The sequence below is a fragment of the Sphingobacterium puteale genome (genome assembly GCF_050986225.1).
Taxonomy (GTDB): Bacteria; Bacteroidota; Bacteroidia; order Sphingobacteriales; family Sphingobacteriaceae; genus Sphingobacterium; species Sphingobacterium puteale.
The window spans coordinates 4,671,384-4,729,054 of the sequence record NZ_CP158959.1; the positions used below are offsets into that span (position 1 = coordinate 4,671,384).

Here is a 57,671-nt window from a genome sequence, read left to right on the forward strand (position 1 = left end):
CAAAGGCCTGTTGGACATAGAAAGCGTTAAAAATCGTTAAACCGACTGGGGAATTTATGCCCTGGCATTCTTATTGAAAGTTGTTTACTAGTTTCATAAATTTAGGTTAATAATTAGTTAGTTTATAAAAAACCTGTTAGTCCCCGCTAACAGGTTTTTTATTTTCTAATACGAAAAGAATGTAAATACTAGAATATTTTACCGAAAATCAATATAGAAATACTAAAAAATGTTAAAAAATGTAAAAAAGTAAAAATAGTTGAAACATTTTATGTTCGGATCACGTTATACCTGTACTTTTCATAAATTTAGGTTAATAATTGGTTAGGAAAACTCCTGTTGCTCCCCGCTTCAGGAGTTTCTGTTTATCAAGATCTTATACAATAAAAAGCAGTAATAACTCTCAATAACCCGACAAACCTTAATCCAGTGTAACCGATCGCGGTTCAACCAAGAATTAACTTTTAAAGAATCCACGGTTCGGGTGTTTATCCAAAATGGAAGCGAAATTATAAGTTAACAAAAAAATGACAATTTATTCATCTTAGGTAAATAAGTTTTGGCACAGGTATTGCACTGTTTTAAGCATTCATAAATTTAGGTTAATAATTGGTTAGTTAAAACACTTGAAGTTCCCCGCTTCAAGTGTTTTTCGTTTAACGACTCCCGTAAAAGAATCAGACCAATTGTTTCAATGCGATTTCATACGCTCTCGAAGAGATCTGTGTACGGTCTGCCGAAGAATCTCTTATTTTTTTTAAAGCTTCAAAAATCACCTTTGAAACGTCAGAGAAGATCGCATCATCACTCATTTCTATATTTCGCTGCATTAAATAAGCAAATACCCTTGCCATACCACAATTAGCGATAAAATCAGGGATCACCGCAACATGCTGATCAGCAAACTCCATCACTGGACCATAGAATATTTCCTGATCAGCAAAAGGGACATTTGCACCAGAAGCAATGACTTCAAGTCCATTTTCAAGGAGCTGCTGGATCTGATCTTTTGAAACTAAACGTGATGCTGCTGCTGGAACGAAGATATCGGTCTTCAATCCCCATATTTCTTTCTGAATCTGTTCAAATGACATCAAATCCGGTGAATTAAGCTCGTTTCCCTTGCGATCCAGGAATAATTGCGTAATCTCCGCTTCGCTGAAGCCTTCCCGATTGATTAAACCACCAGCCCGATCGATAATTCCGACAATTTTCACGCCTAGCTTAGCGAGGTAGAAAGCTGCGGCAGCGGCAACATTTCCCCAGCCTTGGATGACTGCACGTTTTCCTATACAGTCACTTCCAAAAAGTTGATAATAATGGCGGATAGATTCAGAAACTCCATAGCCTGTTATCATGTCTGCAACCTTATATTTACGCTTTAAATCCGGACTGTAGGTATTATCTTCCAACACTTTGGACACTCCATAGCGCAACTGTCCTATTTGGTGGATACGGTTGCTCTCATTTACCTTAAAATGTCCATTCAAGATACCTTCCTGCGGATGCCATAGGCCATATTCTTCAGTCAATGGAATGACATCATGGATTTCATCGATATTAAGATCCCCGCCTGTACCATAGTAATTTTTTAATAACGGCGTCACCACTTTAAACCAACGGTCTAAAACCTCATTTTTGCGGGGATCATGTGGGTCAAAGTCGATACCGGATTTGGCACCACCGATAGCAGGGCCTGAAACCGTGAACTTTACTTCCATTGTTTTGGCAAGGGACTCCACTTCATGCCGATCCAGGCCTGCACGCATCCGTGTGCCTCCGCCCGCTGCACCGCCCCGCAACGAATTGATAACAATCCATCCTTTGGCATCAGTTTCACTATCTTTCCACTCAAATACGATTTCCGGACTCCGGTGCTCAAATGCACGCAATAATTCTTTCATACCCAACATATCCTTATAGATTACCTCTGCGTTCCTGTTCACGTTCGATTGCTTCAAAAAGTGCCTTAAAATTGCCGGCGCCAAAACTCTGTGCGCCTTTTCGCTGAATAATCTCGTAGAATAAAGTTGGCCTGTCCTCTACAGGTTTGGTAAAAATCTGAAGGAGATACCCCTCTTCGTCACGATCCACCAAAATACCCAGTTCTTGGATAATCCGGATTTCCTCATCTATTGCTCCAACCCTTTCTGGTAGCATGTCATAATATGCTTCTGGAGGAGCTCCTAGAAATTCAACCCCTCTGGATTTAAGTTCCCGCACCGTACGTACAATATCCTTCGTTGCCAATGCCGCATGCTGCACACCTTCACCCTCATAAAATTCAAGATATTCCTCAATTTGAGATTTCTTTTTTCCCTCGGCAGGTTCATTAATCGGAAATTTTACATAGCCATTGCCATTACTCATCACCTTACTCATCAGTGCCGAATATTCGGTATTGATCTGCTTATCATCAAAGGACAGAATGTTGACAAAACCCATCACATCCTGATACCATTGAACTGTTTCATTCATTTTATTCCAGCCTACATTACCTACGCAATGATCGACATAGAGCAAACCGGTCTCTGCTGGGTTATAGTCGCTTTCCCATTTTTCATATCCGGGCATAAATAAACCATTGTAGTTCTTTCGCTCCACAAAAAGGTGCACTGTTTCTCCATAAGTGTATATCCCTGCCGTCCAGACCTCCCCTTGTTCATCTTTGAGCAATTGCGGTTCCTGATAGACTTTTGCTCCCCTTTTGGTCGTTTCCTCAAATGACTTGCGGGCATCATCAACCCATAAAGCCAATATTTTGACGCCATCGCCATGCTTTTTGACATGCTCAGCGATGGGGTGGTCTGATTTAAGGGCTGTGGTCAGCACCAGCCGTATTTTATCTTGCTTTAAGACATAAGATGCGCGGTCTCTAATACCGGTCTCTGGCCCTGCATAAGCCTCCGACTGAAAACCAAAGGCAGTTTTGTAATAATGTGCGGCCTGCTTCGCATTCCCCACATAAAATTCAATGTAATCGGTTCCATTAATAGGTAGAAAATCTTGCGCTTGGGCAATCTTCTCTGCAAATGTATTTGCCATAATTTATATAAAGGTTATTCGTATTTAACTTAACTCATCCAGGATTTAAAGTAATCCGGATCTTCAATTTTTAGCGCCTCTTCGGTCAGCATCAGGGGACGGAAAGGATCGATCATGACCGCAAGTTCCTCGGTTTTAACTTGTCCAATACTTTTTTCGACCGTACCGGGATGAGGTCCATGCGGGATACCACCCGGATGTAATGTAATCTGTCCTTTTTCAACCGATTTCCGGCTCATAAAATCACCATCCACATAATATAGCACTTCATCCGAGTCTACATTGCTGTGGTTATAAGGTGCGGGTACAGATTGCGGATGATAGTCATACAGACGTGGACAAAAACTACACAACACAAAGGTATCAGTCTCAAAAGTCTGATGAACAGGTGGTGGCTGATGCAATTTTCCGGTAATTGGCATAAAATCATGAATGGAAAATGCCCAAGGGAAATGATAGCCATCCCAACCAATAAAATCAAAAGGGTGGCTTCCATATATGTAAGGATAAATCAATCCCTGTTTCTTGATTCTCACCTCAAAATCACCAAGCTGGTCAAAAGTTTCCAGATCCTGCGGTACACGTATATCCCGCTCAAAAAAAGGAGCATGCTCCATCAGCTGGCCAAATTCATTGCGATACCGCTTTGGCGTACGTACTGGCGAAAACGATTCAACAATAAATAATCGGTTGCCTGTCTGATCAAATTCCATCTGGTAAATTGTACCCCTAGGGACGACCAGATAATCTCCATACTGAAAAGGAATACTTCCGTAGCCCGTCTTGAGTTTCCCTGTTCCCTGGTGCACGAAAATAATTTCATCGGCCTGGCTATTTTTATAAAAATAATCCGTCATGGACTGACGAGGAGCGGCCAGTGAAATGTGTAGGTCCTGGTTGACCAGAACAGGTGTACGGCTTTCTAGGTAATCATCTTTGGCCTGAACCTGAAATCCTTTTAAACTGGTATGTTTAAGATGTTTTTCACGGGCAATCTTTGGCGTGACATCATAGGGTTCACGGATCTGTTTGACCAACGTAGGCGGGTGGCAATGATACACGAGCGAATAAAGACTGGAAAAGCCATGAGTAGAAACCAATTCTTCAGCATAGAGCGTATGATCGGGCTTTCTAAAAACAGTATGTCGCTGTGCTGGAATTTGCCCTTGTTTAACATAAAATGGCATAATTCTACGATTTAAAACGGTTATAAAAAATAAATGAATATCAACGTTGCCAATAGCATCGATTGGCAAAAAATTCGAGGGGATTAGTATTGGGCAAAAACGATATCAGCTATAATTGCTCTATTAAAAGCAATATAGGGCATGGATGACGCAAAGCGATGTATTCCACGATTGATCATTTTTACTAGTTTATAATGTTATAATAAAGGTAAGAATATTTTTCTGTTTTCAAGTGAAGAAATATTTTTTTCAAAACTTATACGATATATTTGTGTCGCATTCAAAGATTGAATAACCAATAGAATATTCCGATATGAGAATTGTTACGTGCACGAAAAATGGCCAACATGAATTAGGTATTATAATCAATGACCGGGTATACACCTGCTCGGAGATAGCCCCTTCCCTTCCGACCGATATGGCTGATTTTTTGATCCGTGGAGATGAAGCCATAAATGATTTAGAGTATTATCATATTGCGTTGACGGAAGGTCGGATATCGAGACCTTACCAGTTATTACAAGATAGTCAGCTTGTTGCACCGATACCGCACCCGAAATCAGTGCGTGATGCCTATGCTTTTCGGCAGCACGTAGCGACCTCAAGAAGAAACCGCGGACTGGATATGATTCCGGAATTCGATGAATTTCCTGTTTTTTACTTTTCCAATCATCAGGCCATACAAGGCCCTGGCCCGGTACAATGTATGCCACTCCATCTTGAGCAACTGGATTTTGAACTTGAAGTGGCCATCGTAATCAATAAAACAGGTATAAATATCCCTGCCTCAGAGGCTGATAAATATATTGCCGGATACATGATCATGAATGATTTTAGCGCGCGAAAACTCCAGATGGACGAGATGAAATTAAGTCTTGGGCCTGCCAAAGGAAAGGATTTTGCTACGGCAATTGGTCCATGGCTAGTCACCAAGGACGAATTGGAACCTTATAAAATTAATTCTTCAGGAGATCATATCGGTGACAGATACAATCTCGACATGTCATGCCGCGTGAATGGTCAACAGGTTTCTTCCGGTAATTTTGCTACGATGCACTGGACATTTGCCGAAATTATCGAACGCGTCTCCTATGGTGTGCGTCTCTTTCCGGGAGATGTGATCGGTTCCGGAACAGTTGGAACAGGATGTTTTTTAGAACTCAACGGCACTGGACGCATGGAGAATCCTGCTCATCAGGATCAATGGTTGCAGGTAGGCGACCAGATCGAGCTGGAAGTAACAGGTCTGGGCAAGCTTTCCAATTCCGTTGTATTATACCACCAATAATCTATACAAAAAATGAATTCTTCTTCTTTCGATACAGTTACTTTTGAGTCCTCGGCTGATAAAACCATCATTGATAATTTAATCAAATATGCCATTGCGCCTCGTCCCATCTGTTTTGCGAGTACAATCGATGCAGCGGGCAATGTCAACCTGAGTCCTTTCAGCTACTTCAATCTGATGTCACACCAACCACCAATATGCGTGTTCTCACCCTTGCGTCGCATGCGTGATGGCAGTACCAAGCATACACTGGACAATATTCAGGAAGTCAATGAGGTCGTCATCAATATCGTCAACTATGCGATGGTACAGCAACAGTCACTGGCCAGTACTGAGTACAACAAGGAGGTAAATGAATTTGACAAATCTGGATTTACACCGATCCCATCATTACACGTTCGTCCACCGCGGGTAGCGGAATCTCCGGTTCAACTGGAATGTCGTGTGAGAGAAGTGATCGCCCTGAGCGACGAACCAGGCGCAGGAAATCTCGTTATTGCAGAGGTACTCTATATGCATGTGCACAAAGAACTCTTGCACAAAAACAATACGATAAAACAAGAGGAACTAGATCTGGTCGCCCGTCTCGGCGGCGATTGGTACTGCCGTGTAACCAATGAAAACCTCTTTATTGTTCCTAAACCACTCCGCAATCTGGGTATTGGCGTAGATCAGCTGCCCGAAAGTATTCGCCTTTCCAAAGTACTTACCGGAAACCATCTCGGGTTACTGGCCAATGTAGAATCTTTGCCAGTTTTAGAGCAGGCCTCCCAGGAGGATAAATATTTAAACTACCTCCGGCTGAACTTTAAGCAAGACTCACCACGATTGACACAAAAAGTACATGAATACGCGGCGCAATTGTTGGATACGGAGCAATTAGACAAAGCATGGCAGGTACTATTGAGCCTATAAAAACTTCGATGCACAATACTACAAATAGGCAAACATATAAAAATATCGGGAACACAATACCTATTACACATCTACAGAAATCCGGAAGCATAGACCGACAGCTATGCTTCCTTTTGACCAAGGTCAGCTAGAACCTGATCGGTTATGGTGATTCCCTGATAAAAGGCTTCCTCAAAGATAGATATACCACTTAAATCAGAATGTGCAAAATAGACTTTATCAGCAATAGGTTTTGTCAGTTCGGTACGCGCTTCGTCTGATAGAAAACCACTGACAGGGCTGATCATTCCATGTCCATGTCGAAAAATTTCAATACTGATGACTTCATTTTCTATTCCATAATGTGCCTTCTCCAGATCTTCCATAATAAACTCTTTCCATTGCTGGTCTGTCCACTGATATAGCTGCTTCCGGTTTCCGTTGAGGTCCCCCTCTCCCAGGCTATGATAGTAGGTAATCACAAAAGGGCTTTGCAGCTGATTTAGGCTCTGGTGCTGATCATAAACATAGCCCAATCCCTTTCCGTTATAAATAATATTTTCCCAGGAAAGTGTCGCACCATCTGTAAAAGGGAAACGATGCAAGACAATAGTCGCTACGATCCAGGGTGCATAATGAAATTTTTTCGTCAATGCCGTACGGTTTGGCAATAGATACTGATTGACAAACTGTGGGCAGCAATTGATCACCTTCTGGGCTCTGATAGTCTTTGACAATTTCGCTTTATCGTCGAAGACCGACACTTCCACAGCATCTTGCCCAACATGTATCTGATAAGCCAGATGTTGATTCAATACCCTGCCATCCGCATATTTTTTTAAATGGCTGACCAATCGCCCATTCCCTTCCTGCCAGGTGAGCACCAGATCCTGGTAGGCAGACCAATCGTGCTTTCGGCTCGCAAAGTAATGTATAGCAGCAAAAGCAGAAGTGGCTGCGATACCGGTACCATAATCGTCACGACAACAGTAGTTCACATAACTAAAAACAGGTTCCGTCTTATACCCCTCTGATTCCATCCATGAACGCATCGTCAGTACATCCAATCTTTTGAGATAAGCCGACTGCGAAGCATTACGCATCGGGATATCAAAAACGTACTTTCCATCGCTACCTTTCAATTGCTTAAACTGACCCATCTGTGTCATAAAACGATCTATTTCAGCCGCCTCCTGCTGGGACAATCCATAGCTGGGAACAATGCCTTCCTGCCAGATATTATGAATAAAAAGTCGTTCCTGCGGGGCAAAGGACAATTGTTCAGCATCAAATAATGGAACACCTTCATTCGTCCAGCCGACGATAATTTTCGATTCCTCCAAAAACCGCAACAGTTCAATATTGGAAGCATTCGGAATAGGAAGATAATGTGCTCCTAACGGATAACGACTATGAGCATTCTCGCCATGACGCGCATTGCCCCCTACTTCAGACTCCATATCCAAAAGCAGAAAATTGCTCATTCCCTTTTGTTGCAAACGATAAGCAGCCGATAGTCCGGTTACACCAGCACCGAGAATCAGAATAGGTATTTCAACCACTGCTGTAGGTTTGGGGAAATCTTGAAATCGCAGACGGTGGCCCAAAATATGATCTGTCCCCGTCAGGCGCAAAAAAATACGGTTCACCTTTTTCTTACAGGCCTGAGCAAACTGCAGGCCGATTGTCCCCAAGAATGCAAGCTTGAGAAAATCACGCCGCGAGGGATTAAATCTTACTCCATTCTTCATCAAAATACCGCACTAAAATCTGATTGTCCAAACGGTTTATTTCTACATGATCCGCACGCATGTCGGCTGGAAACTCAGTCAGTTCTCTAAAATGATAATTGTAATACCGCAGCTTATCCACCCGTCGGGCAATATGCTTAAACTGTTGTGTCATATTCGCTGAAAATAGACAAAACCCCCATTCGCCGAAGGATGGTACATAGGTGTGATAGGCGACAGTATTTGGAAAAACCGTGCTGATTGTCTCATGGATACACCAGTAAGATTTGGGTGCAAAATAAGGCGAAGTTGTCTGTACGGACACCATCGTATGGGGTGTCATAAGCGGTAGTAGACTTTGATAAAAACTTGTCGTATATAATTTTCCAAGACTATAATTTGAAGGATCCGGAAAATCTATAATCATGACATCGAATTTTTCCTTTGCAGACTTTGCCCAGATAAATGCATCCTGATTGATCACCTTTACTCTTGGGTCGTTTAGCGAGCCTTTGTTGTGACCGACCAGTAGTTCATTTGTCTGAAACAATTTGGTCATCCCCTCGTCCAGATCCACCAATGTAACCTTTTTTACACCTGGATATTTCAGGACCTCCCGGACAGCGAGCCCGTCTCCACCACCAAATACCAAGACATGCGATACATCTTTGGCCATAGACATCGCCGGATGCACCAAAACCTCATGATACCGATATTCATCTTTGGTGTTGAACTGTAAATTATTGTTCAGAAACAATTGATATTCACCCTTACTCTCTGTCAGAACAATACGTTGATAGGGTGTAGAATGTTTATAGACAATATTATTCCCATATAATTGACTTTCGGAATATTTAAGCAAATCATCGGAATAAAAAAACACAGCCGAAAGCAATGCCAGACAAACTAGTGACTTGGCTTTAATCCAGTTGGGATTTTTAAGTCTTTTAGCGAGATAGAATGATAGAAAGACGCCTACCAAAATATTAATGATCCCAAAAAACAGTGATGTTCCCATCACGCCCAACCGGGGAATCAGCAGGATAGGAAACAGCACAGAAGCGATTAATGCGCCGATATAATCAAAGGCAAATACATTGGAAACCAAATCTCTAAACTGAACCCTATCTTTTAGAATATTCATCAATAAGGGTATCTCCATACCACAGAGACAGCCTGTCAGAAAAACAAAGAAATAGAGTACAAATTGAAAGTGCTCGACCTGCTGAAACAGTAAAAATAAAACGACGGAACTGCAACCGCCAATGACCCCGATCAACAGTTCAATATCAATAAACCGGTCAAAAAGGTTTTTGGTGATGTATTTCGCTAAAAAAGATCCCACCCCCATCGAGAACAGGTAGGTACCGATTATAAATGAAAACTGCTTGACTGAATCTCCCAATAAATAGCTCGCCAATGCACCCGCAACCAGCTCGTAGATGAGCCCGCAAGTAGCAATGACAAATACCGCAAATAAGAGAAAAATGGGCAGATTGCTCTTTTTACCCATGTATTGCCGCAGCTATTATAATCGATATGCCTAATATAAAAGCCGCAAAAACAATCGCCAAAGCCATATTCTTGTTCTTTACGATCTCTTGCCAAGATTGTTCCGGTGTCAATCGCTCGATAAGCCAATAGGCCAGTAGCAATACAGCAATTCCAATAAGCGAATAAATCAATGATGCTGCAATTCCTTTATAAAACAATTCGTAATTCATTTTTATATTAATTTTTATTTATGACCTGAACCATATCCACTATAACTACCACCGCTACCGTAAAAGGATCGACGATAATGCGATCTTGATCCTGTATAGGTATGGTCTTCCAAGGTGCTTGTCCGCATTGTAGTCCTGCAATCTCTGGAGGAATTTACAAATAGGTTAACAGCAACAAAAAAGGCGAAAAAAGCAACTAATGCTATCCCCAGCCGATCAAATTTTAAGATATCAAAATAACCCAAGCCTTCTGCCCTAGCGACAAAGTTTTTATTTTTAATCGACAGAATTTGATATCTAAAAATTCCCAAAAGAACAACAACTCCAACTAGACAAAGAATAAAAAAAGTATAACCGGTACCGCCGTATGTTAATTTATAATCCTCCGTGAGTTCAAAATTAACAGCCATATCGGCGGTACCATTGGCTGCAGAGGTCGCAAAAACAAGGTGGTAAATCCCCGGTTGGATACGACAAAAATCGACGGTCAATCCACTCGCATAATTAACGTCATTATTCTCGTGTACGGCAGTACCTGCCTCTATAATTTCATTTGTCTTTTCATTGACCAGTTTGACCAACAGCTGAATGGGGTGGCTTTTAGATTCCGATATCCCATTCAGGACCAGTTTCTTGGGTTTATCACCTTTTAATTCAAAAGATGCGCCGACAAATTCCGAGTTTGTCTTTTTTCCGGAGAATTTTTCATCAAATTTATACTCATCCTTACTGATCTGGCCCCAATTTAAAAACCAGAATAGAGCAGCCAAAAGCAAAATAGCAAAGACACCAATATTTCTCAGCTTACCCCCCACAACTTCCTTTTGGGCAGTGTAGTTATTATAACTATCAAAAATCTTATAATAAACCTCGTCATCCAGATAAATTCCCTGATAGTACTGTACGTCATTATCAATAAATTCCTGAGAAATAAACCGATCCTCATTAACGGTCTGAATGTAAGTATTGGTCGTCGAGGTTGATTGCAGGTCTTCAAATACAAAACCCTCGGCATAGACGACAGTTTGCTCTTCCGTATACTCCAGGTCATAGTGTCTATTATTAAATTTACAGGTGTTGCCTTTCGGCAAAAGCATCACCTTATCCCGTTCTACGGTATGTAAAGCACAAGCATAATCTACACCATCGCTGAAGTAGATATCTTCTTTGTTCGCATTTAATCCCACAAACTCATTCCCATATTCGCCATTTTTTGAATAGCGCTGTATCTTAGTGATAATCCAGTAGCTATTTTTCTTGAAGCGAACAAGTTCTCCCAAAGTAGCCCATTGCATGACCAAGGGAGCTGAAAATTCCTTTACATAGGTTAAGGTTTCAAGTGTCGACCCTTTAAAATAACTGTGGCAGTTGGCACAAACGAAGCCCGAAAAATCAGTTACCTCAATTTTGAACTGGTGTAAATGTCCACATTTTTTGCAAATTACATCCATAAGCTACCGATTAACCACAGTTTCATTCATAACTATTGCATTAAAATAAGTTTTAAAGAGCTTACCCAAATACAAAACTTTTTCACTGTTATCTTTCAGATAATTACAGAGATAGACATCTAATGTCAATTGTCCATACTCAGGCCAGGTATGGATACAGATATGCGATTCCATTAAACAAATTGCAGCAGTAAATCCACCGCCCTCAAAAGAATGGGTGGAAATACCTACAATTTGCAAATTATGGATACTCATCTGCTTTTTGGTAAATTCCAAAAAAGTATCCATGGTTGTCAACAACGATATCTCCTCTACCTGCAATGTCATCAACAGGTGTTTTCCGGGAGTATACTTTTCGTTCATCAGAAATAACTGGATAAATTAAACATTTCAAATATAGAAAGTTTTACCAAATTTTTCTATTACCAAGGTCAATCATTTCACTCAATGGTTATTTAAGGGTTCTTCTTTCGCCACCCGTATACCATCATCTATCAGTTTTTTCAGGCTAGGCCGAATTGTAATAATAGCTTTAAGCTTACCTTGGGCACTTTCAGCTAAGTCGTAGGCATGATTCGCCCAGGCGATCTCATAAAGTTCTACCAGCGCGAGCCAGTTATCTGTAATTTCAGCAGACAACTGATCAAAGATATCCGTCCAACGCTCCGTATCAAATGATCCCGACCGAAGCGCTCCGATCAGCGCATGCAAGGAAAGCAATTTTGAATCTTCATTCTGTGTATACAATACCGCCGATGGCTCTGCGATCTCTTCGCCAACGGTCTCATAAGCATCTTTATCAGCTGCACCTGCAAAGACTGAAATAATCTCCGTACCAACAGCCATGTCGTAAGTCCCCCATTCCGGTTTAAAATAAATTTCCATCCGGTCATTTCGATAGACTTCGCAATCTTCAAACGAAATCAACACAGCTTTACCCCCTTGACGCACAACCTTCAAAACAACGCCCTCAACCACGATCCCTGAAGAATAACGCAAAGAACATCGCTTTCCTTGATTAATGCCATAAGCGCTCAATTCTTCTTCTGAGAAGTCGGCCAGGTCTTTGTTGCTGTCTACCAAGTAACCAACCGGAGAACCAAATCCCTCCCGATGATAACTGATACCGTGTCCTTCTAATTGCTTCCCAGTGCACGCCAATGCCGTGGGCCCTGTTGTCTGTATATAGGAAATAGACTGGTCTGCATTTGCCGCTTTAAAAACACCTGACACCTGCAATCCAGAACTATAAACTGCAGTACATACAGCCTGACAGTCAATCGCTTTTTCCAAACTCTGCTTACCTCCAAGCCTGAAAGCCATGGTATCGGCAAACTGATTCAGGACATCCATTAAATGTTCGAAATCTGGTGTAACAAACAATTGCGGCTGTGGCTTAGTAATGTCATAGGTATATGCGATAGTATTTAAATCATAAGGTAGCTTTGGTACCGATTTTTGCATACAACTGGCACTTTCGCCGATGGAAGACAGTAAACCTGCACCATAAATCTTAGGATCATCAAGACTACCGATCAGACCATACTCCACAGTCCACCAATGCAACCTACTCAACAAAGCCATTTCCGAAGGTTCGCCCATATTGTCCTGTACAGTCTTCAATTTATTTTCAGCTTCCGCCAATTCGGTTTCAGTTGTACCCGCTTGCTCTTTTAAAATTGATAAATGGCGAATAGCCTCATACAATTCAAAATCCTTCCGGGACGACAATGCTTTTGTCCCGATTTCACCAAAGTACTGCAAATAAACGGCATAATCGGGCTCACCTATGATCGGTGCATGGCCAGATGATTCATGAATGATATCCGGTGCGGGCGTATATTCAATATGTTCTAATTGTCGGATATCTGCAGCTATAACCAATACCCGATGTGCCTGAAATTCCATAAAAGCTGCAGGTGGTATAAATCCATCAACCGTTACAGCTCCCCAACCGATTAATTTCAAACTATCGTTCATTTGTTGCAGATCCGGTATATGCGCAATGGAGAGCCCCGCTTTCTTCAATCCCGGTATGTATGGGTAATAAGCAACATCTTTTAAAAAGGAATAATTCTGACGCATGACATAGCGCCACAAGGCTTGGTCCAAAGCGGTATAACGTTCGTATTGCTGGGCGACTACATAGCGCTTTAAGTGTTTGGGCAGCTGCTCCAAAACAATATTATTATATGTTTCCATTTATAATCGGTATCAAAATAAAGTGCGAGACTTTGTATGAAGGTAGGAAATATTTATGGTTCCCAAAAGACCAACCTTACATTCCCTCACTTTTTTACAAAATATATTAAAGGTATGACTCATAAAACCTTCCTAAACAAATCTAAAAAAACTTCTTTTTCCTAATTTAATTCTAAAACCAGTTTCCAAGTTAACGGGCATATCAGGATCCAGACATTTGTTCGAATCAATCTGTACTGCCCCCTCAGCAATTAGTCTGCGCAGAGCGGACTTGCTCAGATCTTTCTTTAAAAAGTGACAAAGGTCGACGAGTTTTGCAACAGAACCCAATTGCGCATGAACATGTTGCAACGATACCTCTTCAAAACTTTTATTATCGAATGATTTTTGCTGGAACTGTTTAGCAAAAAAATCCAACGCATTTGCAGCTGCCCGCGGATCATGATATTGAGCCACAAGATTATATGCAATAAGCTTTTTGACTTCCATCGGGTTTTCGCCTATTTCCATCCGTGATTTTAGTTCCTTCTTTTCCGCCGGGGTAAAGTCTGTCGTTAGGTCAATATAATCTGGGATTAAGCCATCGGGAATAGACATCGCTTTGCCAAACATTTCATTCGGTTCATCCAACAGCCCAATGGTATTGTGCAGCGATTTGCTCATTTTCTCTTTGCCGTCCAATCCTCTGAGCAGCGGTACACATAAGACAAGCTGAGGATCGAGATTAAAAGATTCCTGAAGCTGGCGCCCCATTGTACAATTAAACAATTGATCTGTTCCCCCCATTTCAATATCGCTTTTGATATGTACGGAATCAAACCCCTGCAATATTGGATAGATAAGTTCATGCATGGCGATCGGCTGATTGTCTGTAAAGCGCTTATGAAAATCATGCCGCTGCATAAGCTGCGCGACCGTCACTTTGGAAACAAGCTGAATAACCTCCGCAAAATCCAATTGATCCAACCAATCACCATTAAAGACAACTTTTGTCTTTGACATATCTATAATTTTAGCTAACTGCGCAATATAGGTTGCAGCATTCTCAGCTATTTTTTCCTGATTCAAGGGTTGGCGCGCTTTATTTTTGCCTGTTGGATCCCCTATACGCGCGGTAAAACTCCCAACCAAAACGACGATTTGATGGCCCAGTTCCTGAAATTGCTTAAGCTTTTTCAACACCACAGCATGCCCCAAATGAAGGTCTGGAGCCGTAGGATCAAACCCCAGTTTAATAATCAGCGGACGCCGAGTTTCTTTGGATCGTTGCAACTTGGACCTCAGCCCATCCTTTGGCAACATAATTTCAATGTTCTCTTCTAAATCTGTTAACATAATGCTATAAAACAAAAAAGCCCGAACGTTATGTTCGGGCTTAGCTATATAAATAATTAATTTTTCTGAATTTTAATAGGCATAAGGTTCCCGAACTACTATCGGGAGATAATAATTAAAGAAAAATGGAAGACGTAATATGTTGTTCATTTTCTTCATTGCCTTAACAAAGTTAACGCTATATTTCCAAAAATCAAAAAAGCCACGATAATATAGTAATACCATCCCCTCTTATTCAATACCACATGACATCTGACTCCAATCAGCTCTTATCAGCCGCCCAATTACACCTTATCCTCTCCTACTAAAAACTCAACTACACGTTATTCTCATCTCCTTTTTTCGATCCATTATCATTACTTTTCTCCAGTAATTTACCCTCGGCATTATATACATATCTCTCAACTCGGCCATTTCGTTTTTTCTCAACAATTTTCTTCAATAATAATTGGTTCTTAAAATATTCCCTATAGCTCGAACCATTGGATTTGTACAGACGCTCGACAAGATTATTATGCTGATATAAGTCGGTATAATTGACGTTATCTTTTTTATAGGTATGTTTAAGCAGTTGGCCGTCCCTATTGAAAGACTTCGATTCGACTACCTGACCGACACAATCCAACTTCGCTTTATAAAGTAACTTGTTATCCAGGCCATACTCCGATTTACTGTGGTCAAACTCATTTTCAATGGTATAGTAGCTGTCAAAAAAAGTCTTTAATACTTTCTTCTTCCCGATATTAGGCTGATAAATCACGATCTTTTCCTGACTGATTTTACCGTTTCGGAAATCACGCTGTACACTTGAAGTATCCGTAATTGTATACTGAAAATCCAATGTCGCATCAGTCTGCACATCCATTTGCTGCATTACACCATGCCTGACCTGAACCACAGCACGCTTTCCCTCCTTTTCAATCTTAAAATTTCCATCCACTAAACCATCTTTGTTGACCGCAATAAAGGCATTAGAGGGGCCCATAAATTGATTTTGCTGCACAATATATTTTCCCTGCTTCAATTTAGTGACTTGTCCTTTTTCAACGATGTTAATAGTGTCTTTTGGAGATTCTGATAAATGTAACTGATACCTGTCTTTATCCAATCGGACATACTCCTGAGCTACGGCTATTTGTCCCAACAAAGCAATACATGGGAACAAGAAAAATTTCAATTTCGACATATTGTAATAAATTTGTTGCAAAACATATATTACAATTATTACACCAAAAAAACACAAGTCCACATGAAACTAGATTCAAACAGGGAATATAAAGCACTAACACGACAGCATAAAGACAAAAAAAAGGAGAAATATCCTTAGATAGATCTCCTCATGTTTTATTCAGGGACTGATTGTATTAGACAGACTCAAGGTATTGCGCATAGCAATACCCTTCTTCATTATCGTTGGTGCGCACTAACCACCATTGCTCATTAGCTTTGCTGATCAATGTGATAATTTCACCCTTCGCTGCTTTTCCTACAATAGGCTGGTCAGTTCCGGGGCCTTTTCGAATATTTAAGTTGCTATTCTCTGTGATTACCTTCACCTGGCTTCCGGGCACCTCTGTAGCCACATCAACATTTAAGACAACATCACCGGTCTGGAAGTTGGGATCTATATTTCCATAAATTTCCCACAATTTATTTTTCACATCAGCGGTCGGTGCAGTACCCCTAATCTGAAGCACACCATCCATTTCAGCGTAATTCAGATCGTTAACTCCTGAAGATTGCGCAGTATCCAAAAGAACTTTATATTTTTCTTGTAATGACATAATTTTTGTTATTTTATTTTTTTACAACAATACCACTCAAATCCACTTTTTTTGGATTTAGATTATCCAAACCTTGTTTCAACGTAACAATCTTTGCCTGTTCCAACGTTCCTGTTACCGAAATAATTCCATCTTTAACACTCGCCTGAACGGATGGAAAATCTTTCATAAACGTATTTACAGCTGCACCAAGTGTAGCATCATTATTTGATACTGTAATGGGTGCCGGTGTTGTTGCAACAGGAGCACTCACAACAATATCATTTTGAATAGATTTGACATCCTTATCTCCTGCCGTTTTTGCGATCGATTCAATTTGTTGCTTTTCTTCCTCTGACGCTACAGTCCCGCTAAGGATTACTTTTCCTTTTTCCACCTCAACATCAATAGTCTTACGTCCCGTAAGTGCATTTTCGATCTTTTCCTCTAATTTATCATCCGATAACCCCGATTTACATGCAGAAAAAGAAAGTACTGCAGATGTTGCCAAAAGGCAAAATGTTAATTTGTTAAATTTCATATGCTCAAGATTAATTTATAATTTCCAACAATATCCTTAACAAACTGCTCGATCAATTGTTTGTCAGATAATTTTTAAACAGCAAATCCCTTGTTGGATCCTAATTATATCATTAATTTTAAAAAGCAAAGATGTAATAGTTTTTACATACGATATAAGGATTCAATCGAATAAATAGGAATTATGGGATTTTTGAACAATATTTTTGGTAAGAAAGAAAATAAAAAAGATGGTATACAGGAGTTCTGGATTTGGTTTACAAAAAACGAGCAGGCTTTTTTCCAAACAGTAAAAAATAGTGATAATATTGATCAGAATTTTTTCAGCAAACTTTCTCCAAGAATTGACGCCCTCCGAAAAGAGCTCTATTTTTTAACAGGAATGTATAACGATAATACAGCTGAACTTGTCATTACTCCTGATGGCGTTGTAAAAAATATCGCATTTGTTGAGGCCATAGTAGATGCAGCGCCTCCCCTTCCAAACTGGAAATTCACGGCATTAAAACCGGCAATCGAAGATATGGAGAAATTCAAAATAAAAATGTATGGATTTTCCTTTGATATTAACACCATGTATTTTTACCCCATCGAACATAGATACCGTCCCGATGATGTCGATATTATTATTGTCCATCCCGATTATACGGAGGAAAACAAAGCTAACATCGCTCATGGCGTTGAAATCTTCTTGGATAATTATATCGGCGAGCTAAATTCAATCATCACCATTGACAACTTAAATGTCACGTCAAGCCAACAAGCAACTGGAGAGCTCATTCCGCTGATCAAATTAAAAGACTATTTAATATGGCGGGAAAAAGAATTTATTGAAAAATATACAGATATAAGACACGAAACCGAAAATGATTCCTACGCTGCTTTTGAGGGTGTCTTGGAAAATGACCGGCCTATTTTAGCCATAATAAACACGACACTATTGGACTGGGACGGAAAGGCCTCACATCCTTGGATCGCAACATTACGGATCAATTATGACGGAACAGCCACAAACGGCATGCCTGACCAGAAAACATACGACTTAATGGATAAATTTGAGGATGAACTCATGGTCAGTCTTCCACATGATATTGGCTACCTTAATATTGGCCGGGAAACAGCGGACAATTTAAGGGAAGTTTATCTCGCTTGCACGGAATTTAGAAAATCCTCCCAAACGATAGATCAGCTAATAACACAATATCAAAATCAGCTCCAGATAGACTATACAATCTATAAAGATAAATATTGGAAATCATTTGAGCGATTTAACAGAACAGTGGAATAACGATATAAACTGCCAAAAATGGATAAACATCCCTTTATGAACAGGTTGCTTCCATATGTTTGATCCAGGGCTGTACGATGGTGAATGTAAAATTCTACGAAAGATTGCAAGCCGTTATTGACCTTTCTCCAAAAGAGATCATATTGACTATTTATTATTGATCTTTTTTCAATTTCAATGTTCCGGTCAGATGCAATAAAGCTTGATAAGGACTTTCCGATGTGATCAGTGATTTTAACCAGGCAATAAATCCCAGCACAAATAAATCTTGATTTTCGACATCTTGGGCCATGCTGTCAATGGCGGCGATAAAAGCTTTATTTTTCACCATCGCCGGGTTTTTAAGATACTTTTCAACCAGTCTTAAAAAATGAACAACGCGACCTTCCCGAACCGTCTCCAAGTATCTTCTATACCGGCGCTTAAAGCTTTTCACACGCGAAACCGCAAGATCAATATCCCCAAATTGAATATGGATCAATATCTCCAACAAACTCTTTCGGATCGTCCAGAGCATACCCATTTTCTTCTCATACCAAGCATCCGTTCGAATCATTTTCCTTAATTCCGTCAATGCTAGTTTATCTTGAAATTGCGTCAAAAACATAACCAGACATAATTGTAAGTCGGCCAGATCAGCCTCATTTGACTTCAATGTTGATTGTTGGATCCCAAGTCTTAAAATAGCAAGGGCTTGTGACCCTTCGCCCATATAATGGTAGTTTAAGGCCTTTAGTAAATAATAACGCAAATGAAATTGAGCACGAAGCACTGTCCCCGGACGACAGCCTGCAATCAACTGTTCTAAATACGCTAGACTTTCATCAAATAGCTTATTCCGTAAGTTGAAATTAGCGAGATAATAAAGGATATGCAGGTAGTAAAACGAGTGATGCACTGAATTTGCCTTTTGCCTTGTTATAAATTCATCACTTGTTTTCAAAAATGACCGAACCAAGGCATAATTCTGATGGATCATTGCATACTCGTTAGCGATAAACAAAAGCTGATAAAGCGACTTAAAAGACAATAATTCGTGTAATGAAATATCATATTTACCGATTGTATCAAGCACCAATTTATTCAGATCTACAATCTTCCCCTTTAAATGAATATCCTGCAATTCGACCCTGAGAAATGCATAAGCAATTTGAAATTTTGCTTCCTGCTGCATTTTATGCTGGTTTACCCTAAAACGATCCACCAATAGTTCTAATTCAGGATGAGATTCCAGATAGGCATATTGCAACCTAACTTGTAGGATTTCATTGAGCAGACTAAACTGCTCCAGAAGTAAAGCCTTTTGTTCGGCCCGTTGAAGGCATTTAAACCCAGGTTTTATCAAATCATTCTCCAACAAAAAACGCCCAACAATAAGCAGCCTCAGGGCTTCATGCGCCTCACTGTTATCTCGTTCAAAGGTTTTATTTGAAATAAACAATAGTAGACTATCATGTAATCTTTTCCTTAATGCATGATAAGCGTCTTTATTTTTTGAAGATCCATAGAGTTTTTTTAATCTATTTATATCATCAGTTTCTAAAATTTCTAGCAATCTGATATTCTTGACATCATTCCGCTTATTTTTCTTTTTCAGGAAACTTTTAAAGTCCTTAATATCATCATTATCTAATACACTAATAAGTTCTACAATTGAATCCATATCGTCAAATTTAGCAGAAAATCAAATTTAATAAATAAAAATATATCATCAGTATTTTCAACAAATTGATTTTATATCCTATTGAATACTCCTGATATTTGAATCAACAAATAACAAAAACAACAATAAAAAATAAAAATTATGGAACCGCTAAAAAACATGATTGAAGAAAAAATTTCGAAAAAGGATTCAAACACAAGAAATCCGTTCAAACCGACAGGAGCGTTCATTGGCGCATCGTGGACCGCTTTGCTGGTTGGAACTATTGGTTACTGCATCGGGCTATGGAATGCCTCAATGGCATTAAATGAAAAGGGATATTATTTTACCATCCTATTGTTTGCCTTATTTGCAGTTATCTCTGTTCAGAAAAGTGTTAGAGATAAAGCCGAAGGACTTGCCGTAACTGAACTTTATTACGGCTTAAGTTGGTTTGCAACCATTGCCGCCGTAGTCTTACTTGTGGTGGGATTATGGAACGCTGATTTGCTGCTAAGCGAAAAAGGGTTTTACGCCATGTCTTTTTCATTAAGTATATTCTCGGCGATTGCCGTTCAGAAAAACACACGGGATGCCAAGCTTTTTGACGATAATGAAATAAAACTTTAGCGGTTGCCTGTCCTGCGGCCGCTGCTTGACATGCCGCAGGATTTATTGTAGATCACTAAAGAAAGCAGAAAAGGTCATATCAAAAAAGCGATTTTTTAATAAAAAAGCAATGAGATATGGCCTTTTTCTTTGCTTATTCTCTGCTTATTTATTGGAGATCCTTTGGTTATTATAGACCGTTTCTTCGCACTTTCTAGGGACCTGGCTGGCCTCTGCTTTACTTCTAATTCGCAATTTCTTTGCTATTTCTCTGATATTTGGTTGTCGTTTCCTTGCTGTATTGACCATAAAAAAGTAATGAAAGAGTAAGTAAACGGCAATGAATGCTCTATGTTGCTCCAAGCTTGGTCGTAAAAATGACCAACCAAAAGGCCTCATAATGGAAAAAAACGCACTATTTTGAAAACAGATTTAAAGATTGATAAGGTTACGCTATTTAGGCTAAAGGGAAAAAAAATGAAAATGTGCTTCCAACGCCATACTCGCTTTCCACGTTCATACTCCCGCCCATACTTTCAATAAATTCTTTGCTAATACTCAACCCTAAACCTGTACCTTCTTTGTTTGTCCCTGGAATACGGAAATATCGTTCAAAAATTTTAGCAAGGTATTGTGGCGCGATTCCTTGCCCTGTATCCTGTACACTTATAAACACTCCCGACTCGCGCTTGCTGACTAGAATAGAAACTGAAGCCCGTTCATTGGAATACCGGATTGCATTAGACAGCAAATTTGTCAATACCCAGGCCGCTTTTTCACTATCTGCCATGATTAGCGGCAAATCTTCCGCTACTTGAACATCAACATGAATTCCTAGCTGCTCAGCCATCGACTTATTGGCCAATACAGCATATTCTACTATTGGTGCTACAGGAACTGGAATCAGCTTCATCTGAATTGCACCACTTTCTACCTGAGCCGTATTCAACAGCTCACCAGTGATACGTAACAAACGGTCTGTGTCGTCGGCAATGCTAACAAGCAATTCTTTCTGTTCGTCATTCAACGCACCGATCTGCTCATTTTCTAACAACTGGACTCCCATTCGTATTGAAGCAATCGGTGTTTTCAGCTCATGAGAAACTGTTCCGATAAAATTTGTTTTGGCGACATCACGTTCCTTGAATGTGGTTATATTCTTTAATAAGATAAACTGCCCTACAAATTTAAAATCGCTTTCTCCCGTTGGAATGATGTTAATAGGGATAATCTCTTCCTCAAAATAACTCTCCCTGCCATTGACAAACACCTTAATCGGGTCAGCATTCGTTTTCGCTCGGTGCCCGTGGGACAGCTTACCCGTTAAACAATCCACTAAATTGTTAGACAAAGCAATTTCCTGCAATTTTCTTCCCTCAAAATCAATCAGTTTCACCCCGGTAATCAGGCAGGCTTGTTGATTCGCAAAAAGTACTTTCCCCTCTTCGTCAACCCCGATAACCGCATCATGCATATTAGCTATTAATGCTTCAATCCGTTTTTTGTGAGCCAATATTTTTCCCAACTTACTTTCGGAATATTCTTCAAGCTTTTGAGCCATGGTGTTAAAGGACTGGGATACGAGACCAAATTCATCGTTTCGCTCAAAATGCAAGCGGCGGCGATAATTTCCATTGGCGATCTGCTGTATGCTCTCGGTTAATTGGGCAATTGGATTTGCGATTGTCGCAGGAAGATTAATAAGCAGCACAAAAGCAATCATAAAACAAATCGCTCCTGCCACCGATATGGCTAGAATTGCTTTTTCTGCCGTCTCATCTGCTATTTTACTTTTGTGCTCAATAGCCTCCATATTCAGATACATCAATTGAGATATATCTTTCCTTAAATCAGCAATTAAAACAAGGTTTGATGGCTGCCGTTGGAGTGCTGAAAAATGTAAACTCACACGTGCGGTAGCTTCCTTTTCGCCATTTTCGGTCATATTTTGCTGTTGCAATTTTAAGTTCTGCGCAAAAAGTTCCAAGCCGCTCAAGTCGGCATGAAGTTGCTCCAAGGCAAGCAGCATATTCCTTGAATAATGCAGTGTATTGTAGTTTGCAACTAAAATATTATTGGTATCCTGTTTTAAACGATTGATTTTCCAACCACTTAAAACGGCCAAAAACAGGATCATGAAAAATAAAAAGCCTACACCGAAAGTCAGCTTTGCCTTAAGTTTCATTATATTTTATATTCCTCAATTTTTCGATACAAGGTGGCTACACCGATCTCCAGCAAGCGTGCTGCCTCTGCTTTATTTCCATTTGTGTGCTGCAATACACGCTGAATGTGCTGACGTTCTACTGTTGTCATGGAAAAACTGGGGGATAACACATCGTTGGCTTTCGAACTATTCAATCCGAAAGGAAGACTACCGACATCAAGCTGTCCATCTTCGCTTAATATAACACTGCGCTCAATCACATTTTTTAGTTCACGGATATTTCCCCGCCATACATTTCGTTCGAGAGCAGCGACAAATTCGGCTGTCATTTGTAAAGGTTTGATATTTGATTTTAGTGCGAAAATATCGGCATAATATTGGGCTAATAACCGAATATCCTGAACACGTTCACGCAAAGGCGGTAGCTGTATCGTAAAGACCGATAATCTATAAAATAAATCGCTTCTAAAATGCTCGGCATCAATTTCAGCTTCAAGATCCCTATTGGTTGCTGCAATAATACGGACATCCACTTTTGTTGGTCTGGAATCACCTACTTTTAAAAATTCTCCTGTCTCTAGTACACGTAGAATTTTGGCCTGAAGTTCGATCGCCATCTCCCCGATCTCATCCAAAAAAATCGTCCCCAAATGCGCTTCTTCAAAGAGACCTCGCTGGTCTTTTGTTGCCCCAGTAAATGCGCCTGATTTATGTCCAAACAATTCATTTTCCAACAGATCCTTTGTGAAAGCCGCACAATTGATTGCGACAAAACTACGTTCCTTTCGCGGACTAGCTTGATGGATCGCTTGTGCGAACACCTCTTTACCTGTCCCAGTTTCCCCGGTCAAAAGCACAGTCGTATTGGTAACAGAAACTTTTTGGGCCAAAGCGATTGCAGACTTTATGGCAGCAGAGCTTCCTATAATTTTATCAAATGAGAGTCTAGCACCCAACTGCTTTTCCAACTGTCTTACCCTTCGGGCGAGCGCAACCTTCTCACAGGCCTTATAGAGCAAAGGAATAATCCTGTTGTTGTCATCACCTTTGGTAATATATTCAAATGCACCATTTTTTATTGCCTTAACTCCATCTGGAATATTACCATAGGCAGTCAATAGTATAATTTCAACAATAGGATAACGTTCCTTGATCAGTTTTGCGGTTTCCACCCCATTGCCATCGGGCAACTTAACATCACACAATACAACATCGATATCGAAAACATCAAGCTTTTTCAAGCCAGATTTAATATCAGCGGCCTCGATTACCTCGAACCCCTCCAAAGTGATAATCTTAGCGAGCAGTTTACGAAGTTTCTCCTCGTCATCTATAAGAAGTATTTTATTTACCATGTTTTTTTTCAAAATTACGATTTGTTCCACGCAAACAGCAATAATACACTCAAAATTCAACCTATTACGCCATATTTTTGTAGCTAGGTGTTAAGGAATTTGACTATAGATCAAAAACAAACTTTTGAGATCAAAAATAAAGCTGTATATTTGCAGTACCACAACTAAATAAAACTGTATGTAAGATTAAAATTCTTTAGAACGTCATCAATACCAGCGATAAATGGCTTATCGAAATGGTCAGTTTTAACATTTAAAGAATTTTAATATGATTTCATTACAACAGGTATCCTATATACATCCTAATAGAGATTTATTATTTGAAAACATAAATCTATCAATCGATTCTCAAGAGAAAATAGCATTAATTGGCAACAACGGTGTTGGTAAATCCACATTACTGCGTATGATGGCCGGAGATCTATCTCCCAGTACAGGAATCATACACAGTGATACCCGCCCCTTGTACATTCCGCAAGTTACCGGAGAGTATGACGAGTTTACTGTCGCGCAGGCTTTGGGCATTGACAAAAAGCTGGAAGCATTATATTCTATCCTAAATGGCGATGCTTCGGAACAAAATTTCAATGATCTTCAAGAGGACTGGACGCTGGAAGAACGCTGTCAGGAGGCTTTCAGGTATTGGAATCTACCAGAAATTCATCTGAAAAAGAAAATGTCCGATCTCAGCGGCGGACAAAAAACTAAAATACTGTTGGCCGGTATCCAGATTCACGCTTGTGAACTTATTCTTTTGGACGAACCCAGCAATCATTTGGACTTTGACAGCAAAAAACTACTTTATCGCTGGATAGAATCTTCAAAGCAAACCATCGTTGTCGTCAGCCATGATCGAATGCTCCTCAACCTCTTGGAAGATACTTTAGAAATGACCGTGAAGGGCATCAAACGGTATGGTGGAAACTACACATTTTATGAGTCGCAAAAACAAATAGAACGCAATGCTTTACAACAGGACATTCAGCATCAGGAAAAAGCAGTCAAAATTGCAAAAGAAAAAGAAAGAGAAACCATTGAAAGGCAAAACAGATTAAACAACCGCGGTCAAAAAAAACAGGAGAAAGCAGGCGTTGCCCGTATTATGATGAACACATTGCGGAACAATGCGGAAAAAAGCACGGCTAAAATCAAAAGTGTTCACCAAGACAAAATTGGTGACATCCAATCTAGTCTCCAAGAGCTTAGGAGTACACAAGCTGCATTGGATGAAATCAAAATTGATTTGGGAAACAGTATTTTCCCACTCGGAAAAAGCATTATCAAAGCCACAGATATCAATTTTCAATACAATTCAACTGCGTTATGGAAGGAAAATATTGACTTACAGCTGTTCAGTGGAGACCGCGTTATTTTAAAGGGCAACAATGGTTCCGGCAAAACGACATTAGTTAGATTACTCTTAGGCCGACTGACTCCTACGCAAGGTCAAATTGAACGACATAACTTTACCGCCATCTACCTCGACCAAGAGTATTCACTTATCGATCCGCAGCTGAGCGTTTATGAACAAGTTCAAAATTACAATACGGAATCCTTACCGGAACACGAAATCAAAATTAGACTCAACCGTTTTCTGTTCGGGAAAGATGACTGGGACAAATCTTGTAAATTTCTAAGTGGCGGCGAGAAAATGCGTCTGATCCTGTGCTGCCTAACAATTAAACAGCAGGCCCCGGATCTGATCGTATTGGATGAACCTACCAATAATTTAGATATCCAAAATATTCGTGTACTTACACATGCAATCCAAGGTTACAAGGGTACACTGCTTGTTATTTCACATGATGAAATATTTCAGCAAGAGATTGGAATAGATAGCACAATCAACTTAAAAAATTAAGTCAAATCAAGCGGTAACCGATATTTCTTATGCAAGTAATGTCGGTACCATTTTACTCTGGGCACCCACATCATGCTCGTTTCATTCAAATAATCAACTCGACATTTGTAACAATCTTCTATTCTTTATTTGGAAACTTGCTAAAACGATAAATTAAATTTAAAAAAAATAAAATTTTATCAATATATTCACGATGATTTTAAACATGAAACAATAACCATCAATTAATTGAACCGTCCCATAGATAACTAAATCGCTCAAGAAATGTATCTCATCGGGTATTCAATTAATTACTCAATTTAATTATGTCAAATTATCAAATTAAAGAAAATCCCGAATTGTTTGACGCGATCGTAGTCGGCTCCGGTGCCGGAGGAGGTATGGCCGGATATATCCTGGCGCATGCGGGTCTCAAAGTATTGATGCTGGAGGCCGGTCCCTTTTATGATCCAGCAAAAGATTCGTTACAGTTACGTTGGCCATGGGAGTCCCCACGTAGAGGAGCCGGTACCACACGGCCTTTTGGCGATTTCGACGCTGCCTTTGGCGGTTGGCAACTTGAGGGCGAGCCTTACAGTAAAGTAAATGGAACCGAGTTTGAATGGTTCAGAGCAAGAATGCTAGGCGGCCGAACAAATCACTGGGGACGTATATCTTTGCGGATGGGACCTGACGATTTTAAACCGAAAGATGGGGTCACGGATGAATGGCCGATCACTTATGATGAAGTGAAACCATTTTATGATCGCGTAGATCGTATGATCGGTATTTATGGAACAGCGGAGGGCATACATAACGAACCTGACGGTATTTTTATGAAACCTCCAAAACCTCGACTCAACGAATTATATATTGCAAAAGGCGCCAAGAAAGCCGGTGTACCTGTCATTCCGGGGCGCGGTGCGGTACTGACCGAAGTCTCCAAAGACATTAAAGACAGAGGTACTTGTTTCTATTGCGGGCAATGCGGTCGTGCATGTAAAGTATATGGGGATTTCTCATCATCATCTTGCCTAGTGATTCCGGCAATGAAAACCGGGAATCTAAAAGTCATCGATAATGCAATGGTTAGGGAAGTATTGACCAACGATGAGGGCTTGGCTACTGGAGTTTCCTATGTTGACACAAAAGATTTACAAGAATATACCGTAAAAGGAAAAACGGTTATTCTGGGCGCGAGTGCCTGCGAAAGTGCCCGGATCATGCTAAATTCAAAATCGAAATCGCACCCGGGCGGTGTGGGCAATAGCAGTGGCTTAGTCGGCCGATATCTTCATGATTCGACAGGAGCCAGCCTGTCTGGATATTTACCCCAACTTCTCGATCGTAAGAGATATAACGAAGACGGGGTGGGGAGTGTCCATATCTATTCACCATGGTGGGAAGACAACGCAAAACTGAACTTCCCAAGAGGTTATCATATCGAATATGGCGGTGGTTTGCATATGCCATCCTATGGTTTTTTAAACTGGGTACCAAACGTAAATGATGCCGGAAAAGGTGCCAATGGAAAAACAAAAGCGAAAGGCGGATATGGCACAGCACTGAAAGAAGATTTCCGCAGCTACTATGGTGCAAATGTTGGCATGGCAGGTCGCGGTACAGCATTGGCAAGAAAAGATAATTACTGTGAAATTGATCCTAACCAAGTTGATAAATTTGGCATCCCGGTACTCCGCTTTAATTACAAATGGGCAAATGAAGAAATAGCGCAGGCCAAACACATGCAAGAAACATTTCAATCCATTATGCATGAAATGGGTGCTGTCATTACGTCAAAAATTCCGGGTGCAGATACCTTATACGGTTTGGAAGCCCCAGGAAAAATTATTCACGAAGGGGGCACAACCCGAATGGGCAACGATCCTAAAACGTCAGTATTAAACAAATGGGGACAAGCCCATGACTGTAAAAATCTCTATGTAGTGGACGCCGGTCCATTTGTACAACAAGGTGATAAAAATCTCACATGGACAATTCTGGCTCTATCAATGCGCACGGCAGAGTACATATTACAGGAAAAGAAAAAATTAAATGGTTAAAGCATGAATAGAAGAGAATCTCTAAAAGCATTAGGCTTTATTGCAGCTGGATCTGGTCTTTTAACCGCAGCTTGTAATTCCAAAGACGCTAAAAACGCAACAACGGCAAATAATACGGATAAATTACCCGGTGTTCAGGATTTTGAATATGAAAGGACAGCGCAGTTAAATGCAGAAAAGTTTTTTGATGAACACGAAATGGCAACAATTACTGTTTTAGCCGATATCATTATTCCAAAGGATAGCACATCAGGAAGCGCTTCGGAGGCAGGAGTTCCCGATTTTATCGAGTTTATTGTCAAAGATTTACCCAACAATAAAATCCCGATGCGCGGCGGTCTACGTTGGCTGGATCTTCAGTCTAAAAGACGGTATGGTAATGTATTTATAAAATGTACCAGCAAAGATCAACTTGCACTCGTTGATGAAATTGCTTATCCTGAACTGGCAAAACCAGAAATGCAACAGGGCGCCGCGTTCTTTTCATTGATGCGCAACCTCACTTCTTCCGGATTTTATACCAGTGAAATGGGCATCAAAGATATAGGATATGCAGGCAATAAACCGGGGGTCTGGAACGGCGTTCCAGACGATGTACTGAAAGAACATGGTTTTGATCCAAGTAAATTTTTCGGATAAATAAAAAATCCTTTCCGATCTTTGGAAAGGATTTTTTATTTAAACAGTATCCCCTATGCTTCACGGAGTAATATGGGATTAACTTATTGTTCCGGTGTTACCTCAGTTGGCTCCGGGGCTTTATCAATCAATTCCATAAATTGATCCAGCTTCGGTGTAATAATAATCTGTGTCCTACGGTTGCGTTGTTTTCCAAGAGCGGTTGAATTATCTGCAATAGGATTATACTCTCCTCTACCGCCTGCTGTCAATCGCTTGGGATCCACTCCATACTTAGTCTGTAAGGCCTGAACAACAGAAGAAGCTCTTAATGTACTTAAATCCCAGTTGTTCCGGATATTTGGTTTTGAAATGGGATCGGTATCTGTGTTACCCTCGATCAAGACTTCGTAATCTCTGTAATCCTGAATAATCTTCGCTATTTTGCTAAGCGTCATGTCAGCACGATCACTGATTTCATAACTACCAGACTTGTACAGCATATTATCTGCAAGTGATATATATACTACACCTTTTAAAACCTGAACATCAACCTCCTGTAACTCCTCACGGCTCAGTGATCGAGTCAGGTTATTTGTCAACACCAAATTCAACGAGTCAGATTTGTTCTTTGTTTCAACAAGATGTTTGATATACTTATTGGAAGCATTGATTTCATCAACAAGTTTGGAAATATTGACATTTCCCTGTGAGTTTTGATTGATACTCTTATCCAGAGAATTTTGTAACGCAGCATAAGCCGCCTTAAGATCAGCATTATTTTGCCGTTCTGAAGCCAATTGATCTTCCAAACTCTTAATCCGTGACCGGCTTTCGGCCAATTGAAGTTGGCTATCCTGATATTGTGTCTGCAAGGTTTTATACTCTGTCTGCAAACCAACATATGTTTTTTTACTGACACCACATGCCGTAAAAAGTAAACTTGCGGTCAGTATGGACATCGGAAAAACTATATTCTTCATAGCATTCTAATTTTGTAGATGTTGAATTAATTCGTCGAACTAAGATAAAGCAATATTGCAGCCAAAAAAATAGCATCCTATTGAATTAACATCCTTTAACGTCTATTGTCCAAGTTCCTTTAAATTAACGGTAGTGAATATCTGCTCCCCTTTCAGATAGGAATTGGCTCCTTTCAGGTAATTGTAAATGATTGATTTTGCTTCTTCATTTGGCAACTTATGGAGATTTTTGATAAGGAAGTTCTTATCTTCAATAATATTACCTTTATATCCCAAAAATGAAGGCGCGTGGACCTGTACACTCCATCGAATAAACCTGGCTTCAATATGAGTGGGATTATCTTTAATCAATTCTTCCAAACGCTTCTTACCCTCTTTAAACTGACCCACTTTTTTAAAGGGGTTACCCATGTGTTTAGCCATTAATATCTCATAAGCCGCCCGGTAAACTTTTTCTGTCGTGGATTTAGCACCTTCATCGAGTATCTCAAAATTCCGTTCACATAAATCCTCGTCCTTAACAGCCTCAGCATAATCTTTCCGGATCTTATCAATATTCAACTGCTGCCCCAGCCCCATCTTTGCCATTGTAAACAGAAATACGGTCAATACTATTCTTGTCATCATATTTATAAATCAGGCTATTTCAAAAAATCATTTTCCGACTTAAATTACTAAAAAAATCGAATTCAGATATTAATTTTCAATTATCATACCACAAAGCCCATAGTTTCATGTCATGAAATGACTACAATAGGCTTTTTCTCCACCAAAATTCTTTCTTAACGGATATTTTTAATGCATTTTTACAACATGAAATTAGCGTTAACAACAAGCCCGGTCTGGTTAAAAGTAAGTCTATCCGTTATTTCCGGCACCTTATTGGGATGTTTATTAGGTGAAATGATTTTCAACCTCTTAATATCGTAATTTGCGTTTGGATAGGAAAAAAAATAGCACACACACCACTTCCAAAGAAATCTTGCTTCCACCTTTGCCCAAAATAAAATTATTTTTAGTATATTGCTTATACCAATATAAATTTAAAGTGAGCTATGGAGACAAAAGCGGAGTATCATATTTGGGACACTATAGTCAATAGTGCAAAAACTAAATTCGATTATAAGCATATTCGTGCTATGTTCAAAAAGGAGGATGACGAAATAACCGATAAATTTCTATTCCATATTATTGCAGGATTTGCCTGTGGAGAAAATCATCAAACAATCTCAACCAACTTGTTCAACGAGTTGCAAAGTATAAATTTCGAATGCAATGAGCAGCAGATCGACAAGTTTATTTCAGACAAACATGTTAAATTTAGTCCTGAGATCTATGCTACATATCTCGCGTTTTCGATGCTGGAGGATGGTGAAGATATCGATAATATCACCGAAGTCATTAACAATCTACTACAAATAGACAAATAATATTTTTAAAGCTATCGTTTAATTTTGGACAAAAACTTATATTCGTAAACAAATTACGACTTAAGTTATGCGCCATTTTTTAACGATATTTTTAATATTTTATTTTTGTCCAAATATTCTCGGTCAAAATTTCGATTTTGGCAGAATCTCAATTTCGGATTTTTCGTCTACGCCACTCGACAGTAATGCCAATGCTATTGTCTTAAAGGAATTTGGACAAAGCGCAGTCTTCGTCGATGACTATGACCACCGGGTAAAATTAATGCATGAGTACCATGTGCTTATTCGTATAAATAACAAAGAGGGATTTAAAAAAGCCAATTTCGAAATACCATCCTACAAAAGAGGCAGTTATATACGTGACCATCTGGACGAATTAAAGGCTGTTACCTACAATTTGGAAAATGGGCAGATCAATCGGACAGAACTTGAGAATAAAAAGGTTTTTAAAGAAAATTACTCGACTTACCTTGATCTGAATAAATTTACGCTTCCCAATATTAAAGAAGGATCCATCATAGAAGTTTCTTATCGAACACTCGAACAGGATCTATTTAATTTTAAGACATGGGTATTCCAGGATGATATCCCAAAATTACACAGCCAATATATCGCTATTATACCAGCATCTTTTACTTATAATGTCGTATTGCGTGGTCCATATAAACTGGATGACCAAAAAAAAGGAGAAGTTTTGAAAGAATATCTCTTTTTGGATGGAATAAGAATGGATTGTTCAAAGCTCACCTATACGATGTCCAATATTCCAGCTTTTATTGAAGAAGACTTTATGACTTCCCCCAAAAATTTTAAATCTGCCATATATTATGAACTCGAATCTATATTCTATCCCAGTACCGGTGTTAAAAAAACCTTTAGTAAGACATGGAAAGATGTTGACACAGAGTTAATGAATGAGAAAACCTTTGGTGGACAATTAAAGAAAGCCGATCTCTTCAAAACTACGTTGTCAACACTTTTATCTCCAAATGATTCAAAATTGGTAAAGGCCAACAAAATCTACGACTATATCAAGAAACAGATAAAATGGAATAACTATCTCGGAAAATATGCTGAAAGCGGAATCGAAAAAGCTTTGGAAAAAAGAACCGGCAATATTGGTGATATCAATTTAGCGCTGGTCGCTGCCTTACAAGCTGCGGATTTAGACGCTTATCCAGTTATTCTATCGACTAGACGAAATGGCACCCCCAATTCGCTATTCCCTGTATTATCAGATTTTGACTATGTTATCGCCTGCGTTGACATCGACGGGACAAAATATAAACTGGATGCATCGAACACTTATCTTCCCTTTGGTTCATTGCCACTACAATGTCTCAATGAACGCGGCAGAATCATATACTCCAAAAAGAGTTCAGACTGGTTTCCATTAGCTTCCGAAGAGATATCCGAACAATACTATACCTTGATAGGCGTACTAAACGACCAAGGCCAGATTAAAGGAACACTTACCATAAGCAGTCAAGGCAATAAAGCGCTTTTGAAAAGACAACATATCGCCAAATTCAACTCCCTCGAAGAATATTGGGAGAAACTGGATGAAGAGATGCCCAACGTCAGTCTCACGAATGCTAAAATCGAACATCTCAACGAGGTTGATCAGGTATTAAACGAGACATTTGATATTACACTAGAAGTCAATAAGCAAGAAGGAAGTACGATCTTATCGCTTGCTCCTAACGTCATCGATCGCATATCCTATAATCCTTTCAAAATTCAGGACCGTACTTATCCGGTAGATATGGGATTTAAGTCTAAGCTTCAATATACTATCCAACTGGAAATCCCGGAACAATATGACGTAACTGATAAACCACAAAACGTATCTTTGGCCCTTCCTGAAGCCGCTGCGCGATATAAATATATGACACAGCTAAATGAAAATAAACTGGAAGTTCTGGGAAGTCTGAGTTTTAACAAGCCCATATTCACGGTAGATGAGTATTTTTCCTTAAAAGAGCTTTATTCACGTGTTATACAACAGCAAAAATTAGTTATTAGATTAACCACAAAAAAATGAAAACGCTATTTGCCAATTTAGTCTATTTCCTCCTTCCAATTGCCGCTATTGGACAAGATAACTATGATATCGCCAACATTCCAAGTGCATTAAAAAGCCGGGCCGTAGCCACAATTAGAAATGACAAAACCGTGGTGGATGTAAAATCCCCGGAGCAAGTTATTGAAACGGTCACGCGCGCCATTACCGTTTATAATAAAAATGGGGATTACTATGCTGCCCTGCCAATACATTATAACAAATCAAATGAGATCAAGAACATCAAAGGAGCGATTTATAATGAGATGGGGATATTACAGAAAAAAATAGCAAGTAAGGATTTTAAAGATCTTAGTGCTGTCGACAACAGTACGATGTTTGCGGATTCAAGGATGAAGCTCTATGTTCCTGATTACCACAGTTACCCTTATACAATTGAATACCAATACGAAGTAAAACATAAACAAAACTTGATTATTCCTTCATGGACTCCTGAAGTTTCGAACAATGTTTCCATTGAAAAAAGCAGTTATCAATTTATAACGCCAATTGGAACTGAATTCCGCATCGAATCAAAAAACTATAAAGGTGCTATTAAAGAGGAGAAAACCGACAAAACAGTCAGCAAAATCTGGAGTGCAGAACAAATTCCCGCTAAAAAAGAGGAGTCCTATAGTCCCAATCCCAATCTGAAAAGAACAAGTGTGTTGATCGTTCCTAAAAACTTTGTCTACTATGGAAAAGAAGGCAGCTTTAGCGACTGGAAAGAATACGGAGACTGGTTTACAACAAAATTATTGAGCAAAAAGGAAGATCTTACCGAAGCCTCAAAACAGAAATTCATATCACTTACAAAGAATGCTTCATCGGATCGGGAAAAAGCAAAAATTCTATATGATTATCTGCAAAAAAACACGAGATACATCAGCATTCAGATCGGAATAGGTGGACTTGAACCTTTTCCTGCGTCTGAGGTTGACCGTTTAGGATATGGTGACTGCAAAGCCCTGGTGAACTATATGAGAAGTATGTTATCGGCGGTAGATATACCCTCTTACTATTGTATGGTTGAGGCGGGTAAACGCAAAGAGAATTTCCACAAAACATTTGCAAACGTACAGGATGGCAATCATGCAATCCTGTGCGTCCCTTTCAAAAATGATACGACATGGCTGGAATGTACCAGTCAGAACCTTCCTTTTGGATTCCTCAGCAATTTTACGGATGACAGGGACGTCATTGCCTGTACGGAAAATGGCGGGGTGATTATGCATACGCCAAAATATAGTAATTCAACCAATCTCCAGCTTCGCAATGCCGACCTGACACTCACTGATGACGGCAGTATAAAAGGTGCTTTAAACACGAAGTTTTATGGCACTCAATATGAAAATCATATGGAGATACTTTTAGCGAACAACAATGAGAAAACCAAATTATTGGCTGAATATTATAACATCGACAATATCAATTTCGACCAAGTAAAATACGCCGAGCACAAACAGGATAAACCATTTATTGAAGAAAACCTAACGATTTTCATTAAAAATTATGCTGTGAAAAATGGTAATAAAATGCTGATCCAGCCCAATATCTTCAATACACAATCCAGCATTTCCGAGAATAAAAATCGTACAGAGGATATTTTTATAGAACGTGGGTTTATTGACATTGACAGCATTAGTATCACCCTCCCGGACAACATCGTAAAAAATATAACACCTGAACAGAAGATCATCGAAAAACCATTTGGTAAATATGAATTTAAATCGGAAATAAAAGGAAATAAACTATTAACCTATCGAAAATTGGAGCTCTTCGAAGGGAATTATCCAGCAAGTAACTACGAAGATTTCTTCCAGTTTCATAGAGAAGTAAGCAGTTCGGATAAAGGTCGTTATAATCTAGGCATATTGTAAAAGTATCCTAAAATATTTACTGGAATATGAAAGTAGTCAAACAATCAAATAAAGCAATTATTGTATATTAGCCAAATGACAGAATACGCGGCAATTTTTGACATGGATGGGGTTATAAGTCACACAAATCCCTTTCATGCAGAAGCTTTCAGAGCTTTTTTTAAAAATCATAATGTACAGCAGGCTACTGAAGAAGAATTTGAACAGCATATGTATGGCAAACACAACAGCTATATCATGCAGCATTTTTTTAAAAGACCAATATCTCCTGAAGAATTGCGTACGCTTGAATTTGAAAAAGAACAGCTCTTTAGAGTGATCTACAAAGAACATGTGGCTCCTATTAAAGGTTTAATAGAATTTTTAAGAGAGTTAAAAGACAGAGGATTTAAACTTGCAGTAGCAACATCTGCACCGAAGGAAAATATGGATCTGATCTTGGATGAGTTAAAGATCCGGGATCTTTTCTCATCCACATTAAGCAGCGAAGATGTGAAACTTCATAAACCACATCCCGAAGTTTACTTGAAATCAGCTGAAAATCTTGGTATGCCGGTTGAAAAATGTATTGTATTTGAAGATTCCTTTTCAGGTATTACAGCGGCTAAGAATGCAGGGATGAAGGTTGTTGCTGTGTTATCAACGCATAAACAAGAAGAGCTTCCTGTAAGCGATACTTATGTCAGAAACTATACTGAAATTTCAGTAGCAAATGTGAAAGCATTACTCCAATAGAAAAATCTTGATTAGACAGCTTATTAAATCATGTTAAGATTATTTGAGCAATACAACTACCTAACCATGATTTTTAAAGTAAGTTACATCGCTAAATTAATATAAAATCAGGGCTGTAAGAAGCCCTGATTTTATATTAATCTCTTTTGAGACCAAATTTCTCAATTTTACTATAGAGATGGCTACGCTGTATATCGAGGTCATCCGCAGTCTTGGACACATTCCAATTATTCTTTTCCAATTTATATTTTATAAATTCTTTTTCGGCATGATCCTTATAATCCTGGAACGAATCAAACGAATCCATATCCAACCCATAATTTACTGTCCCTTTTTCATAGGCTACTCCACCTACTGGCTCACGTGTAGGATTAGCGAATGCTACAACATCTTTATCAGTAATTGATTTATCACTCAAAATAATTAGACGCTCGATCATATTACGCAATTCACGAATATTTCCTGTCCAGGGGAGATGGCTCAATTCTTTCATTGCAGCATTCGTTATTTCCTTCACAGGAATACCGTACTCCATACATATTTCTTCACAAAAGTTGGTGGAAAGCAAAGGAATATCATCAACGCGATCAATTAATGACGGCACATGGATTAAAATTACCGAAAGACGGTGATACAAGTCCATTCTAAAATTACCTTCTTCAATTTCTTTTAGCAAATCTTTGTTGGTTGCAGCTACAACTCGTACGTTAACATCAATTTCCTTATCTCCCCCCACTCTGGTAATTTTATGTTCCTGTAAAGCCCGCAATACCTTAGCTTGGGCAGAGAGGCTCATATCCCCTATCTCGTCTAAAAACAATGTTCCACCACTGGCCTGTTCGAACTTACCTATCCGTTGTTTAATCGCCGAAGTAAAAGAACCTTTTTCATGCCCGAACAATTCGGATTCAATCAGTTCCGAAGGAATCGCAGCACAGTTTACCTCAATCAATGGTGCCTGTGAACGATTTGATTTTTCATGCAACCAACGGGCTACAAGCTCCTTACCCGAGCCATTTGCCCCTGTAATCAATACTCTTGCCTCCGTTGGAGCAACACGATCTATTGTTTCTTTGATCCGTTTAATTGCTCCGGATTCACCCAATATATCTTTTGTCTTTGAACTGCTGACTTTACGTTTTAATACCTTGGTTTCGGTGACAAGCGAACTTTTATCCAATGCATTTCGAACTGTAATAAGCAATCGGTTTAGATCCAATGGTTTTTCAAGAAAATCAAAAGCACCCTTTTTTGCCGCCTCAACTGCTGTTTCAATCGTTCCATGACCGGAAATCATAATAAAAGGGATGTCTGGGCTGGTCTGATGGGCTTCGGACAGCACTTCCATTCCGTCCATATTATTCATTTTGATGTCACACAGCACCAAGTTGATCTTTTCTTTTTTTAAAATATCTAATCCATCCCGACCATTGTCAACGTCTAAAATCGTATAATCTTCATATTCCAAGATATCACGCAGAGAACTTCTGATGGCGCGCTCATCGTCAATGATTAAAATTGTACTCATAAATTCAGCATTATGCTATTTTCAATTACAGAAATCAATATAAGGTTTTTTTAGCAATTAGCGAAAAAGAAGCAAACCTTGTAAGCCGGGTTCTGTAGACCACCGAAGTGGAATTTCTATCATTTATCTAGATTTGCCATCGCTGACAAACTCAATCAACCTACCCATTACGAATTCCAATAAATTGAAAGAAGACGAGCAGCCTTCAGATTTCGTAACCTATTTGGTCTTTCAACACACGAGGTTTACCGTAATATATGTTACCATATAAGACCGTAAGCTCTTACCTTACGTTTTCACCCTTACTCCGAAAAGCGGTATATTTTCTGTGGCACTTTCTGTCTGCTATTTTGATAGCATCCTTCCCGTTAGGAAGCGTGTCGCTCTATGTTGCCCGGACTTTCCTCTCCTCCCGAAAGAGCAGCGATAGAACCAGTTTGCTTCTGCGCAAAAGTAGCTATTTTACTTGGATAAACAGCGAATTTCCTTAAAAATTCAATATGCGCCTTTAACGCGTTGAAGACAGTTAAAATTTACGCAGTCCCTTTGCGTAGATAATATAAAGTTTGTATTTTCATATAAACTTCCATCAGTAAACATATGGCATTAAATAAACTCGCACTTATCCGTTACAAAACAATAGACAACTGTCTGCGTCTAAGACACCGTAAATGGACTTTAGAAGACTTAATGGAAAAGGTTTCCGATGCACTTTATGAATTTGAAGGAATCAAAAACGGTATAAGCAAACGAACTATTCAGGGCGATATACAGTTGATGAGAAGCAATAAATTGGGATATAATGCCCCAATTATTGTCACACATCGCAAATTTTACACTTACGAAGACCCAAAATACAGTATCAGCAACTCTCCTATTTCTGTTGGAGATATGCAAAAGATGAAGGAAGCTGTAGAGGTTTTAAAACATGTAAGCGGTTTTTCAAGCTTCGACGAAATGAGTGATATAGTCGCGCGCCTTGAGGATAGTATACACACTAAAAAAGACAATCAACCCGCCATTATCCAAATGGAGAGTAACAATCTTTTGAAAGGACTATCATTTATTAGTCCTCTCCATCAGGCCATTCGTGAAAAAACACCACTTCTCATCAATTACCAGTCTTTCAAAGCAACGCAACGGCAGGACCTGGTTTTCTCACCCTATCTCTTAAAAGAGTACCGCAACCGATGGTTTCTGATTGGTCATCATAAAAAAAGCGAGGGTTTGATGACACTTGCGTTGGACCGAATTAATACGATTGAGGAAATGGGCAAAAATTCATACATCGCCTATACAGGAATAGATTTTGAACGATACTTTTCCGATACCATAGGAGTTACTAAAACACAAAAAGATCGTGGCCAACGTGTGATACTAGAGATCAACGCCAAAAATGCGCCTTATGTAGAAACCAAACCTATACACTCCTCTCAGCAGATTTTAGACAAAAAGGAGGACGGATCAGTCTTAATCCGTATAGATGTTGTCCTGAATTTTGAATTGGAGCGGGAAATTTTAGGATTTGGCGAAGCGATCAAAGTATTGACTCCGCGCAATTTACAAAACCGGATAAGACAACGTCTAACTGCGGCAGCTCAATTATATCTAGATCGGTCGGAAAAGCCAACTGATAACGCACAGAGTCAGCACACTTCTAATCGTCTTTCCTAAAAATCTGGATTTAGCGGTATTGAGCGATGATCGCTCCTTAGTTCAACTTCAAGACATTTTCCCGGTAAGCCAGCTATTTATCTTGGACGCTAAATAGCTTTCGCAATCACATAACCACTTGCCCAGGCCCATTGAAAATTATAGCCACCAAGCCAGCCTGTAACATCAACAGTCTCACCTCCAAAATAAAGACCGGGTATTTTCTTGGATTCTAATGTCTTGCCGCGCAATTCCTCGGTGGAAACGCCACCACGCATCACCTCGGCCTTATCATATCCCTTATCACCTGCAGGTTTGACCTTAAAACGATGAACCGTATCGACAATCAACTTAGCGTCAGCTTTGCTCAGGGATGCTATTTTGATATCCAATGCAAGGAATTTGCCGAGCGCATCCACCAACTTCCGACTAAAATAGTCATTCAGCAGTTGTGAAACAAGCCTCTTTCCACCGACTTGGCGCTCTTGTTTGATAAGATTATCTAAATTAAAATTAGGCAGCAGATCAAGAATAATTTCTTGCCCTGGCCGCCAATAACTTGATATCTGAAGAATTGCCGGACCACTTAATCCCCAGTGCGTAAACAGAATATTCTCTTCAAAAGACATTCCGGCAGTAGATACTTTGGAGAACACTGAGTTCCCGGACAACGAGCTATACCAAGCTGCATCTTTTCCCGTGATTGTCAAAGGCACCAATGCAGGAGCCGTAGCGGCAAGCTCCAAGCCAAACTGTTTTGCAACACGTAATCCAAAATCAGATGCGCCCAGCTTCTGAACCGGAAGCCCCCCTGAAGCAATCACCAACTTTTTAGCTTTATACTGATGCTCTCCTTTCGGACTTTCTACATGAACCGTAAATCCGTCAGCATTCTTTTCCACCGATTTCACGAGCGTACTGAGCGCTATATCCTGTTCAGTTTCATAAAGAATTTTCGAAAATACCGCAACGATATCTCTCGCTTTATTCGTTGCTGGAAACAATTGCCCTAAAGTCTTTTCTTGCCCTTTAATACCATATGCTTCAAAAAAATCAATGGTATCTTCGACGGTCCATTGCTTAAATATGCCGTGCAAAAAATCCGGGTTTTCAGAGATAAAATTGGCAATTGTAGCTCCGGTATTTGTGTAATTACATCTTCCGCCGCCTGAAATCAGGATCTTGGCTCCCACTTTATCATTGCGTTCCAACAGCAATGTTTTCTTTCCCAACAGTCCAGCTTGTGCAGCACACATTAAACCACAGGCACCACCGCCAATGATAATCGCATCGTATGTATTCACAGTCTTATATTAATAAGCAATCAATTGATCTTCCGTTGAAATGACCCGTCTTTCCGATTGACTCCGGTAACCAAGTTCGATGATACGAATCACATCCCGAGCCTGCTCCGGCGAAGCTATTAAGGTGGCTTGACCTAAAATAGTATTCGCAACATTTTGATAAAAATCAGGATAAGAACCTTTTTCTGACACAATAATTTCTTCCACATCTTTACCTTCTTCAATAATGTTCAGTTTACCATAGATACTGGGCTGCTCTTCTCCCCAATTGGGGTCTTCATCAGGAAACTTACCGTCCCGCAATAATGCTTCTTGGGGATCAACACCATTTTTTACAAAATTTCCGTTCATACCAAAGAGGCGATATCGTGGAGTGGGTTCTTTCGCAAGCATTGATCCTTTGAGCGAAACTCTCAAATTATCGTAGTACAAAATACAGTCAAAATTATCAATGGTCTTTGCGTGATCCCGTTGTATCGCAAGGTCTGCAAATACGGCATTCGGTTTCCCAAATAATTGCAAAGCCTGGTCGATAAGATGCGGACCTAAATCGTAAAATATACCTGATCCGGGCAGATTCTCTTCACGCCATGCATTGGGTCTCAAATAATTCCGAAAACGGTCAAATCTTGATTCCAGATTTACGATCCGTCCCAATCGGCCACCTTTTATAATTTTCTCTACCGTTCGATAATCCGAAGTAAATCTCAGATTATGGTAGGGAGCAAGCACCAAATTCTTTTCTCTGGCGAGCGCCATCAACTCATCTGCCTGTTCTACGGTATTTGTAAACGGTTTTTCAACAACGACATGTTTCCCAGCCTCCAAAGCACGTTTTGCCATTGGATAATGCATATCGTTAGATGTAGCAACCACGACCAGTTCAATGGTTTCATCGGCAAAAATTTCATCAGCGGACAGTGCAATTTCCACTTGCGGAAAGCGCTCTTTCAATAGCGTCTGTTGCTCAGCCTTGCGCGCGGTAACCTTTACAAGTTCCAGTGCCGCGACAGAACGCATAACAGGAGCATGAAAAACCTGCCCTGAAATACCAAAGCCTATAAGGCCAACACGAATCTTCCTCATATCGTTACATTCTTTCCGGCACACATATACCCAACAAGCCCATTCCTTTGGCGATAACTTTCGCTGCTGCCGCTGATAGATGTAATCTAAAATTCTTTACATCGTTGGCTTCGGCCTTTAATATACTCTCTTCGTGATAAAATTTATTATATAACTTGGCGACCTCGTAAACGTAATTGGCCAATTGCGCTGGACTAAATTCCTGTGCAGATGCCTCAATGGTTTCGGGGAAGGCACCCAACTGCTGAATCAAATCACGCTCATAAGATGAAATAGATGGAAGTACTGATACCGGACTATTTGCATCAAATTCAGCCTTACTCAAAACAGACTTGATGCGCGCATGTGTATATTGGATAAAAGGCCCGGTATGCCCCTGAAAATCTACCGATTCGTTTGGATCAAACAATAGACGTTTCTTTGGGTCTACTTTTAACAAGAAGTATTTCAACGCCCCCATCCCAATGGTGTTATAAAGTGTAGCCTTGGCATCTTCAGCCAGACCTTCGGTTTTCCCAAGTTCTTCCGTACGTTCCTGTGCTGTTTTAAGCATTTCGGCCATTAAGTCGTCGGCATCCACAACCGTTCCCTCACGCGACTTCATTTTACCGGAAGGTAAATCAACCATGCCATAAGATAAATGGAACAAACCGTCGGCCCATGATTTCCCCAGTTTTTTGAGGATCAAAAACAAGACCTTGAAATGGTAATCCTGCTCATTACCGACAACGTAAATGGATTCACTCATTTTGAACTCATCATATTTAAGCTGAGCAGTACCCAAATCCTGTGTAATATAGACTGAAGTACCATCTCCACGGAGAACCAATTTTTGGTCTAATCCTTCCTCTGTCAGATCTATCCAGACCGAATTGTCTTCTTTCTTAAAGAAAACGCCTTTGTCCAGCCCCTCCTGAATAATATCTTTCCCCAAAAGATAGGTGTCGGATTCGTAATAATATTTATCAAAGTCTACCCCCAGCTGTTTATAAGTTTTTTCAAAACCGGCATAGACCCAACTATTCATGGTTTTCCAAAGCCTGATTACCTCTTCGTCTCCTGCCTCCCATTTTTGAAGCATAGCCTGAGCCTCTTTCATCAAGGGCGCATTCTTTTTCGCCTCATCTTCTGATTGCCCCTCGGCTTTCAGTGCTTCAATTTCTTTCTTATACTCCTTATCGAAGATGACATAATATTTCCCAACAAGGTGATCGCCCTTCATTCCTGTAGATTCAGGCGTCTCTCCCGCGCCGAATTTCTGCCAGGCCAACATGGATTTACAAATATGTATACCGCGATCATTCACTAAATTTGCTTTAATGACTTCGTAACCGTAAGCTTTCAGAATTTCAGCAACAGAATACCCTAATAGATTATTTCGTATATGCCCCAAATGCAATGGCTTATTTGTATTTGGTGAAGAATATTCGACCATCAATTTCTTTCCGTTCGCAGGAAAGGTTCCAAAATCTTTGGCCACAATCGTTTCGTTCAACAAGGAAACCCAGTAGTCATCAGAAAGCACGATATTCAAAAAGCCTTTTATTACGTTGAAGCCTGAGATTTCAGTAATATGCTGCTGTAAATAGGCGCCGATTACTGCTCCGGTCTGTTCCGGAGAAGATTTTGAGAAGCGCGTTACGGGAAAAGTTACGATCGTAATCTGCCCTTCAAACTCCTTTCGAGTCGCTTGTAAAGCTATCTGATGTTCTAAAATATCTGCATTGTAAAGCGCTTTAACAGCCTGTACTGTGACTTCAACAAGTCGCCTTTGAATAGAATTTGCCATTTAATGATTTTGTAAATTTTACAACTTCCTGATAGTGAACTGGAAATAAATAACATTCCTTATTTAGGTATTCACCATTAAAGTATATCTTTGCAAAAATAATAAAAAATGCAGAGCTATCAGGAATTTCTTGACTTAAGTGTTGGTTTTCCGCAGGACGGATTCGAAATCATCGACGACGAATTGTATTTCCACGATTTGAATTTAATGGAAATGATAGAAACGTACGGTACGCCGTTACGTTTTACCTATTTGCCTATCGTCAGCAAAAAAATTCAACAAGCGAAAATCCTTTTTCAGACCGCCATTCTGAAACACAACTATCGCGGATCTTACAAATACTGTTATTGTACTAAATCTTCCCATTTCAAGCATATTGTAGAAGAAGCTTTGAAAAATGATATCCACCTTGAAACTTCATCTGCGTTTGACATGCCGATGATCGATTCATTGGAAAGACAAGGTACCGTAACAAAAGACATTACAGTCATCTGTAATGGATTTAAAACCTATCAGTACAAACAGTATATTGTTGATATGATCCATGATGGTTATACAAACATTATTCCTGTCTTGGACAATAAGGAAGAATTCAATCTCTATGATGATGAGATTGAATTAGACGAACCATGTGCTTTGGGAATCCGGGTCGCTTCAGAGGAGCAGCCAGATTCTCAATTTTACACCTCCAGATTGGGCATTCGCCAAGAAGATGTCATCGATTTTTACAATAATAAGATTGTTGACAATCCAAATTTTAAGGTGAAGCTACTTCATTTTTTTATTAATTCGGGGATATCAGACACACCGTATTACTGGAATGAGTTGGAGAAATACGTCACTCTCTATTGTAAATTCAAAAAAGTAAATCCTGATTTAGACACTTTGGATATTGGTGGCGGCATGCCTTTTAAGGATTCATTGGTGCATGATTTCGATTATGAATATATGGTCAATGAAATTGTCAACAGGATCAAACAGATCTGCGCGCACCATGAAGTCATGGAACCGGATATCATTACTGAATTTGGCAAATATACAGTCGCTGAAGCGTCAGGAATTCTTTATAAAGTTTTGGGCCGTAAGCAACAAAATGATCGCGAACGTTGGTTTATGATTGACGGGTCTTTCATTACCAACTTACCGGACGTTTGGGCTTTAAACCAAAAATACATTTTATTACCAATCAACAATTGGGATTCGGAATATGAACGCGTGAACTTAGGTGGGATCACCTGTGATGGCCAGGATTATTATAATCAGGAAGCACACATGAACTCTGTATTTATGCCTAAAACACGTAAAGTACAATACCTAGGATTCTTCCACACCGGAGCCTATCAAGATGTATTGAGTGGATACGGTGGAATTCATCATTGTCTGCTTCCTTCACCTAAACATGTATTGGTACGAAGAAATAGAGATGAAACTTTCAATTACGAAGTCTTTGGGGAGGAACAAAATTCCAAACAGGTCATGAAGCTATTAGGCTATCAATAAGATATTCCGTTTGAAAAAAATGATGCTATAAATTTTAACGTATCTTTTTAGTAAGGAGATATGCAAATCAACGATAGTGGGAAAGGTCTCGATCTTAGGGTTGAGACTTTTTCTTTTAAGTAGCTCCCTACTTTTTCCGATCTTTTGCAATCTAATAACCTCCCCTATCAATCTACGAAACCGACAGCATGTAATCTCATAACAAGTCGATACTTAATAAGGACTTTATCCGGACTTAATGGGGACCTTATTCGGTCCTCGTCCGGATAAAACCGTATAAAGTACGTTTTAACTCGGTATAGTACCATGATCAAACCAGTATCAATAATTAAGTTCTTCTCTTAATGCATCTGATCTAATACACCGCTATGCAGCAAATCTAATACAGTACCATTCTTATACACCTTTGCCACATAACAAAGCAGCCCCATTATCCAGGAGCTTGCTTGTGGTGGATTTTTCGATATTTTTTAACGGATTTTCTTTTAAGAAATGCAGCAATAGTTCGTTTTTATTTCGCTACCCAAGTATTAAAAAATTTCAATACTTTTTCTTCGTCATAGCTTTTGTCTTTTTCCATACTACCACTTTCCTGTATATGAAGTGTCTTTCCGTTTATATCCAATACGATAAAAAATGGATACCCTAACTTTCCACCCTCAGGTGCATACTTCTGGAAAACCGCCTCATTCTTGTTTTCTTTCGAATAATTTAGGTGATAATAGAGAAAACGACTTTTTAATAATTTGTCTATGCTGGCCGTTTTATGGATATAATCATTAAATCGCAGACACCATACACACCAATTCCCACCGGCCTGTATAATGACATTCTTCTTTTCCTTTTTGGCCAATTTCAATAAGCTATCAATATCTTTCTGTGCATCAGCCTCAGGATGATATGGCCTGGAAAATTCTGACTGAATCTTCGGGGCTTCCTGCGCAAAGGCAATCGAATGTGGCAATTGAATACCCATAACGACCCCCATTCCTAAAAACAACAATTTAATTCTTCTCATTATTCAACAAATTATTGATGATTTAAAATTACAAAATCATTTTTCCAAACCAAAACATAAGCCTATTATAATGGTTAAACATTATATCGCTCTTTTTTTTAAAAAAAGACAAGGGACATCCATAGGGCCATCGTGACAATGTTACCTTAATTATTTTAAAAATTTCCACAAAAAAAACGGCAGTAACGAACTATTTAAAACAATAAAAACATATATATATCAAAACAAAACAAAAGAAAATAAAACATAAAATATTCTAAAATAATTTTAACAAATTCCTTTAGAATCTCGCAAATATACTATAACTTAGCACTAATCGACTAAAGCGATTCATACTAAGAGATATAAACTCAGACCAAAAACGAAACAAAATGAAACTAAAAGAATTCAAAAGGTCAAGATTAATAGAAAGAATAAAAGACACAAGTGAGTGGGATGTTATCGTGATAGGAGGTGGAGCTAGTGGCTTAGGTGTTGCACTGGACGCACTTAGTAGAGGATTCAAAACGATATTATTGGAACAAGTCGATTTTGCCAAAGGCACATCCAGCAAAGCAACAAAGCTTGTTCATGGCGGTGTACGTTACCTCGCCCAAGGAGATATCTCCCTGGTCAGAGAAGCACTTCATGAAAGGGGCTTACTACAGCAAAACGCACCTCATCTGGTTAAAAATCAATCTTTTATAATCCCAAACTACAGTTGGTTTGACGGCCCTTTCTACACCATTGGCATGAAAATATACGATTTCCTAGCGGGTAAACTAAGCCTAGGAAAATCCATACATATTAACAAGGAGGAAACACAACGAAGAATCAGCACAGTGCGGGCAAAGGGGCTCTATGGCGGCGTTGTCTATCAGGATGGTCAATTTGACGACTCAAGACTCGCGGTCAATGTTGCACAAACCTGCATTCAAATGGGTGGTGTAGCACTGAACTATATACGCGTAACCAATCTTACCAAAAATAATGCTGGCCAAGTAAATGGTGTTATTGCACAAGATACTGACACAGGAGAAGTTTTCACGATCCAAGGCAAAGCTGTCATCAATGCTACGGGAATTTTTGTCGATGATGTTCTAAAAATGGATAAACCCGAAGCAAAACAAATGGTGAGACCAAGTCAAGGTGTACATCTTGTTTTTGATAAATCCTTCCTCCCCGGTGACGATGCGATCATGATCCCTAAAACTGACGATGGCCGGGTGCTCTTTCTTGTTCCATGGCACAATCGGGTTATTGCAGGAACCACAGATACACCTATTGACGAACATAGTCTTGAACCTGTAGCGCTGGAACAAGAAATCGACTTCATCTTAACAACTGCCGGACGCTATCTCACCAAACAACCCACCCGTCAAGATGCACTTACTGTATTTGCCGGTCTTCGGCCCCTCGCAGCTCCAACCGCGAATTCCAACAAAACCAAAGAAATTTCCCGAAGCCACAAAGTTATTGTCAGCGATTCAAAATTACTGACGCTAACTGGAGGAAAATGGACGACCTTTCGCAGAATGGGACAAGATACAGTCGATAAAGCAATTAAAATTGGCTGTTTACCCAAGAAGGAAAGCAACTCTGCGACACAAAAGATTTATAGCGCCATCCCTACAACCGACAGAAGCAACCACATGTATATTTATGGTGCTGACCAGGAAGCGATACATGCGCTCGCCCAAGAAAATCCCGTCTGGGGTGAAAAAATAGTGGATCATCTAGAATTTAAAAAAGCTGAAGTGGTGTGGGCTGTCCGCAATGAATTGGCACAAACAGTAGAAGACGTACTTTCACGTCGTGTGCGCATTCTATTTCTCGATGCCAAGGCAGCGATTGCCGCAGCTCCTGAAGTCGCTAAAATAATCGCTCAAGAATTAGGTAAAGACGAGAACTGGCAAAAAAATCAAATAGAAAATTTCGAGAAAGTTGCAAAAAATTATATCTTAAGCTAATACAAAAATAACCAGCAGTAATCAATTATGGAACAACAATACATATTGGCCATGGATCAGGGAACAACGAGCTCCAGAGCCATCATTTTTGATAAAGAAAGAAATATCGTTTCAATTGCTCAAAAAGAATTTACACAAATATTCCCAAAACCGGGATGGGTAGAACATGACCCACATGAAATCTGGTCGACGCAAGCCGGTGTCACTGCCGAAGCAACAACAAAGGCCGGACTGAATGGCAAAAACATCGCCGCCATCGGAATAACCAATCAACGGGAAACTATTGTTGTATGGGAAAAGGAAAGCGGCAAACCGGTCTACAATGCCATAGTATGGCAAGATAAACGTACTGCGGATTATTGTGATGAACTCCGTCAATCGGGCAAACATGAAATGATCCAGAAAAAAACGGGACTTATCCTAGATCCCTATTTTTCGGCAACGAAAATAAAATGGATTCTTGACCATGTCGATGGCGCAAGAGAAAAAGCCCAGAATGGTGAGCTGATCTGCGGCACAATTGATACTTGGCTGGTATGGAATCTTACACGTGGAGATGTTCACATTACCGATGTGACCAATGCTTCACGTACACTTCTATTCAATATCCATACCATGAACTGGGATGCCGAACTTCTTGAATTATTTGATATCCCCGCCTCCATGCTGCCTCAGGTGAAGGAAAGTAGCGAAATATATGGTGAGTCCAGAACAACAATCTTTGCACATAAAGTCAAAATCGCCGGAATTGCCGGAGATCAGCAAGCAGCACTTTTTGGTCAACAATGCATTGAAAAAGGCATGGTAAAAAACACCTATGGCACGGGATGCTTCATGTTAATGAATATTGGCAATAAACCAATTATGTCCAAAAACAACCTACTGACAACCGTAGCCTGGAAGATTAACGGGAAAACCGAATACGCCTTAGAAGGAAGTATATTTATAGGCGGCGCACTGGTTCAATGGCTACGGGATAATCTTAATATTATTTACAAATCCGCAGATATTGAACAGTTGGCACTCTCCGAAAAAGATAACGGTGGTGTAACCTTTATTCCCACTTTCGCGGGGCTGGGCGCCCCCTACTGGAACGCCAGGGCGCAAGGCACGATATTCGGACTAACACGGGCAACGACAAACGGGCATATTGCCAGAGCTTCGCTGGAAGCTATCTCACTCCAAACCAGTGATGTTTTAAAGGCCATGGAAGCTGACAGTGGAATACCGATCAAGGAACTTCGTGTGGATGGCGGAGCAACGGCAAATAATCTTCTGATGCAGATTCAGGCCAACGTACTGAACAGCAATGTCATTAGACCTAAAATCACCGAAACAACAGCTCTGGGAGCAGCTTATCTGGCAGGATTGGCGGTCGGCTTTTGGAAGGACGAACAAGAACTTTCAAAATTCTGGGCGCAAGACCGTCTTTTTGAACCCGAAAAAGAACAAGAAGAACAAACCCAGCAGATTATTAAGCAATGGACCAAAGGTGTGAAAGCATTGCAATTCTGGACAGAAAACTAACCAATACTTATGAACCATTATTTAGCAGAATTTATCGGTACCACACTCCTTCTACTTCTTGGTAATGGTGTTGTTGCGAATGTGATCTTAAAAGGAACAAAAGGAGAAAACAGCGGCTGGATCGTCATCACTACCGGATGGGCTTTAGCCGTATATATCGGAGTCGTATTCGCAGGCCCTTACACAGGTGCTCACTTAAACCCGGCAGTAACAATCGCCATGGCACTTCATAAAGCGCTTCCCTGGACAGAAGTGCCTGGCTATATTCTTGCCCAAATTGCGGGCGGTTTTTGTGGAGCATTGCTAACTTACATTATACACAAAGATCATTTTGATGCCACAGTCGACCCTACCACAAAACTAGGTGTTTTCGCTACGATCCCAAACATCCGAAATACCACGACGAATCTAGCGAGCGAAATCATCGGGACTTTCGTCTTAATTTTTGTCATCTTTTTTATCACCGGACAAGATGTGAGCATCAATGGAAAGACTGAACCTATTGGAATGGGATCTTTAGGTGCCATACCCGTTGCTTTTTTAGTTTGGGCTATTGGATTATCATTAGGCGGAACAACAGGCTACGCAATTAATCCTGCGAGGGATTTGGGCCCCCGTCTATTTCACGCAATCTGGCCAATTAAAGAAAAAAGAGACTCGGATTGGTCGTATGCATGGATTCCTATTATAGGACCTATCACCGGAGCGGTGTTAGCGTTTGTTGTTTATATTTTAATAAAATAAATAGAGTATAAAATAACAAAGGGATTCAATATTGAATCCCTTTGTTATTTTATACTCGTTTGGGTTTTCGGCGACCATATTCACGGTCCCGCTCAAAAGTATTCATGTGTCGTTCCTTTTTTACTGGATACACATCTTCAATAACAATCAATATCCCCTTCTCTTCTACTGTACCGAACTCATCATTTCGGGCAGTCCCAAAAGACTTCATCGTCGGAGATAAGTTCATGTAAGTATTGATTAAGGGTGGAATATTTTCACCTAATGCCCTGACATGACTATTTAATATTTTATACCCTTCCTTATAATCTAATCCGTCAAAAACACCCACAAAACGATCATAGTCATTTTTAATTTCAAGGTCAGGAAGCGGAACAACCAATTTATCGTGATCTGGAAAATAATAATCCATAAAGTAAAGCAGCATATCTCTCGCATCCTTATTATAATGCGGATACATCGTTACTTTTCCAAAAAGGTATTTAATTTCAGGGTTCAGCATAACCAAAGCGCCCAAACCGTCCCATAAATTGTCTAGCGAAAAAATCCCTTTTCTATTATCAATTGCCGGCTGATACCTAGGTTGCACGAACGATCGGCCCAGTTCAATTGTATACGGTAAATAATCTTTTGTAAACTGATCAGAAAACTGAAAATAATGAGCTGTAGATAAATTGGGAATACCATTTGACTTTCCTGCTTCGGCACATTTAATTACGCGATATCCCGCAACAACTTCTTCATCTTCAGGATTCCAAGCGATCAATTGATCATAACAGTCTTCGCATGTATCGTTTTCATCAATATCAATGGAAAGCCCTGTACCTCCTCCTGCGCCACGGAACGTCAACTCTCGTAACCGACCGATCTCACGCATCACATTTGGTGAGTTATGATAGTTGATTAAGTATATTTCGTTATTTCCATTGTTGGTATAGCGTAAGAAAACCTCCTTATTCAATTCGGCTTTCAATAATTCTCTATCAACTGGAGGTATAATTTCTTGCATAAATTCTATTTTTCTTGAGCTAATCCATAAACCCTTCTTTTCACTTCTTCAGCCCAAGTCTTTTCGTTTTTTGATTGATCAAACGCTGTATAAGGGATTCTCTTTCCTACTATAATGTTAACGGTATGCCCGCGCTGGGCAAACATTTCATCAGGTAAATATAACATTTCAATGTTTACCTTAAGACCTATTTTTTGTCTAAGTCTTGCAAAATTATAAAAAAACTTAGAGTTTTTGCCGTCAATCAGTACCGGAATGACATCTTTTTTATATTTTTTTGCTTTACTAATAAAACTTTTTTTCCATTCCAGGTCTTCAATACGCCCATCTTTCTGCTTTCTAGAAACTAGCCCGGCGGGAAACACAAGTAAGGCATCATCTGCACCGTAAGCTTCCTCAATTGCTGAAATGGCTTGTTTACCCTGACTCCCTAATTTATTCACCCCCACAAATAAAGGCCTCAAATTACCTATATTTAACAAGATATCATTGACCAAAAATTTCACGTCCCGGCGATGCTTTCCGATCGCATGCATAAACGCAATACCATCCAATCCACCCAGGGGATGGTTAGATGCAAAAATTACCGAATCAGACACCGGAATATTTTCTGCGCCATATAAGTTCACTTTTACCCCCAGATCATTGATTAACGCATCGACAAAGTCCAGCCCTTGCAAATCGGCAAAGCGAGTCATGATATCATTGATTTCATCCTCATGGATCGTTTTCTTCAGATAGTTCAGCAGGAAAGATGGAATCCATTTTGCTAGTCCAGCATTTTTTTTGTGAATAACTTCGCGTATATCAATAAATTTTTTATTCTCACTCGTAATCATCAATCTTATTTTTCTGACTAAAAATACCTACTTGCCCTATTTAAGCATATATCAAATTGCTGACAAAAATACTAACAGAATGCTAATAAAAGTACAATTTTAAACATTAAAATTGCACTTATTTGCAATAATGTGATTACTTACTTTTATTTTATCCGTTAAACTCAAAAAAGCCACCGTTTCCTGAAGGAATCTGATCTGTAAAAATTTCCCTTTCACATCATTTTTTTTTATTAAGTTTGGGTATGTTAATAGGACAATTTCTTTCAAACGCGGATTTCAGCATTCAAAAGGCTGATTCAATACAGCAGGCATTAGAAAAACTTCAGGACATGCTTTGTAAAGAATTGGTTGTTTTAAATGGAGATGAATATATTGGATTCGTCAACGAGTCGATTTTATTGGATGCCGACAATGAAGAAGCTCCTATTTCCGCCATTAAAATTAATACGGCGCCGATACAGCTTAAATTTAACCAACATCCTTATGATGGCCTGGTCATGATGACTGTATATAATAGTTCCTTGGTTCCTATTTTGGATCAGGATAACAAATATGTCGGTGTTTCTACACAATTAGATATTTTAAAAGCAATTTCATTGATCCAATCTCAAAATGAATCCGGAGCTATTATTGTACTATCAATTGGATTACATGACTTTTCATTATCTCAAATTGCACACCTGGTAGAGAGTGACAACTGTAGAATCCTCAATTGCGCTACAAAAATAAATCTCGAAAGCGACTCGATTGAAGTGACGTTAAAAGTAGATAAATCCAATATCAATGCATTGCTTAATTCATTCTTAAGACATAATTATATAATTATGGAGACACACAATACCGTTGCCGCATTCGATGACACAGCCGAACGGTATCAGCAGCTTATGAATTACATCAACATTTAATTATTTAAGATTAGTTTTTTTCTCATCTTTGCCCCATAAATTCAAAAAATATGAGAATTGCGATATATGGACGAGAGTTTCAACCCTCCGTTATAGCACATGTGAAGCACTTATTTAAATACCTCGTTATTAAAAACGTTGATATTTGGGTTTATGCCCCCTTTTATAAGTTCTTGACAACGCAGTTTGAATGTGATTTTAAATTCCCTACTTATCATACATACGAGGAAATTAAAAACAGTGCAGATCTTATGCTCAGTTTAGGCGGCGATGGAACGATGCTGTCCGCCGTATCACTCATTAGAGACGCTGGAATTCCCATTGCGGGAATTAATTTTGGACGTTTGGGCTTTTTGGCCTCCATTAATAAAAATGATTTCGAACATGCAATAGATGATATATTAAACAATCGTTACGATATCCAAAAACGTGTTCTTCTTTCCGTAGAGTCTGAACAGATCAATTTGTTTCAGGGCAATCATTATGCGCTTAATGATATTACGGTATTTCGTTATGATAGCTCTGCCATGATCACGGTCAACGCACGAATTAACGGTGAACTGCTCAATTCCTATTGGGCGGATGGCTTGATTATCGCCACCCCTACTGGTTCCACAGCCTATTCACTGAGCTGTGGAGGTCCGATCATTATGCCTGAAAGTGGAAATTTTGTCATTACACCGATTTCACCACATAACCTTAATGTCAGACCGATCGTTATTTCAAATCAATTCACGCTAGAACTTGAAATCGAGAGCCGAAGCAATCAATACATACTCAGCTGTGACTCAAAAAACGAGTCTATTGACACGTCGGTCAAACTGACGATCAAACAAGCCCCATTTACGATTAATCTAATTCGTCTTCCACACGAAAGCTTTTTTAGCACATTAAGAGAAAAGCTGCTCTGGGGTATCGATGTCAGAAACTATTAATCTTTATCATATTGTACTTCTGAATTTCCAATTAAAAATCGATATTTGGAACAAATAAGCACAGATAAGGTACATAAAACATCGATAATGAGGATTCAACAATAATGATCAAACGAATTCATTCTGCGAGGTCAAAATTCGTTTAAAGATAATACACAGACAACCAGGATCTGGTTTTTAACACGCAAATAAGCTATGATTAAGCTAAAAGTGTTAATTTATTGAAAATAGCAACAATGAGCTTTTTAGATCAAATTGATAAAATTAAATTACCCCAGCATATTGCCATTATCATGGATGGTAATGGCCGTTGGGCAAAACAAAAAGGCAAACTCCGCGTATTCGGACACCAAAATGGTGTGAAAGCAGTGAGAGAGGCCTTAGAAGGATGTGTTCAGGCCAACATTAAATTTTTAACACTCTACGCATTCTCCGCGGAAAACTGGAATCGGCCAAAATTAGAAGTGATCGCACTGATGGAACTTTTGGTCTCCTCTTTAAAAAAAGAAATCAAGACATTTCAGGAAAATGGTGTTAGATTAAATGCCATTGGAGATATCAGCAAGCTCCCAACAAACGCACAAAAAAAACTACAGGAAACAATTGACGCCACCAAAGACAATACACATTGTACTTTAACGCTCGCTCTGAGCTATAGTTCACGTCAGGAAATTGTGGAAGCCACCCGAAATTTGGTTAAAAAAGTAAATGCAGGTGAAATAGCCATTGAAGATATCAACGACGATATCTTTTCTGCTAATCTCTATACCCGAAATCTTCCGGATCCGGATTTATTGATCCGAACCAGTGGAGAACTTCGCATTAGCAATTTTCTTCTTTGGCAAATTGCCTATTCCGAACTATGCTTTATAGAGAAGATGTGGCCAGAGTTTACGAAAGAAGATTTATTTAAATCAATTGTAGAATATCAACAAAGAGAAAGAAGGTTTGGAAAAACAAGTGAGCAGTTATAAATGATTTTATTAAATTTGTCAACTGATTTGAAAAAAAACAAGCTGGTTAAATTTTCTTAATTAACAAAAATTAACAACTGATTGGTGTACTTTAGCGCCAATAATTCAAGATAAATGAAGCGTATACTACCCGTAATACTATTTTTTGGTCTCTCATCAATGCAACTTGTCTACGGACAGGAAAAAGGTGCGTTCAACTTAAATGACCCCGAAAAAATCAGTTATCTCAACCCTAAAAACTATGTAATTAGTGCTGTTGATGTAACCGGAACACAATTTTTGGATAAAAACGTATTAATTACCATATCTAAATTGTCGGTAGGTCAATATTTGGAAGTGCCAAGTGAAGCGACTGCAAAAGTAGTAAAAGATATGATGGCTCAAGGCCTCTTCGATGATGTCGAATTATGGGCAGACAAAATTGAAGGCGAAAACATATTTTTGACCATCCGCGTAGTAGAACGCCCTCGTTTGACCCGTATTGATATTAATGGACTGAGCAAAAGCCAAACTGAAGAAGTCCGTAAACGTTTAAATAGCAATACAGGCAAAATCGTCAATGAAAATTTGATGAACACCACACGGGCAACAATCCAACGCTTTTTAAAAGAAAAAGCATACTTATATCCGGAGATTAAACTAAGAACAGTTAAGGATTCGGCACAGGCCAACAATGAAATCCTGATTGCGGATGTGGATAAAAAACACAAGGTGAGGGTTAAAAAAATGACCTTTACGGGCAACGAGCATTTTTCACAGAAAGAACTGCGAAAAATGGCCAAACCAATCAAACAGAAAATGTGGTACCGCATTTTTGGCCCTGGTAAATTCAAGGAAGAGAAGTATAAGGAAGGTAAAGAGAATCTGATCAAAAAACTGGCGGCCAAAGGGTATCGTGATGCCGAAATCTTAAAGGATACGGTCATTCGGGATGGAGAAAAAAATGTATTGGTAAATTTTGACATTTACGAAGGACCTAAATATTACGTTGGTAATATTGTATGGACAGGAAATGCAAAATATTCCGACACCTTATTAAATAAGATTTTAGGGATAAAACGCGGTGATGTATTCTCTGAAGAAAAACTGAATACCAAATTGCTGGGCGGTGGTCGAAATTCCGATGATATTTCATCGATCTATATGAATGATGGATATTTGACTTTCTCCGTAGATCCTGAACAGACACGTGTTTATAATGATACCATTGATTTGAATTTACGCGTCTATGAAGGTGCTCAATATACCATTAACAACGTTATTGTAAAAGGTAACGATGTAACGAATGACCGTGTGGTTTTACGTTCCATTTATACGAAACCGGGGCAAAAATTCTCAAAAGAGCAAATTATGCGAAGTGTCCGTGAAATTGCCCAATTAGGAAATTTTGATGAACAAAAAACAAATCCGGTTCCGACCAATTTGAACTATGCAGAAGGAACGGTTGATATTGTTTACAATGTGACAGAGAAACCCTCTGATCAAGTAGAGCTTTCGGGAGGTTATGGAGCTGGACAGATCATCGGTACACTGGGATTAACCTTTAATAACTTCTCCACAAGTAATTTCTTTGATAAAAGTTCATGGAAGCCTCTTCCTCGTGGTGACGGGCAAAAATTAAGTGTACGTGGTCAGACTTCTGGTAAACGTTACCAATCATACAGCTTCTCATTCTCAGAACCTTGGTTAGGTGGAAAAAAACCTATTTATTTTGGTTTGAGTGCTTATACCTCTAGTTCATCTTATGGTGGATTCAATTATTATACTGGTGAGCAAATTGTCAAAGATTCGGAGTTGAACCGGATTTGGATGACAGGTATCACGGCAACTTTAGGTAAGCGTTTACAATGGCCAGATAACTGGTTCCAAGCCAATACTTCATTGTCGTTCCAACGTTACAAACTTCAAAATTATGGTAATTATTTTTTGTTTGACAATGGTACGGCATACAATATTAACTTGACACAGGAATTTAGCCGCAACTCGATAGATGCACCGATCTACCCTACTTCGGGTTCGAACATCAAATTCTCCGTGCAACTAACGCCTCCTTATTCATTGTTCAATAATATTGACTATAAAAACGGTACTCCTCAAGATCGTTACCGTTGGACTGAATACCACAAATGGAAATTCGACTCACAATGGTATGCAAAAATTGTAGGAAAGTTAGTTTTCAAAGCTCAGGCGCAGTTTGGTTTCTTAGGTAAGTATTCTAACAAAACAGAAATTTCCACTTTCGAACGATTCAAGCTGGGTGGTGATGGTATGCAGGGATTTGATTACCTTCAGGGTTCAGAAATTATCGCTATGCGTGGTTATGCAAACGGTGTGATTATTCCAGAAGGTACTCAAAATGTAAACGTAGCAAGAAACTCGGGTAGCCCGATCTATACGAAATATCAAATGGAATTGCGTCATCCTGTGATGTTAAATGATCAAGCAACGGTATACGTACTGGCATTTGCCGAAGCGGGTAACACCTGGAACAAATTCACTGAATACAATCCATTTAAAGTACGTCGTTCGGCGGGCGTAGGTGCCCGTATCTTCCTACCTATCTTTGGTATGCTGGGAATTGACTACGGTCACGCATTCGATCCGATCCCAGGATTACCGAGCAGTACCTGGAAACAAAACTTTACATTTAGCATTATGCAAAATATGGGTGGATTCTAATAGAGGGTGATTCCCCCCTTTTAGGTCAATCTGAATTAAAGAAGCTATCGTACAAACTACGGTAGCTTTTTTTTATCAAATTAATTTTCAAATTTGATGCGAGATATATTTAAATCTTCCTATATTGAAGCAAACTTATTTTCAGCAACAAAGGTTAGACATACTGCCCTTTATACAAAGGCATCGTGAGAATCGGCCAACAAGTTAAATAGTGTTAAACCCGAGAAATATCTGTTAGATTGCATCTTTTTTGTTATTTTTGAGCCGTAAATTTACTTAAGGCAATTTGTCAGATTAAACTTTTGAGTTTATATGTTGTCATAAAGTAAATTAATGTTAAATAATAAATTTATAGTCTATAAAACTTACAGGAAATATGAAAAAAATATTGTTAGTTA

46 protein-coding genes and 1 other RNA gene (1 of these 47 only partly in view) are annotated in these 57,671 nt (G+C 39.4%); 21 read left to right on the forward strand and 26 right to left on the reverse strand.

Going from position 1 to position 57,671, the window contains the following annotated elements:
- Positions 1-677: 677 nt before the first annotated feature.
- The 3 genes from ABTV71_RS19900 to ABTV71_RS19910 are packed head-to-tail and all read right to left on the reverse strand — an operon-like array spanning position 678 to position 4,232.
- On the reverse strand, positions 678-1,946 hold the full coding sequence (locus ABTV71_RS19900; protein ID WP_245971312.1) for a Glu/Leu/Phe/Val dehydrogenase dimerization domain-containing protein: 1,269 nt from the start codon (positions 1,944-1,946) through the stop codon (positions 678-680).
- Positions 1,918-3,045, reverse strand: coding sequence for a 4-hydroxyphenylpyruvate dioxygenase (gene hppD / locus ABTV71_RS19905; RefSeq protein WP_120260669.1), 1,128 nt, complete (start codon positions 3,043-3,045; stop codon positions 1,918-1,920). Before hppD ends, ABTV71_RS19900 begins: the two co-directional genes overlap by 29 nt.
- A gap of 29 nt (positions 3,046-3,074) precedes the next feature.
- Positions 3,075-4,232 carry a homogentisate 1,2-dioxygenase gene (locus ABTV71_RS19910; RefSeq protein WP_121123929.1) on the reverse strand — a complete coding sequence of 386 codons (1,158 nt, stop codon included), beginning with the start codon at positions 4,230-4,232 and terminating at the stop codon, positions 3,075-3,077.
- A 313-nt stretch (positions 4,233-4,545) separates the two neighbouring features.
- Here ABTV71_RS19910 and ABTV71_RS19915 point away from each other — a divergent pair, with 313 nt between their 5' ends.
- Together ABTV71_RS19915 and ABTV71_RS19920 are read left to right on the forward strand one after the other, a co-directional pair.
- The gene (locus tag ABTV71_RS19915) at positions 4,546-5,520 is read left to right on the forward strand and encodes a fumarylacetoacetate hydrolase family protein (RefSeq protein ID WP_433900814.1); all 975 of its coding nucleotides are present in this window, start codon (positions 4,546-4,548) and stop codon (positions 5,518-5,520) included.
- A gap of 12 nt (positions 5,521-5,532) precedes the next feature.
- Positions 5,533-6,435, forward strand: a complete 903-nt coding sequence (locus ABTV71_RS19920) for a flavin reductase family protein (RefSeq protein ID WP_121123933.1) — start codon at positions 5,533-5,535, stop codon at positions 6,433-6,435.
- A gap of 101 nt (positions 6,436-6,536) precedes the next feature.
- Here the strand turns inward: ABTV71_RS19920 and ABTV71_RS19925 are convergent, their stop codons facing one another.
- The 10 genes from ABTV71_RS19925 to ABTV71_RS19970 all read right to left on the reverse strand — a co-directional run bounded on the left by ABTV71_RS19925 (position 6,537) and on the right by ABTV71_RS19970 (position 17,160).
- Positions 6,537-8,165: an FAD-dependent oxidoreductase gene (locus tag ABTV71_RS19925; protein ID WP_433900815.1), complete on the reverse strand. Its 1,629-nt coding sequence runs from the start codon at positions 8,163-8,165 to the stop codon at positions 6,537-6,539.
- Entirely contained in the window at positions 8,143-9,657 is a 1,515-nt protein-coding gene (locus ABTV71_RS19930) for a polyamine aminopropyltransferase (protein ID WP_433900816.1), read from the reverse strand. The genes ABTV71_RS19925 and ABTV71_RS19930 overlap by 23 nt, the downstream gene beginning before the upstream one ends.
- Entirely contained in the window at positions 9,650-9,868 is a 219-nt protein-coding gene (locus ABTV71_RS19935; protein ID WP_120260664.1) for a DUF350 domain-containing protein, read from the reverse strand. Before ABTV71_RS19935 ends, ABTV71_RS19930 begins: the two co-directional genes overlap by 8 nt.
- A 14-nt stretch (positions 9,869-9,882) precedes the next feature.
- On the reverse strand, positions 9,883-11,319 hold the full coding sequence (locus tag ABTV71_RS19940; protein ID WP_433900817.1) for a hypothetical protein: 1,437 nt from the start codon (positions 11,317-11,319) through the stop codon (positions 9,883-9,885).
- A 3-nt stretch (positions 11,320-11,322) separates the two neighbouring features.
- Complete coding sequence (locus ABTV71_RS19945) at positions 11,323-11,682, reverse strand: S-adenosylmethionine decarboxylase family protein (RefSeq protein WP_433900818.1); 360 nt, start codon at positions 11,680-11,682, stop codon at positions 11,323-11,325.
- Between the two features lie 81 nt (positions 11,683-11,763).
- Positions 11,764-13,521, reverse strand: a complete 1,758-nt coding sequence (locus tag ABTV71_RS19950) for an aromatic amino acid hydroxylase (RefSeq protein ID WP_433900819.1) — start codon at positions 13,519-13,521, stop codon at positions 11,764-11,766.
- 132 nt (positions 13,522-13,653) lie between these two features.
- The gene (gene tyrS / locus ABTV71_RS19955; protein ID WP_433900820.1) at positions 13,654-14,856 is read right to left on the reverse strand and encodes a tyrosine--tRNA ligase; all 1,203 of its coding nucleotides are present in this window, start codon (positions 14,854-14,856) and stop codon (positions 13,654-13,656) included.
- 316 nt (positions 14,857-15,172) lie between these two features.
- Positions 15,173-16,042, reverse strand: a complete 870-nt coding sequence (locus ABTV71_RS19960) for a hypothetical protein (RefSeq protein ID WP_433900821.1) — start codon at positions 16,040-16,042, stop codon at positions 15,173-15,175.
- A 178-nt stretch (positions 16,043-16,220) separates the two neighbouring features.
- Positions 16,221-16,640, reverse strand: coding sequence for an SH3 domain-containing protein (locus ABTV71_RS19965; RefSeq protein WP_120260658.1), 420 nt, complete (start codon positions 16,638-16,640; stop codon positions 16,221-16,223).
- Positions 16,641-16,653: 13 nt separating this feature from the next.
- Complete coding sequence (locus ABTV71_RS19970; protein ID WP_121123948.1) at positions 16,654-17,160, reverse strand: BON domain-containing protein; 507 nt, start codon at positions 17,158-17,160, stop codon at positions 16,654-16,656.
- Between the two features lie 183 nt (positions 17,161-17,343).
- Between ABTV71_RS19970 and ABTV71_RS19975 the strand changes: the two genes are divergently transcribed.
- Positions 17,344-18,447, forward strand: a complete 1,104-nt coding sequence (locus ABTV71_RS19975; protein WP_433900822.1) for a DUF695 domain-containing protein — start codon at positions 17,344-17,346, stop codon at positions 18,445-18,447.
- A 154-nt stretch (positions 18,448-18,601) separates the two neighbouring features.
- Here ABTV71_RS19975 and ABTV71_RS19980 read toward each other — a convergent pair whose 3' ends face one another.
- Positions 18,602-20,110 carry a hypothetical protein gene (locus ABTV71_RS19980; protein WP_433900823.1) on the reverse strand — a complete coding sequence of 503 codons (1,509 nt, stop codon included), beginning with the start codon at positions 20,108-20,110 and terminating at the stop codon, positions 18,602-18,604.
- A gap of 159 nt (positions 20,111-20,269) precedes the next feature.
- On the opposite strand from ABTV71_RS19980, the gene yiaA reads away from it, so the two are divergent.
- The gene (gene yiaA, locus ABTV71_RS19985; protein ID WP_245971313.1) at positions 20,270-20,719 is read left to right on the forward strand and encodes an inner membrane protein YiaA; all 450 of its coding nucleotides are present in this window, start codon (positions 20,270-20,272) and stop codon (positions 20,717-20,719) included.
- Positions 20,720-21,155: 436 nt separating this feature from the next.
- Here yiaA and ABTV71_RS19990 read toward each other — a convergent pair whose 3' ends face one another.
- Positions 21,156-22,883, reverse strand: coding sequence for a sensor histidine kinase (locus ABTV71_RS19990; protein ID WP_121123956.1), 1,728 nt, complete (start codon positions 22,881-22,883; stop codon positions 21,156-21,158).
- Positions 22,883-24,220 carry a sigma-54-dependent transcriptional regulator gene (locus ABTV71_RS19995; protein WP_121123958.1) on the reverse strand — a complete coding sequence of 446 codons (1,338 nt, stop codon included), beginning with the start codon at positions 24,218-24,220 and terminating at the stop codon, positions 22,883-22,885. Before ABTV71_RS19995 ends, ABTV71_RS19990 begins: the two co-directional genes overlap by 1 nt.
- A gap of 268 nt (positions 24,221-24,488) precedes the next feature.
- Here ABTV71_RS19995 and ABTV71_RS20000 point away from each other — a divergent pair, with 268 nt between their 5' ends.
- From ABTV71_RS20000 to ABTV71_RS20010, 3 genes are all read left to right on the forward strand, one after another.
- The gene (locus ABTV71_RS20000; protein ID WP_433900824.1) at positions 24,489-26,081 is read left to right on the forward strand and encodes an ABC-F family ATP-binding cassette domain-containing protein; all 1,593 of its coding nucleotides are present in this window, start codon (positions 24,489-24,491) and stop codon (positions 26,079-26,081) included.
- Positions 26,082-26,386: 305 nt separating this feature from the next.
- Entirely contained in the window at positions 26,387-28,123 is a 1,737-nt protein-coding gene (locus ABTV71_RS20005; protein WP_121123962.1) for a GMC family oxidoreductase, read from the forward strand.
- A 3-nt stretch (positions 28,124-28,126) separates the two neighbouring features.
- Positions 28,127-28,762: a gluconate 2-dehydrogenase subunit 3 family protein gene (locus ABTV71_RS20010; protein ID WP_433900825.1), complete on the forward strand. Its 636-nt coding sequence runs from the start codon at positions 28,127-28,129 to the stop codon at positions 28,760-28,762.
- Between the two features lie 83 nt (positions 28,763-28,845).
- On the opposite strand, the gene ABTV71_RS20015 is transcribed toward ABTV71_RS20010, so the two are convergent.
- Positions 28,846-29,724 (reverse strand): OmpA/MotB family protein, encoded by an 879-nt coding sequence (locus ABTV71_RS20015; protein ID WP_121123966.1) that lies wholly within the window; start codon positions 29,722-29,724, stop codon positions 28,846-28,848.
- A 102-nt stretch (positions 29,725-29,826) separates the two neighbouring features.
- Positions 29,827-30,351: a hypothetical protein gene (locus ABTV71_RS20020; RefSeq protein WP_433900826.1), complete on the reverse strand. Its 525-nt coding sequence runs from the start codon at positions 30,349-30,351 to the stop codon at positions 29,827-29,829.
- 428 nt (positions 30,352-30,779) lie between these two features.
- Here ABTV71_RS20020 and ABTV71_RS20025 point away from each other — a divergent pair, with 428 nt between their 5' ends.
- From ABTV71_RS20025 to ABTV71_RS20040, 4 genes are all read left to right on the forward strand, one after another.
- Positions 30,780-31,154, forward strand: a complete 375-nt coding sequence (locus ABTV71_RS20025; RefSeq protein WP_433900827.1) for a hypothetical protein — start codon at positions 30,780-30,782, stop codon at positions 31,152-31,154.
- A gap of 67 nt (positions 31,155-31,221) precedes the next feature.
- The gene (locus ABTV71_RS20030; protein ID WP_433900828.1) at positions 31,222-33,198 is read left to right on the forward strand and encodes a DUF3857 domain-containing protein; all 1,977 of its coding nucleotides are present in this window, start codon (positions 31,222-31,224) and stop codon (positions 33,196-33,198) included.
- Entirely contained in the window at positions 33,195-35,096 is a 1,902-nt protein-coding gene (locus ABTV71_RS20035) for a DUF3857 domain-containing protein (protein WP_433900829.1), read from the forward strand. The genes ABTV71_RS20030 and ABTV71_RS20035 overlap by 4 nt, the downstream gene beginning before the upstream one ends.
- 75 nt (positions 35,097-35,171) lie before the next feature.
- Positions 35,172-35,831: an HAD family hydrolase gene (locus ABTV71_RS20040; protein ID WP_121123973.1), complete on the forward strand. Its 660-nt coding sequence runs from the start codon at positions 35,172-35,174 to the stop codon at positions 35,829-35,831.
- A 136-nt stretch (positions 35,832-35,967) separates the two neighbouring features.
- Here the strand turns inward: ABTV71_RS20040 and ABTV71_RS20045 are convergent, their stop codons facing one another.
- Together ABTV71_RS20045 and rnpB are read right to left on the reverse strand one after the other, a co-directional pair.
- The gene (locus ABTV71_RS20045) at positions 35,968-37,359 is read right to left on the reverse strand and encodes a sigma-54-dependent transcriptional regulator (RefSeq protein WP_121123975.1); all 1,392 of its coding nucleotides are present in this window, start codon (positions 37,357-37,359) and stop codon (positions 35,968-35,970) included.
- 65 nt (positions 37,360-37,424) lie between these two features.
- Positions 37,425-37,802: RNase P RNA component class A (rnpB, locus tag ABTV71_RS20050), an RNA gene on the reverse strand.
- Between the two features lie 157 nt (positions 37,803-37,959).
- Here rnpB and ABTV71_RS20055 point away from each other — a divergent pair.
- Positions 37,960-39,033, forward strand: a complete 1,074-nt coding sequence (locus tag ABTV71_RS20055) for a helix-turn-helix transcriptional regulator (protein WP_121123977.1) — start codon at positions 37,960-37,962, stop codon at positions 39,031-39,033.
- 89 nt (positions 39,034-39,122) lie between these two features.
- Here ABTV71_RS20055 and ABTV71_RS20060 read toward each other — a convergent pair whose 3' ends face one another.
- Genes ABTV71_RS20060 through argS form a run of 3 tightly spaced genes read right to left on the reverse strand, consistent with a single transcriptional unit; the run spans position 39,123 to position 43,191 of the window.
- A complete protein-coding gene (locus ABTV71_RS20060) occupies positions 39,123-40,316 on the reverse strand; it encodes an NAD(P)/FAD-dependent oxidoreductase (protein WP_433900830.1) in 1,194 nt (397 codons plus the stop codon).
- A 9-nt stretch (positions 40,317-40,325) separates the two neighbouring features.
- Positions 40,326-41,402 carry an oxidoreductase gene (locus ABTV71_RS20065; protein ID WP_433900831.1) on the reverse strand — a complete coding sequence of 359 codons (1,077 nt, stop codon included), beginning with the start codon at positions 41,400-41,402 and terminating at the stop codon, positions 40,326-40,328.
- A 4-nt stretch (positions 41,403-41,406) separates the two neighbouring features.
- Complete coding sequence (gene argS / locus ABTV71_RS20070) at positions 41,407-43,191, reverse strand: arginine--tRNA ligase (protein ID WP_433900832.1); 1,785 nt, start codon at positions 43,189-43,191, stop codon at positions 41,407-41,409.
- 108 nt (positions 43,192-43,299) lie between these two features.
- On the opposite strand from argS, the gene ABTV71_RS20075 reads away from it, so the two are divergent.
- Entirely contained in the window at positions 43,300-44,691 is a 1,392-nt protein-coding gene (locus ABTV71_RS20075; RefSeq protein ID WP_121123983.1) for an arginine decarboxylase, read from the forward strand.
- A 511-nt stretch (positions 44,692-45,202) separates the two neighbouring features.
- Here the strand turns inward: ABTV71_RS20075 and ABTV71_RS20080 are convergent.
- Complete coding sequence (locus ABTV71_RS20080; protein WP_121123985.1) at positions 45,203-45,709, reverse strand: thioredoxin family protein; 507 nt, start codon at positions 45,707-45,709, stop codon at positions 45,203-45,205.
- A 371-nt stretch (positions 45,710-46,080) separates the two neighbouring features.
- On the opposite strand from ABTV71_RS20080, the gene ABTV71_RS20085 reads away from it, so the two are divergent.
- Genes ABTV71_RS20085 through ABTV71_RS20095 form a run of 3 tightly spaced genes read left to right on the forward strand, consistent with a single transcriptional unit; the run spans position 46,081 to position 49,929 of the window.
- Positions 46,081-47,658 (forward strand): FAD-dependent oxidoreductase, encoded by a 1,578-nt coding sequence (locus ABTV71_RS20085; protein WP_433900833.1) that lies wholly within the window; start codon positions 46,081-46,083, stop codon positions 47,656-47,658.
- A 27-nt stretch (positions 47,659-47,685) separates the two neighbouring features.
- Complete coding sequence (glpK, locus tag ABTV71_RS20090; protein ID WP_121123989.1) at positions 47,686-49,185, forward strand: glycerol kinase GlpK; 1,500 nt, start codon at positions 47,686-47,688, stop codon at positions 49,183-49,185.
- A 9-nt stretch (positions 49,186-49,194) separates the two neighbouring features.
- The gene (locus tag ABTV71_RS20095; protein ID WP_433900834.1) at positions 49,195-49,929 is read left to right on the forward strand and encodes an MIP/aquaporin family protein; all 735 of its coding nucleotides are present in this window, start codon (positions 49,195-49,197) and stop codon (positions 49,927-49,929) included.
- A gap of 49 nt (positions 49,930-49,978) precedes the next feature.
- On the opposite strand, the gene ABTV71_RS20100 is transcribed toward ABTV71_RS20095, so the two are convergent.
- Together ABTV71_RS20100 and ABTV71_RS20105 are read right to left on the reverse strand one after the other, a co-directional pair.
- Positions 49,979-50,938, reverse strand: a complete 960-nt coding sequence (locus ABTV71_RS20100; protein WP_121123993.1) for a GNAT family N-acetyltransferase — start codon at positions 50,936-50,938, stop codon at positions 49,979-49,981.
- 5 nt (positions 50,939-50,943) lie between these two features.
- On the reverse strand, positions 50,944-51,777 hold the full coding sequence (locus ABTV71_RS20105) for a 1-acyl-sn-glycerol-3-phosphate acyltransferase (RefSeq protein ID WP_108633015.1): 834 nt from the start codon (positions 51,775-51,777) through the stop codon (positions 50,944-50,946).
- Between the two features lie 245 nt (positions 51,778-52,022).
- On the opposite strand from ABTV71_RS20105, the gene ABTV71_RS20110 reads away from it, so the two are divergent.
- From ABTV71_RS20110 to ABTV71_RS20130, 5 genes are all read left to right on the forward strand, one after another.
- Positions 52,023-52,685, forward strand: a complete 663-nt coding sequence (locus ABTV71_RS20110) for a CBS domain-containing protein (RefSeq protein WP_121123996.1) — start codon at positions 52,023-52,025, stop codon at positions 52,683-52,685.
- A 50-nt stretch (positions 52,686-52,735) separates the two neighbouring features.
- Positions 52,736-53,620, forward strand: coding sequence for an NAD kinase (locus tag ABTV71_RS20115; RefSeq protein ID WP_121123998.1), 885 nt, complete (start codon positions 52,736-52,738; stop codon positions 53,618-53,620).
- A gap of 236 nt (positions 53,621-53,856) precedes the next feature.
- A complete protein-coding gene (locus tag ABTV71_RS20120) occupies positions 53,857-54,594 on the forward strand; it encodes an isoprenyl transferase (protein WP_121124000.1) in 738 nt (245 codons plus the stop codon).
- Between the two features lie 114 nt (positions 54,595-54,708).
- Positions 54,709-57,273, forward strand: a complete 2,565-nt coding sequence (gene bamA / locus ABTV71_RS20125) for an outer membrane protein assembly factor BamA (RefSeq protein ID WP_108633011.1) — start codon at positions 54,709-54,711, stop codon at positions 57,271-57,273.
- Between the two features lie 376 nt (positions 57,274-57,649).
- Positions 57,650-57,671, forward strand: the 5' end (the start) of a protein-coding gene (locus ABTV71_RS20130) for an OmpH family outer membrane protein (protein ID WP_121124002.1). 512 nt of this gene lie beyond the right edge of the window; the window shows 22 of its 534 coding nt (coding positions 1-22); it begins with the start codon at positions 57,650-57,652; its stop codon lies beyond the right edge, outside the window.

Coding starts and splice junctions, on each gene's coding strand:
- hppD (WP_120260669.1), bottom strand. CDS start 3,045: ATGGCAAATACATTTGCAGAGAAGATTGCCCAAGCGCAAGATTTTCTA.
- ABTV71_RS19910 (WP_121123929.1), bottom strand. CDS start 4,232: ATGCCATTTTATGTTAAACAAGGGCAAATTCCAGCACAGCGACATACT.
- ABTV71_RS19915 (WP_433900814.1), top strand. CDS start 4,546: ATGAGAATTGTTACGTGCACGAAAAATGGCCAACATGAATTAGGTATT.
- ABTV71_RS19920 (WP_121123933.1), top strand. CDS start 5,533: ATGAATTCTTCTTCTTTCGATACAGTTACTTTTGAGTCCTCGGCTGAT.
- ABTV71_RS19925 (WP_433900815.1), bottom strand. CDS start 8,165: ATGAAGAATGGAGTAAGATTTAATCCCTCGCGGCGTGATTTTCTCAAG.
- ABTV71_RS19930 (WP_433900816.1), bottom strand. CDS start 9,657: ATGGGTAAAAAGAGCAATCTGCCCATTTTTCTCTTATTTGCGGTATTT.
- ABTV71_RS19935 (WP_120260664.1), bottom strand. CDS start 9,868: ATGAATTACGAATTGTTTTATAAAGGAATTGCAGCATCATTGATTTAT.
- ABTV71_RS19940 (WP_433900817.1), bottom strand. CDS start 11,319: ATGGATGTAATTTGCAAAAAATGTGGACATTTACACCAGTTCAAAATT.
- ABTV71_RS19945 (WP_433900818.1), bottom strand. CDS start 11,682: ATGAACGAAAAGTATACTCCCGGAAAACACCTGTTGATGACATTGCAG.
- ABTV71_RS19950 (WP_433900819.1), bottom strand. CDS start 13,521: ATGGAAACATATAATAATATTGTTTTGGAGCAGCTGCCCAAACACTTA.
- tyrS (WP_433900820.1), bottom strand. CDS start 14,856: ATGTTAACAGATTTAGAAGAGAACATTGAAATTATGTTGCCAAAGGAT.
- ABTV71_RS19960 (WP_433900821.1), bottom strand. CDS start 16,042: ATGTCGAAATTGAAATTTTTCTTGTTCCCATGTATTGCTTTGTTGGGA.
- ABTV71_RS19965 (WP_120260658.1), bottom strand. CDS start 16,640: ATGTCATTACAAGAAAAATATAAAGTTCTTTTGGATACTGCGCAATCT.
- ABTV71_RS19970 (WP_121123948.1), bottom strand. CDS start 17,160: ATGAAATTTAACAAATTAACATTTTGCCTTTTGGCAACATCTGCAGTA.
- ABTV71_RS19975 (WP_433900822.1), top strand. CDS start 17,344: ATGGGATTTTTGAACAATATTTTTGGTAAGAAAGAAAATAAAAAAGAT.
- ABTV71_RS19980 (WP_433900823.1), bottom strand. CDS start 20,110: ATGGATTCAATTGTAGAACTTATTAGTGTATTAGATAATGATGATATT.
- yiaA (WP_245971313.1), top strand. CDS start 20,270: ATGATTGAAGAAAAAATTTCGAAAAAGGATTCAAACACAAGAAATCCG.
- ABTV71_RS19990 (WP_121123956.1), bottom strand. CDS start 22,883: ATGAAACTTAAGGCAAAGCTGACTTTCGGTGTAGGCTTTTTATTTTTC.
- ABTV71_RS19995 (WP_121123958.1), bottom strand. CDS start 24,220: ATGGTAAATAAAATACTTCTTATAGATGACGAGGAGAAACTTCGTAAA.
- ABTV71_RS20000 (WP_433900824.1), top strand. CDS start 24,489: ATGATTTCATTACAACAGGTATCCTATATACATCCTAATAGAGATTTA.
- ABTV71_RS20005 (WP_121123962.1), top strand. CDS start 26,387: ATGTCAAATTATCAAATTAAAGAAAATCCCGAATTGTTTGACGCGATC.
- ABTV71_RS20010 (WP_433900825.1), top strand. CDS start 28,127: ATGAATAGAAGAGAATCTCTAAAAGCATTAGGCTTTATTGCAGCTGGA.
- ABTV71_RS20015 (WP_121123966.1), bottom strand. CDS start 29,724: ATGAAGAATATAGTTTTTCCGATGTCCATACTGACCGCAAGTTTACTT.
- ABTV71_RS20020 (WP_433900826.1), bottom strand. CDS start 30,351: ATGATGACAAGAATAGTATTGACCGTATTTCTGTTTACAATGGCAAAG.
- ABTV71_RS20025 (WP_433900827.1), top strand. CDS start 30,780: ATGGAGACAAAAGCGGAGTATCATATTTGGGACACTATAGTCAATAGT.
- ABTV71_RS20030 (WP_433900828.1), top strand. CDS start 31,222: ATGCGCCATTTTTTAACGATATTTTTAATATTTTATTTTTGTCCAAAT.
- ABTV71_RS20035 (WP_433900829.1), top strand. CDS start 33,195: ATGAAAACGCTATTTGCCAATTTAGTCTATTTCCTCCTTCCAATTGCC.
- ABTV71_RS20040 (WP_121123973.1), top strand. CDS start 35,172: ATGACAGAATACGCGGCAATTTTTGACATGGATGGGGTTATAAGTCAC.
- ABTV71_RS20045 (WP_121123975.1), bottom strand. CDS start 37,359: ATGAGTACAATTTTAATCATTGACGATGAGCGCGCCATCAGAAGTTCT.
- ABTV71_RS20055 (WP_121123977.1), top strand. CDS start 37,960: ATGGCATTAAATAAACTCGCACTTATCCGTTACAAAACAATAGACAAC.
- ABTV71_RS20065 (WP_433900831.1), bottom strand. CDS start 41,402: ATGAGGAAGATTCGTGTTGGCCTTATAGGCTTTGGTATTTCAGGGCAG.
- argS (WP_433900832.1), bottom strand. CDS start 43,191: ATGGCAAATTCTATTCAAAGGCGACTTGTTGAAGTCACAGTACAGGCT.
- ABTV71_RS20075 (WP_121123983.1), top strand. CDS start 43,300: ATGCAGAGCTATCAGGAATTTCTTGACTTAAGTGTTGGTTTTCCGCAG.
- ABTV71_RS20080 (WP_121123985.1), bottom strand. CDS start 45,709: ATGAGAAGAATTAAATTGTTGTTTTTAGGAATGGGGGTCGTTATGGGT.
- ABTV71_RS20085 (WP_433900833.1), top strand. CDS start 46,081: ATGAAACTAAAAGAATTCAAAAGGTCAAGATTAATAGAAAGAATAAAA.
- glpK (WP_121123989.1), top strand. CDS start 47,686: ATGGAACAACAATACATATTGGCCATGGATCAGGGAACAACGAGCTCC.
- ABTV71_RS20095 (WP_433900834.1), top strand. CDS start 49,195: ATGAACCATTATTTAGCAGAATTTATCGGTACCACACTCCTTCTACTT.
- ABTV71_RS20100 (WP_121123993.1), bottom strand. CDS start 50,938: ATGCAAGAAATTATACCTCCAGTTGATAGAGAATTATTGAAAGCCGAA.
- ABTV71_RS20105 (WP_108633015.1), bottom strand. CDS start 51,777: ATGATTACGAGTGAGAATAAAAAATTTATTGATATACGCGAAGTTATT.
- ABTV71_RS20110 (WP_121123996.1), top strand. CDS start 52,023: ATGTTAATAGGACAATTTCTTTCAAACGCGGATTTCAGCATTCAAAAG.
- ABTV71_RS20115 (WP_121123998.1), top strand. CDS start 52,736: ATGAGAATTGCGATATATGGACGAGAGTTTCAACCCTCCGTTATAGCA.
- ABTV71_RS20120 (WP_121124000.1), top strand. CDS start 53,857: ATGAGCTTTTTAGATCAAATTGATAAAATTAAATTACCCCAGCATATT.
- bamA (WP_108633011.1), top strand. CDS start 54,709: ATGAAGCGTATACTACCCGTAATACTATTTTTTGGTCTCTCATCAATG.